Consider the following 57,671-nt stretch of genomic DNA (forward strand, 5'->3'; position numbering starts at 1 on the left):
GGCGCATCGAGGTGAGCAGCGCGCAGGGGTGGGGGAGCACCTTCCGCGTGGTGCTGCCCGCGCTCGCGGTGGGCACCGTCGCCGCGCCGGAGTCCCCGGTGCTGGGCAACGTGGTGCCGCTGGCCATGCGAAAGAGGCTCCTGCTCATCGACGACGAGCCCTCCGTGGGCAACTCGGTGAGCCGGTTGGTCCGGGACGTGTACGAGGTGCACGCGGTGCAGGACGCGCGCGAGGCGCTGAGACGGTTGTCCACCGGCGAGCGATTCGATGCCATCCTGTGTGACCTGATGATGCCGGGCATGAGCGGAATGGACTTCGTGGTGGAGCTGGAGCGACTGGCGCCGGAGCTGGTGCTGCGCACCGGGCTGATGACGGGTGGGGCCTTCACCGCGCAGGCGCGGGAGTTCGTGGGGCGCCACTCGCGAGGGCTCTTGGAGAAGCCCTTCGAGCGCGAGCGCCTGTGCACCTTCGTGGAGCACCTGTTCCCATGAAGCGCAAGACCTGGCGGTGGGTGGGCATCGGCCTGGTGGCGATGCTCGGGGCCCTGGTGTTCGTGGGCGCCGACTGGCTTCGTGGGTTGTCCTTCGTGGTGCGCGCCGCCGGGATGCAGGGCGCCGTGCCGGAGGCGGTGGCGGGGTTTCGCAACGCTCCGTTCGAGAAGAGCGAGCTGCGGGTCCCCACCCGGCATGGCGAGGTCCGCGCGCGGCTGTATCGACCGCGCGAGGTGCGAGGGCGCACGGTGGTGCTGACCTCGGGTGTGCATGCGGATGGCATCGACGAGCCGCGCCTGGTGAAGCTGGCGGAGGACCTGGCCCGGGGTGGGCAGATGGTGCTCTCGCCCGAGCCGCCGGACCTGCTGCGCTACGAAATCACTCCGCGCCTTCCGGACATCATCGAGGACGCGGCCCTGTGGGTGAGCGGCCGCGAGGACCTGGCGCCGGGCGGGAAGGTGGACCTGTTCGGCATCAGCTTCTCGGGCGGGCTCTCCGTGGTCGCAGCGGGACGGCCCGCGCTCCGGGACAAGGTGGCCTCCACGCTCTCGTTCGGAGGTCATGGTGACCTGCCCCGGGTGCTGACCTTCCTGTGCAGCGGTCAGCTCCCCGATGGCTCGCACCTGACGCCGCATGACTATGGCGTGGTCATCATCCTGCTCAACGTGGCGGACCGGCTGGTGCCTCCCGAGCAGGTGGAGCCGCTGCGCGAGGGCATCCGCACGTTCCTGCGGGCCTCGCACCAGACTCAGACGGACCGCAAGCTGGCGGAGGAGACGTTCGCGCACGCACGGGTGCTGGAGACACGGATGCCCGAGCCCGCGTCGAAGTTGATGGGCTATGTGAATCTTCGGAACGTGGCGGCGCTGGGGCCGTTGTTGTTGCCGCTGGTGCGCGAGTTCGCCGCGGACCCGTCGATGTCTCCGGCACGCTCACCCGCGCCGGCCTCGCCCGTCTATCTGCTGCATGGCGCGGGCGACACGGTGATTCCGTCCATGGAGTCGGTGCTGCTGGCCCAGGCGCTGCGGCCGTACACGGAGGTCCATCAGCTCTCCACGCCGCTCATCAGCCACGCGGAGGTGGACAAGAAGGCGGGCGCGGCGGACATGGTGCGGATGGTCGGCTTCTGGGCGAGCCTGCTGGACGAGTGAGAGGCCCGGCTCAGCTCTCGCGCGCGACGCTCGCCGCCGTGCGCACGCCGCCCACCGCCGTGGCCAGGGTGCTCTGTCCGGGGAACGCCGAGTCGCCCACCAGCCACAGGCCCTTCATGACGCGCAGCGGGCCCAGCTGTCGGTAGTGGCTCAGGCCCGCGCGACGGGGCACGCCGCCCACCGCGCCGGACTCCCGCTGGGTGAAGCGCTGGAAGGTGCGCGGGGAGGCCGGGAGGACCTGCGTGACGTGGGGCATCCACTCGGGCGCGAGCTGCTCCAGGGACTCGCGCATGCGTGTCTGGATGTCCGCGATGTAGCGCCCCTGCTCCTCGGTGGGCATCGCCCCCAGCTTGCGCAGGGGCACATGCGTGGACGTCGTCACCGTGCGATGTCCCTCGGGCGCGCGGCCCGTGTCTTCTTCACCACTGATGGACATGAAGACGTGGTTGCCCTCGATGAACGGAGCCTGCTCGTCACGCACGAGCTCCAGGTGGCTCGCCTCGCGTGACACCGCGTCGGGCGCCTTGATGACGAGATAGAGCATCGCCGCGCCCCAGCCCTCGGCGACGCGCTCCGACAACACACGCATCGAGCCGACACGCTCGGGTGACAGGCCCGCGAGGCGCATCAGTCCTCCTGGCAGCAGGTTGGCCACCACGTGTCGGGCTCGGAGCACCCCGCGACGGGTGTCCACCTGCCAGTGACCGTCCTGCCAGGACAGCCCCTTCACGCGGTTCGCCAGCATCAAGGTTCCACCGCGGGCCTCCATCGCTCGGGCCAGGGCCCACGCGAGCTGACCGATGCCGCCCCGGATGTGCCCCGTGCCGCGCCAGTAGTAGTCCATCGCCGCGAGCGCGAACGGCGTCTCCGCTTCCGCGGCCGAGCACTGCACGGTGATTTGACAGAGGGCATCCAGGTACGTGCGCAGCGGAGTGAAGCGCGAGAGACCCAGGTGCTCCAGCACCGCTCCGAGCGGACGCCCGAGCCACCGTGCCAGCGGGGCATAGCGATGCAGCCTCGCGGCGTGACGGAAGAGCGCGCGAAGGTCGAAGGGTGGCAGCAGGTCCGGGTCATCGAACATGGCCCAGAGCGCGCCGGCCACCTGGGACTGGAGCTCGAACAGGCGACGAATCGAGGGTGCTGGCGCTTCCGGCAGGGCGCACAGGGACTCGATGAAGCGGGCCCGGTCTCGTGTCACCGGCAACCGCAGCCCCGGTGTGCGCAGCTCCACCACGGGGTCCAGCCAGTCCACCGTCACGTCCAGCGCGTGCTCACGAATCCAGCGGCCGAAGAGCTGATGCGGCTCGAAGCCGGAGAACAACGTCGCGCCCGACTCGAACGCGAAGCCGCCGCGACGAAACGTGCTGGCGCAGCCCCCGGGATAGCTGAGCGACTCGCACAGCGCCACGCGCGCACCTCGCCGGCTCAGCTCCAGCGCCGTGGCGAGCCCTCCGAACCCCGCGCCCACCACCACCACGTCGTAATCCAAGTCCGACATCTCCAGGTCGAGTCCAGGGGCGGACCTCCTAACGGGGCCACGCCAATGGGGCGACTCTTTCGTCACAAGGGTGGGGCTCCCGACACGGGTGTGCGCCTCGACTCGCCCGGGCCGAGCCGTGGAATTCGTGCGGGGAAATCGTTTCGATTCGAGGCCGGAGCCAGGAGGCTGGAGCGGGGAGGGCGTAGACTGTTGTCGACTGCTCACTGAAAGGGCTCCCGTGCACCGCCTCCTCGCCGTCCTCTGCCTCGTGCTCGTGGCCGGTTGCGCCTCCGCCCCCAGGAGCAACCCGGAGCCCAAGGCCGCCGCTGCACCGGAGCCCTCGAAGCGGCCGCCGTTCCTCAATCCCGCCGAAATCATCAAGCGCCTCGAGGACTCGCCGGTGACGTATCGCATCGACGGGAAGGACTCGCCGCCGGGTGGCTGGGCGGACCAGCTGTGGCCGCAGCGCGTGCAGGTGCTCGAGGCGCCGCGCGTGGTGGAGCAGGGCGGCGAGCGCGTCATCGTCGAGTGGCCCGAGAGCCCCGAGGCGCGAGCGCTGCTCGACGAGGCGGAGCCGCACTTCCAGGCCAAGCGCTACGCGGAGGCGGGGAAGCTGTACGAGAAGGCCACGAGCGTGTGCCCGCAGTGCTATTTCGCGTGGAACTTCCGCGGTGACGCGGCGTACTTCGCGGGCGACTCGGCCACCGCGCTGGGGCACTACCAGCAGGCCACTCGCCTCAACCCGGATGACCACCGCTCGTGGTTCTTCCTGGGCAACGCGCTCGCGCGGCTCGGACGCTTCGAGGAGGCCCTGGAGTCGTGGGCGTGGTGCCTGGTGCTCAACCCTCGCTACCCCGTCATCCGCCAGTTCTTCCGCGCCAACGCGGGCCTGGGGCTGGTGGTGCGCGAGGACGTCATCGTCCCTCGTGGCTACGCGGAGCGGGACGGCGAGGAGATCTCCATCCAGTTCGACCCCGACCACGACCCGGCGTGGTTCGCCTTCGCCAACTGCAAGGCGCTGTGGCTGGGAGAGCCGTCACACCGCCAGGAGATGACAGGCACCACGAAGGAGCACTTCACGTCGCTGGAGGAGATGGAGTGCCTGGGCTCGGCGCTGCTCGTCCACGAGAACCAGAAGAAGAAGGGCGAGACGGAGCGCTCGGACCCCACGCTGGAGCGGCTCTCCCGCATCACCGAGGAGGGCCTGTTGATGCAGGCCGTGCTCTTCGAGGTGGGAGCCCGGGTGCACCCCCAGGTCGTGCTCACCCTCGATGACGACATGCGCCAGCGCCTCAAGACCTACGTGCTCAAGCACGTGCTGGTGCCGGCGTCATCGGTGGGCAAGTACGACCTGTGAGGCGAGGGCCGCGTGACTAGCGCGGCAGCTTGAAGCGGAGCGTGAACACGTAGGAGACGCTCACGGCCTTGCCCTGGAACTTCACCGGGCTGTAGCGCCGGGTGTGCAGTGCCTCCGTGACGTGCTCGTCCATGTGTGCCATGCCCTTGATGATGCGGCAGTCGCGCACGTCGCCCTCGCGGGTGATGACGCACTTGGCGATGACCGTGCCTTCCACGCGCGCCACGCGGGCCTGCTCCGTGTAGTCGAGCGGCTGGCCGCCCAGGAGCACCGGCGGCGTCATGCCTCCGCCGAACGGGATGACGTCCTCACCGGTGCCATCTCCGACTCCGCCCGGAGGCAACCCGGGGACGAAGGGCAACCCGATGACCGTGCTGTTCGGGTCTCCCTCCGGATGCCCGCCCGGGACGCCCGTGGGCTCGGTGTCCCCGGTGTCCGTGGTGTTCGCCACCGGCTCCGGATCCACGTCGACGGGCTTGGGATCTACCGGCATCGGGTTGATCTGCGTGGGGAAGGTGTCGCGCTTGGGCTTGCGCGTCTTGGGCGGCGGGGCCTGCGTCTTGGGCTGCGCCGGCGCTGCGTAGCCCTTGGCCACCTGCGGACGCGCCGCGAGCTTGATGACGATATCCGGCTCCGGCTCGGGTGGCACTTCGGCGGGCCGCGCGGAGATGACCAGGACCGCGCCGAAGAGCGCCGCGTGCACCGCGCCGGACCACCACATCCCAGCACCCAGACGCCCAGCTCTCTGCCGCTCGATGACAGACTTGAACATGGAAGGCCTCCTCCCCGATGGGCGCTCCCGGAGGTCCACCACGCCATGCGGCGTCTCTCCGGCGTGGGCGTCTTGGCTTCGGAGCGCCCCGTCCACGCAGGATTCAAACTACGGAGTCCCGGGGGCGCGATGGCGAAGGGCCGTCCATCTGTCGGTCATGGTTGCGTCATGGTGACGAGACCTCCATCCGGTACCCCACACCGCGCAGCGTGTGGATGCTGAAACCGGAGGCGCTCGTCCAACCGAGCTTCTTCTTCAGACTGGAGACGAAGTTGTCCACCGTGCGCGGGTCCACCACCACGTCGCGGCCCCACACCGCGTCCAGGATTTCGCCGCGGGGCAGCGCTCGCTCGCGGTGACGCAAGAGGTAGGCGAGCAGGTCGAACTCCGTGCGCGTCAGCTCCACGCCCACGCCATCCGGCTTCGTCACCGTGCGACGTCCCAAATCCAACGAGTACCCGCCGAACGTCGTCACCTGCGCCGGGGCCGTGCCCGCGCGGCGCACCAGCGCGCCCACCCGCGCGAGCAGCTCCCTCAGTCGGTAGGGCTTGGTGAGGTAGTCCTGCGCCCCCGCCTCGAACCCCCGGACGATGTCGTCCTCGAGCGAGCGCGCGGTGAGCATCATCACCAGGCTCTTCACCCCTTGCGCCCGCAGGCGACGGCAGAAGCTGTAGCCGTCCTCGCCCGGGAGCATGACGTCCAGGATGAGCAGGTCGAACTCGCGCTCGCGCAGGAGCGGCTCCGCGTCGCGCGCGCTCGGGGCCTCGGAGACGACATAGCCCTCGTCCAGCAGGTTGTCCCGCAGGCCCACGCGCAGGTGGGCGTCGTCCTCGACGATGAGGATGGTGGGACGGGTGGTGGAGGGTGTGGAGGTGGTGGTCATCGACGCGGCTCGTGAAAGGTCAGCGCGAATGTGGTGCCCTCGGGCGTGGACGAGGCCACCTGGATGTCGCCGTGGTGCAGCTTCATGATTTTGCGGCAGAGCGCCAGTCCCAGGCCGCTACCGTGGACATCCTGTCCGGGAGGCGTCAACCGATAGAAGTCCTGGAAGACGTTCTCCCATTCATAATCCGGGATGCCCACGCCGTTGTCGCGGAAGAGCACCGTGCAGCCGTGGCCTTCAATCACCCGGGCGCTCACCGACAGGCGCACCGGCGTGCGTTGGTTGTAGGCACACGCGTTGCGGCCCAGGTTGGAGAAGAGCAGTCGCAGGAGCGTGGGGTCCGCCTCCAGCTCCGCGTCGTTCAGGTCCGTGGTGAGCTCCACCGGCGTGGAGGTGGCCGCGGCCAGGTCATCGCGCAGCGGGTTGACCAGCTCCTCCAGCCGCACCCGAGAGGGCCGCAGCGTCCAGCGCCCCTTGTCGATGCGGTTGAACGACAGGATGTTCTCCACCAGGAAGTGCAACCCGTCCGCGGCCTGGACGATGCGCGTCGGGTAGTCGCGCACCTCGGGCGCGTGCGCCAGCCTCCGCTCCAGCGTCTCACCCATCAGCCGGATGGAGGCCAGGGGCGTGCGCAGCTCGTGCGACACGGTGGCGACGAAGTCGCTCTTGAGCTCGAGGAAGCGGTACTTGCGCTGCTGCGACACGACGGCGAGCGCGACGATGGCCGCGGCCAGCACGCCGCACACCGCCACCAGCAGCGTCTTCAGGCCGTAGCGCGCCTCGATGTCCACTTCGGCGCGGGACCACTCGGGCAGGTCCACGCGCACCGGCAGCTCGCGGACCGGAATCGCCGGGCGGTCGCCCACCAGCCGCACCTGACCGCCGTTGCCGAACAGGCCGCGGGCCCGCATGTCCTCGGCGATGGGGACCAGCTGCGCGGCGATGTCCACCGCGATGCCATAGACGACCTCGCCCCGGGGCTCCACGTACCACTGCTGGCCCAGCAGCGTGGGCTCCACCAACTGCTCGGGCATCACCAGCGCGCCCGCGCCCGTCTCCCGCGCGCGCTCCAGGAAGTCCCCCATGGGCTCGCCCAGGGCGCTGCTCAACAGCAGGATGCGCGCCTGCAGGAAGTCGAAGTCCGCCTGCGTGAAGCGCGAGCGCTCGCGCAGCAGGTCACGCTGAAGCCCCGCGCCGCGGCCGATGCCGCCGAACTCCTCCGGCAGCCCCTCGCGAAGCAGCGAGCGCACCAGTGGCATGGAGCGGGCCCCCTGCTGCAGGTGCTCCACCGCCAGCAGCAGGAAGGGCAGCTCCTGGTCCGCGGGCAGCGTGTGGGTGGCGTGGTAGCGCAAGAGCTCCTCCACCAGTGCCGTGGCGCGCGCGGGGCTGCCCTCCCGGAGCGCGGACTCGGCCGCGCGCAGCCGGGCCAGGCGCGCCTCCCACGGGCCGGGCGTGGCGCCGTCCCGGAGGTGGTCCGCGAGCGTCTCGTACAGCGCGCGCGCGGGCATGTCGTGGCCGGGCAGGGGACGGGTGAGGCGGGGGAGGAACTGGTGGCCGCGGAACTGGAGGTAGAAGCCCTCGCCCGGCGCGAGCGGGTTGTCCACGGCGGCGTGGATGGCGGAGACCTGCTCCTCCAACTGCCGCGCGAGCACCTGGCGCAGCGACTCCGTGGCGGCGTGCGCCAGCGCGTCCCGGCGCGAGCGCACCTGCGCGTGCGCGTCCTCACGCTCGCGCGTGAAGATGCGCTGGAGGCTCACCAGCCCCCAACCGAGGGCGAGGAGCCCACAGCCCAGGGCCACGAGGGTGGGGAGGAGCCGGCGCAGCATGTGTTTTCGCTGCGGGCCACTATCGCACAGCCCCTGGCTTCCGGAGCGCTTTCACATCACCCCCGGGGACAGGGCCAGTGTCCCTGGCGGGCGGACGGCCGGGCTCGCGGTCCACGGGATGACAGCCGCGAGGGGAGGGGACTGGCCGCCGATGCAAGAGGGTGCCGAGCTTGCGTCGTGGGCCCGAGGAGTCCACGCGGGGCCCTCACTCAATGGAGGGAGGTCCGCCCATGCACTTTCCCCTGTCACGGCTGTCCCCCGAAGGGCCGGTGGTGCTGTGGGGGGGAGAGCTTCCCTCCGGTGGTCTCAAATACCTCACCTTCTCCCGCTACCTGGAGACGGTGCCGGAGGGTGCGTGTGGACTCGTGGAGCTGTCCGGCTCCTCGTCCTCGCTCGCGCTCGACGCGCTGGGCCGCGAGCGGGGGCTGCCCGTGCTCGCGCTCACCGACACGGCCGGCGCCGCGTACCTGAGGGACCAGGGCTTCGGCGGCGAGGTGCGCACCGTGCGCCGGCTGTCCGAGGCCTGGGAGGTGGCCCTCGGCTACGAGCGTCAGGGGTGGTGCTGGCCCCGCCAGCTCTCCAATGGCGCCCTCGTGGGGTGCGTGGAGGGCTGGGCGGGCGAGCTGCGCGACTTCGTCCGGGACGCCTTCCCCTCCGTGCGGCGGGTGGTGTGCGGCTTCGGCACCGGCGCCACGCTGGTGGGCCTGCACCGCGCCTTCACACCCCAGGGCTATGAGGTGGTGGGCCTCCAGCCCGCGAAGGGCTCGTCGCTGCCGGGCTGGCGCCGGTGGCAGGAGCAGAACCTGGGCAAGGAGGACCTGTTCCATCCCCACCGCGAGGAGGTGGTGCTGGAGACGGCCGCCCCCAAGCACTCCGATAGCCTCGCCGCGCTTCTGACGTATGCTCGCGCGGAGACGCACCCGGAGGAGATGCTCGTCATCGGCCACAACGCCCGGCCCCCCTTCGGGTGACGCCGCGCGCCCGGATTCGCGTCTGGGAATAATCCTAGACGTGAATTCCTGGCATTGGCCGTCAGGCTTAGCGTCTATCCTGGGTTTGCTGGCACCCTGAGGGAGTGAGTTCAGGGGGGCCTATTGTGTTCATAACAAAATAGTAAATAACCTCTGGACGCCCCAGCCGAGCAGGCGTCCGACGGCGAGGGGCCCTCCTCCTCAAACCCCCGAAAGAGGTTGTCGTTCATGAAGCGTCTCTGGATGGGCACAGTGAGCGCCGTGCTCGCCGTGCTGATGTGGTCCCCGCCGGTCTCCGCGCGAGGGGCCTCGGTCGATGCCTTCCTCCGCTCCCCGGCGGATCGCTCCCTGCCTTCGTCCGCGGCGAACGCATCCCAGCGTGGGCTGCGCATCAACAGCGTGGAAGGTCGCCTGGGCGTCCCGACGTTCGTCTTCAGCGAGCGCGCCCTGAACGCGACGTCGGCCCCGAAGGCCGCGCGTCCCCTGACCAAGGCGAGCGTCAATGCCTCGGCGCGCGAGCACCTGCGTGGCGTGGCGGACCTGTACCGCCTGGGCTCCGCGGATGTGGATGGCGCGGAGCTGCGCCAGGTTCACCTGCCCAAGGACAACGACGGCGCGGTCATCGCGACCTACGGTCGTCGGGTCAACGGCATCGAGGTGTTCCGCAACGAGGTCAAGGTGGTGATGGACCCGAGCCAGCAGCTCGTGGCCATCTCCGGCTACCTCCAGCCGCGCAACAAGGATGACGAGAAGAACGCCCAGGCCTCGGCCTTCCGCGTCTCCGCGCCGCAGGCGATTGCGCGCGCGTTCCAGGACGTGACGGGGGCGTCGCTGGACGCCCGGGCGCTGGCGCCCGCGGGCTCGCAGGGCGACTACAGCCACTATTCGGTGGACCGCAACCTGCTCTCCACGCACGGCTTTGGCGATGCGCCGCGCGCGAAGAAGGTCCTCTTCCCGCTGCCGGACGGCCTGGTCCCCGCGTACTACGTGGAGATCAACGCGGGCCTGGCGAGCAACCCGGACGCGAACTACGTCGCCTTCGTGGTCAACGCGCAGGACGGCTCGGTCCTCTTCAAGCACGACCTGACGAAGTCGGAGGCCTTCACCTACCGCGTGTGGGCGGACCCGACGACCAAGCTGCCCTACGACGGTCCCCAGGGCAACGACGCCACGCCGCACCCCACGGGCACGCCCGACGGCCACCAGGAGCCCCTGGACAACCCGTCCAACCTGGTCACCCTGCAGAACTTCCCGTTCAGCAAGGACGACCCGTGGCTGCCGGCCAACGCGCAGGTGACGACGGGCAACAACGTCGACGCGTACGCGGACCTGGGCGGCACTGACGGCTACCAGGAGGGCATCGACCTGCGCGCGCCGCTGAGCAACGCGGGCTCGCGGACGTTCGACTACACGTTCGACGTGACGAAGTCCCCAGCGTCCAGCTCCGAGCAGCGACTGGCGGCGGTGGTGAACCTGTTCTACGTCACCAACTTCCTGCACGACTGGTTCTACGACGCGGGCTTCGACGAGGCCTCCGGCAACGCCCAGATGAGCAACTACGGGCGCGGCGGTCTGGAGGGCGACAGCCTCCGCGTCGAGGCGCAGGACTTCGGCGGTCGCAACAACGCCAACATGGCCACCCCGGCCGACGGCGCGCGTCCCCGCATGCAGCAGTACATCTTCGATGGCGTCGCCGAGCTCACCGTCTCCGAGCCGTCGCCCATCGCCCGGGGCTACGGGACGTACAACGCGTCGTTCGGCCGGACGGTCTACGACGTCAGCGCCGACTTCGTCGAGCCGCCCACGCACGCGGACCCGAAGACGGCCACGGCCTACCGGCTGGGCTGCTCGGATGAGAACGGCACGGACCCCTACGGCGGCCAGAAGCCCTTCGAGGGGAAGATCGCCCTCATCGAGCGCGGCAGCTGTGGCTTCGCGTACAAGACCCTGAACGCCCAGCGCGCGGGCGCGGTGGGTGTCATCATCACCAACAGCGCCACGGGCGTGATGACCACCATGGGCGCCAGCGGCGTCGCGGCGGTCGACAACGCCATCACCATTCCCGCGCTGCTCGTCACCAAGCCGGACGGCGACGGCTGGCGCGGGGCGCTGGCGACGGCGGCCGTCAAGGGCCGCATGCGCCGCAACGCGGACCTGGATCGCGACGGTACGCTCGACAACGAGATCATCGCGCACGAGTGGGGGCACTACATCTCCAACCGCCTCGTGGGTAACGGCTCTGGCTTGACGAACAACCAGGGCGGCTCCATGGGCGAGGGCTGGGGCGACTTCCACGCGATGCTGCTGTCCGTCCGCGAGGAGGACCGTAACCGCGCCGGCAACAACAACTGGCAGGGCACGTACGGCATGGCGGGCTACACCCAGGCCGGTGGCCGCAACAACGGCTACTACTGGGGCATCCGCCGCGTCCCGTTCAGCACGGACCTGACCAAGAACGGCCTGACGCTGCGCCACATGGCGGACGGCACGACGATTCCCGCCAACGTCCCGTCGAACCCCGACTACGCGGGCTCCAACAACGCCGAGGTGCACAACTCCGGCGAGGTCTGGGCCACGATGCTGTGGGAGTGCTACGCCAGCCTGCTCAACGCACACCCGTTCGGCGAGGCGCAGGACCGCATGAAGCGCTACTTGGTGGCGTCGTACAAGGCCACCCCGTCGTCGCCGACCTTCCTCGAGGGTCGTGACGCGCTGCTGTCCGTCGTCGCCGCGGCCGACCCCGCCGACTACCAGCGGTTCGTGGCCGCGTTCGCCAAGCGCGGCGCCGGCTTCGGCGCCCGAGTGGCGGACCGCGACAGCGCCGACCACATCGGCGTGGTGGAGAGCTACCACACCGGTAACGCGCTCGAGGTCGTGAGCGTCACGCTGGATGACTCCTCCGTGGGCTGTGACAAGGACGGCATCCTGGATGCCGGCGAGACGGGCCTCCTGCGCGTCACCCTGCGCAACGTGGGCGCCGACAACGTCGCGGGCGTGACGGCCACGGCGGCCTTCAACGAGTCGAGCGCGGGTGTCGAGGCGACCTTCGGTGGTGGCAACACGCTGACGTTCGGCAACATCGCGCGCGGTGGCACCGCGGTGGCGACCATCCCGGTCTCCCTGACGGCCGCGCCGGCGCAGTCCAATGGCGCGCTCGCCGTCGTGGGCGTGGACCTGACGTTCCCCGTCACCCTGCTGCCGGGGGGGACGGTCCACGAGTTCCGCACCAACGTGAACTACGACGAGGTCGCGAACTCGTCGGACACGGACTACGTCGAGACGCAGAACACGAGCTGGACGAACTCCACCTTCAACTACCGTCCGCTGTGGCAGAACGGCCACGCGACCACGGGCTACTGGCACGCGGCGAATGAGTCGGAGTCGCGTGACATCCGGCTGACGTCGCCGCTGTTCAATGTCGCCGAGGGTCAGGACTTCATCCTTTCCTTCTTCCACCGCCACTCGTTCGAATCGGCATATATCCAGGGGCGCTGGGTGCACTTCGACGCGGGCGTCATCGAGGTCTCCGTCGACGAGGGGCCGTGGGAGAACTGGTACCTCTACCTGACGGCGGCCGAGCGGTTGCTGCTCACCAACCAGGGCAACATCGACACGGGCAACCCGTACGTGGGCGGCTGGCCCGGTTACGTGCGCATGAGCACGAACTACCCCAGCTTCATCCCGGCGCAGACGAACTTCCGTCGCGTCTTCGGCGGTCACCAGGTGCGTCTGCGCTTCCGCCTGGGCACGGATGACTTCGTGGGCGCGTACGGCTGGGATGTGGCCAACATCCGCGTCCGCGGCATCACCAACTCGACGCCGTTCTACTCGCGCGTCGCCGAGGCGGGCTCCGGGACGTGCAACGTTGCGCCCATCGCCGAGCCGGGCATCTCCCAGACGGTGACGGAGTACATCGTCAACCCGGATGGGACGCGCACGCTGCGCGTCATCACGCTCAACGGCTCCGCGAGCTTCGACCCGGATGCCGTCGCCGGCGGCACGCTGACGTACGCGTGGACCCAGATTGGCGGCCCCGCGGTGACGCTCACGGGCGCCGACACGGCGACCCCGAGCTTCACGGCGGAGGTTCCGGCGGCCACCATCTTCACGTTCCAACTCGTGGTGGGCGATGGCACGGACTCCAGCCACCCGCGCGTGGTGCAGGTCCTGGTCAACAACGTGAACGCGGCGCCCATCGCGGTGGCCCGCGTGAAGGACAACGGCCCCACGACAGTGGACGAGCGCTCGGGCAGCGTCACGCTCGACGCGACGGGTTCCTCGGATGCGGACGGCGAGCCGCTCGACTTCGCCTGGACGCAGACGGCGGGCCCGGCGGTGGAGCTGGATGATGACACCAGCGCCACGCCGACCTTCACGCCTCCCGAGGTGACGGCGGACACGGCCTTCACCTTCACCCTGGTCGCCAGCGACGGCATCGCCGCGAGCGCTCCGGCGACCCTCACCATCACCGTGCGCAACGTGGACCGTGCTCCCGTGGCAAACGCGGGTGTGAACCAGACGGTCAACCAGGGCAGCCAGGTGACGCTGAACGGCAGCGCCACCGACGAGGATGGCGACACCATCACCTACGCGTGGACCCAGACGGCGGGTCCGTCCGTGACGCTCACGGGGGCCGACTCGGCCACCGCGACCTTCACGGCGCCGAGCGTGACGGGGAACTCCGTCGACCTGACGTTCAGCCTGGTGGCCACGGCCGCGGGCCAGGCCAGCGCGGCGCGCACGGTGACTGTCACCGTGACGCGCACCAACACCAAGCCGGTGGTGAGCGCGACGTCGAGCTACACGGTGCACGAGGGCTCGGGCGTGAAGCTCACGGCCACGGGCACGGACGCCGACGGCGACGAGCTGACGTACCGCTGGGTGCAGGTCGCGGGTCCCACGGTGAAGCTGGATGGCGCGGAGACGGCCCAGGCCTACTTCGTGGCGCCCGAGGTCTCCGAGACGACCATCTTCCTGTTCCGCGTCCGGGCGAACGACGGCGTGGCCAACAGCGATACGGTCGACGTGGCGGTGACGGTGCGCAACCTGACGGACAGCGGCGGCTGCACCGCGGCGGGTGGCAGCGCCACCAGCGCGCTGCTGCCGGCCCTGGCCATGTTGGGCCTCGCGCTGCGCCGTCGTCGCAAGTAAGGAAATGAGCCCGCCGGCCCGCGTGTGAGGTCGGCGAGCGAAGTGTGAGGGGCGGTCCCGGGAGGTCTTCCGGGGCCGCCCCTTGTTTTTCCACGGGCCCGTGCTGGAAGTGCTCGGGTAGGAAGCGAGGATGCGGATGACCAGGACGTGGAATCAGGCCCTGCGCTGGACGGGCTGTGTCGCGATGGTGTGGGCGCTCGGGTGCAAGGGGGGAGGGGAGGAGCAGCGTCGTGACGCCGCCTCGGCGCCCGAGGCGGTGACGGCGCCTGGCACGGAGGCCCCCGCGTCGGCGGACGCGCCGGAGCCGAAGGAGCGCCCCAGGGTGGTGGAGCCGGAAGTGGACGCGGGGCGCACGGTCTGCCCGGCAGGTCAGTACCCGTGCTGCGATGGGAGCTGCGGCGACAGCAAAGGGTGCCCGGGGATTGCTTGCGACCCGCGCCGGATGCCGCCTGAGCTAAAGCAGTAGACGTGGCCACCAGCAAGGATGGCATCGTTTCGCGAGCATGCTGTGTCCTGGCTCAAGCGCAGTTCGCTTCTGCGGGCTGTGAACCTGCCCCGATGTCGTGGACGCAGAGCTTGCGCGGGCGCGGGAGCGACTGCCAGCGGAACGCTGCCGCACCGTCACCTCAATAATATAGTTTTGTGCGCCTCATCCGCATCCGCAACGTGCTCGCCAAGGCCCCCTGGAGGCAGAGAGGACGGCTGGGCAAAGCATCTTCGAGGCTCCGGCCTGGAGCGACTTCACGGCGAGGTCAATCGCCGCATTGGCGGCGTCGGCGCCGTTCCGGACCTAGACAGCGCCCTGCGCCTCTCATCATCGCCGTCGCACTTGAAGTCTCCGACGTCTGGGATGACCGCCGCTACCTCGGCATGTCCCTGCTCTAATCAACCCCAGACACCGCGCCCCGTCCTCTCAGAGCTCCGTGGATGGCTTCACGCAGCGCGGCGCGCTAGAATCCGGCTCGCTGCTGGAGTCCGTGTGGACTGCAATATTCCTTTCCGGCAACCAACGCTCGTCGCGACCGCGCTCTCCATCAACCACTTCGCTCAACAACAAAAAGGGGACCTGCCCTCTAGAATTGAGCCGCTTGCATTGCGTGGGGCAACCGCTTCACAGAAAAACATTGACCCCTCGCCCCAGGTTTGAGTTTAGATGCTCGAAAATTGAGAGAGTGGACATGCAAGTGCGTGGCAGTGGTCATCGATTGTTTTTCTTTTGTTTGTTTTTCGCGCTTGCAGGTTGCGAAAAGACTGAGCATCCGGAACAGGACCGCGCCGACGAGGCGCCCCCCATCCTAACCGAGCACAGGGCAACGAAAGCTGGAACCGGACAGCTTCCGCTTGGTGGCGATTGCACTCAAGGTGAGCACTCAGACTGCGCCTCGGGTTTGTGCCTTCGTGTGGCGGCCCGTAGAGACTCCTCTCAAGCAGGCTACGCCTGTAGCCGCTCCTGCGAGAAACCACAGCACTGTCCTCCGAAATGGAACTGCAACCAGTTCCTCCCCTCCTCGGCGGAGCGATTCTGCGTGCCGCCGGCTGGTTGGAGTCCCCCCAGCGACGTTGCCTCGCCCCAGCCCTGAGTCCTCCGCTCCGGACTTACTCTTTCGCTTCCCCTTCCCATTCAACCTGTCACCGCTGTCGTGAGAGCCTACTCTCCGTCAGACGGATGGAGACCTTCCGTGCTTCCTCGAGGCTGCTTCCTCGCACTATTCCTATTCCTGGGGCTACTGCCCACCACCAGCCAGGCCCAGGGGGCCTGCAGCGGTTTCAGCTACTCATGCGGAACCGGGAACGTCGAAATCCGATGCGCATGCGGCGATGAGTACGCCTGTTCCGACGCAACCAGTTGCAGCGACAACCCCTATTGCAACTTCGCCAGCGAACCCGTCTATGTCTCCGGCCTCTGGCGTGCCAAGTGCTGCTCTCGCTCCCTCAAGGACTCCCAGGGCGCCCCCGTAGAGTGCACCAGTGCCGGCCTTCCAGAGACAACCTGCACAGATGGGTGCAACAAGCCGCCGCTTGACTGCGGTGATAGCGGTTGCCGGTGCGGCCCCAACGACGAACCGCTGCCTGCCACTGGCTCCCCCGGCAACGAGGGTTCCCCCGTCAACGCCGCTACCGGGGAGAGCCGCATCAATGAGACGGACCTCAGCCTCAACAACAGCGGCGACACGGTGAAGCTCACGCGCCACTACACCTCCTCCGACTCCGCATGGCTGCTTGAGAAGCTGGTGAAGTCCGTCCCCAAGCCCTTCGGCAGCAGCGCTGCCCAGGCCCAGTCCCTCAACTGGTGGCACAACCACTATAACTTCGTCTTCGTCGGGTCCTCCAAGTGGGTTGTCGTCAAGGGCACCGGCGCGGTCATCCGATTCATCCCCTGCGCCGGAGCGACTTGCACCGCCACCGCCCTCGGAGGTTCTCTCAACAAGCGTGAGCGCCTTCAGCGCACGACCCTCGGATTCAGCTTGTTGGACACCACCGGCCGCAAGTTCCACTTCGAGGCGAAGCACGTTGGCACCGACAGCCAGGAACGCTTCTTCTTGAGCCGGATTGTCTCGCCATCCGGAATCCTGCAGGCCTCTCACAGCTACTCGGCCCCTTCCGGTCTCACCTGTCCCTCCGGAGCCCCTGGCAGCGCGGCCGGCGTCCCCTACCTCTCATCCATCACCACTCCCTCGGGTGCTCTCGACTTCCAGTATGCGCAACTGACGTCCGTCCATGGTGCCTCGGAGTGCGTCGTGCGCAGCGTGACGCGCCGGGGTGAATCCAGTCCTTCTGTCATCTATTCCTATGCCCAAGACTCCGGCAGCGTGGAGCGACCAGGCCTTGTCGCCCAGGCCACCCTGGGCAGCAAGGTCTTCGGCTACACCTACTCCGGCGCCGCCCTGACGTCCTCTGTAGGCAACATGTTGGTGACTCGCCATGACTACGGTGCCAATGGCTCCGTGACCACCGCGAGTTCCCCTGGCGGGCAGTTGACGATTGGCGTTCCCTCGACTTCCTCCTGCGAGTCGGGCAGCGACTGCTGCGGGATTCAGCCCCAGGCGGTGACCACCACGGATACCACCGCCGGCCGCGGAGACGGTGTCGCGGGAGCCCCGGGCTTTCTTCGGACAATCAAGACCCTCGCCAACACCGACCAGACGAACTCGCCCCGTCTCTACCAGACGACGGATTCCTGCGGCACGTTGGGCGCGTGCAGCCCTGGCACCGAGCGCTACGAGTGGGAATGCGCCTCTGCTGGCGTTCCTGCCCACGAGCGGGCTCGCAAGAACAAGCGCGACTTCTGGGAGGTCTACACACACGCCTCGCCCGCCTCTGGCACCGGTATCCCTGCATCGATCCTCGAGATGACGAGCGTCAAGAAGGGCGCTACCGACATGACGGGCACCGGTGCCCTAGAGGAGGAGACCTTCTCCTATACCTACGGCCCCAACGGGGAGCAGCTCATCGCCACCGCCGAGAAGCCCAGCGTCATTGGGGCCTCGGGTCAGAAGGCCCGCACCTTCCACCGCTATGACTCCTCCGGGCGGAGGGCAGCCACCATCCAGTCCGGTTGGACTCGCGTCTTCAACGCCGCCGCTGGCACCTGGAGCAGCCAGCAGCGCTGGGTCGCCACCTTCTTCCTCACGACCCGCACCGGCGAGTCCACTCCAGACCCCCTCGGCCGCACTCTTGAGAAGCGCGGCCCCTGCATCGTCCCCAGCGAGGCTGCCACCGACTGCGTCTCTGGCACCACCTTCCCCGTCACGCGCAGCTACTACTGGGCCGACTCCGAGACGACGCCTCGCCGCAACCAACTCCAGAAGGTGGCCTCGTACCCCGCGGGCCTCTCAGGAGCTCCTCTTGAGACCTTCTACAACGCCTATGACGCCAGCGGTCACCCCACCGAGGTCGTGGACGCCAACGGCGTCACCACCCTGTTCTCCTACCAGGACGAGCAACTGATGACTCAGACGGTGCGCGTCTCGGGACAGCCCGACGTCGTCACCTTCTTCGGCTACGACAGCGCGGGGAACCAGACGTCCATCCTCCATCCTCAAGGCAACTACGAGGTCTTCTGCTTCCGCGAGGGTACGACCTCGGGATGCACTGGAGGTACCCTCACCAACAAGCTGCAGTGGAAGGCCAAGTCCTCCACCCCCACCGCCGCCTCTTGGGTTGAGAAGGTGGCGTACTCCTACTGGCCTGACGGCACCGTCAAGGAGGAGCGTTTCCTCGACGCCTCGGGCAACACACGCAAGCTCCTCTCCTTTGCCGCCGATGCACACCGCCGCCCCACCTGGGCGAAGACCGGCGCCGGGGCTGGAAGCTTCGTCTCAGCCAGGAGCTTTGACGCCGCAGACAATGAGACGGGTGTTGGCATCGCCTACAATTCGCCTCCGGCCTGGTGCGCTGCGGGCCTTGACGGTCAGCCGACTTCTCCTGCTTGTGTCGCGAATCAATTCGACGGCGCCAACCGCTTGGTGCGCGTGGATGAGCACCCCACTGGCTCCTCCACCACTCGCACGTGCATCAAGTATGACGCGCACGGCAACGCCATCAGCGTGGACATGGGTCTCACCAGCACCACGGACTGCGCCACTGCCACTGCGTCCACCAAAGCCTCGCGCTACCTCTACGATGACTTCGGATACGTCGTGGAAGTCACGCTGCCTGCCACTGGCACCAGCATCGCCTCGGGCACCACGCGATTCACCTACGATGCCCTGGGCAAGGTGCTCGTGAAGCAGACACCGGCCATGGCCGCTGCTTCCCCCAAGGACTACCTCGGCTACGCCTACGACACCTTGGGCCGCATGCTCTCCACGACCCACTTCTCCCCCTTGGTTTCTGGTGGCTCGGAGGGCCTCTTCGCCATGGGGTATGACGCCTCGGCCACTCTCCCTGCCTCGTGCGGTGCCCTCGCCAACACCCGTGGGCGGCTCCTTTTCCAGGATGACTCCTTCGGCCGCACCTGGTTCAGCTACGACGCATGGGGCCGCGTCGTGAAGGAAGTCCGTCTGCGCGTGGGGACTTCCACGTGTTCGCCCTCCACGCCCTACCAGAATCCCCACACGCTCTACGGCTACAGCCTCAACGGCAACCTCACCCAGGTGACGTACCCCTATGGCCGCACCGTCACCTATACCTACGGTGCTGGAGCGCTCGCCGACCGCGTCTCGGGTGTCGACGTCCTGACCTACTCTTCTGGTGGCGCGACCTCCCTCACGCCCCTCGTCTCCCAGGTGGCGTGGGAGCCCTATGGTGGACTGCGCGGCTACCGCACCCACTTCTCTTCTTCTCTCGGCAGCGTCGAGTACGCCCTCGGAGACAACTCCTCCAGCGCTCCCTCCTCCTGCCCGTCCGCTCTTCCAGTCATGCCTGGTGACTCCACGGGCCGCATCCGTGCTCTCTGGGTCTCCTCGCTCTCCTCCGGGGCCAACTTCACTCCCGGCAGCGGCAACGGTGCGCTCTTCAAGCAGATCTACACCTGGCAGGCCGACCAGCTCTCGCGCTCCGACTCCTGCCTCCTCGGCGCCTCGTCTCCTCGCACCGAGACGTATGCCTACGACGGCATGCTTCGTCTCACGGCCGCCACGGGTGCCCTTGCCACCGAGGGTGGCGCCTTCGCCGCTCGTGCCTTCGGCCATGACGGCCGAGGCAACCACGTCTCTGAGTCTGGTGACACCAACTCTTGGACCCTCTCCTATGGCAGTGGCGTCAAGGCCGACTTGCTCGCCTCGCGCATCTCCGCCCAGGCCAATGCTCAACTCGGCTACTCCTACACCTACGATGCCGATGGCCGCGTCTCTCGCAAGCAGTGGCTCGCTGGCCCCGCCTCCAGCGCATTCTTCCTCGAATTCTCGTCTGGACCCTCCGCCAGTGGAGCCACCGATTCCGTCTTCAAGGCCATCGACGTCAATGGCCTGACTTACAATTACTTCTACGACGCTCTCGGCAAGCGCCGGCTCAAGCACTATCCCACTGGCATCAAGGACGAGTTCTTCTACAACCTCAGCCGCAACCTCCTCGTCGACCAGGGCAACACCTCCTCTCTCTCCGCAGGCCTTCACCCCATCGACGAGTATGTCTGGCTTGATGGCCATCCCATCGCCGTCATTCGCGGCAAGCTGGACGCCTCCTGGGCCCATCTCTCCGACGCAACCTCTGACTGTGCACGCCTTGGTGAAGCCGCCTCCTGCGGCGTCTACCACCTCGTCACCGACTACATCGGAAAGCCTGTCCTCTCTCTCGACTCCCTCGGCCGCGTCACCGGCGTCGGCGAGTACGACGCCCTCGGCCACGTCAACCGCGTCAGCGTCGACAACGAAACTCCTCACCCCTACACCACCAGTACCTCCCATTTTGGCGTCGTCATGAAGCAACCCGTCGTCGCGGGTACAACCCTGCGCCAGCGCGTCCTCGTCGATGCCCTTGACCTCTGGCGCGATGCCTACGACTGCCCCAGCGGCCCTTTCGCCGACCTGATGGACGCGGTCAGCATCACCGACGCCACGACCGGCGTCGTCAAGACGATGCTCGACTCTTATCAGCAGGGCCGTAACTGGACGAGTTGGTTTTCACCCGGTGCCGCTGGCGTCCGCTCCACCCTTACGAATTCAGCCGCCATGTCCTGTATCGCAGGTTCCAACTGCAACGGCATCCGCTGCGAACCGACCTGCACCTGCACCCCACGAGCGCCGGACATCACCAAGCCCTACGAGGGTGCCGTCGTCTCCGCCTACGAGTACCGTCGCTTCCAGTCGGGTGCCGCCCACTTCTGGCCCCCGCTGCGTCTCCCCGGCCAGTACCACGACGTCGAAACCGACCTCTTCGAGAACTGGAACCGCTTCTACGACCCGAGCATTGGCAGGTACCTGCAACCGGAGCCGATTCTGCAGAACCCCATCTTCGTTCAGAAGCGAGCATTGGAGGGGATGTCCGTTCCGGCTTACGCGTACGCGAACAACAATGCGTTGTATTTCACGGACACGAACGGGCTCTACTCGAAGCATCCGAAGTGCGAGAACACCCCCAGTGAGGAGGCGGTCTATAGGATGATGGAACAGACCGTCAGTGTCGTTAAAGACAAGGAACTGTTCTGGTGCATCCTGAGGCAGATCGAGAATGCACACGTCACGTGCGACATCGCTACCCAGATCCGTTGTGGCAAACGAGCTGACTTGGGAGGGTACGCGAAGCTTGGAACCTGCGCTGAGCCAACGAAGGAAATCCATTGGTGCAGCCGAAAAATGAGCCCGGAATGCCAAGCCAAGGCGATGATTCATGAGATGGCTCACAGTTGTGGTTGGAATCACAATCTAGACCCCAACGATCCAGGCAAAGGCGTTCCTGGCGAGAATGGAGTGCTTGAGTGCGAACAACTACCCTGATCCTTCTCGCGTTGACGTGCGTTGCCGGCTTGATGACCGCCTGCGATGAGAAGTGTCCTCCCGTCTGCGATGAACTCTGCGCTGGCAGGCCTGAGCCAAAGAGTCCTGCGCACTGTCCTAAGCCCGTCTGTTTGTGCAAGCCTGATGCGGGTGGTCCCTTGGGTTGAAAGAACGACCGTGAGCGCCGCTCGGAATGAGAGCCAGCCCCCTCAAAACCGAGGTTCGTGATTCTCGGTCGGGTTGGCGGGCAAGCGGACGCGGAGCAGGCGGGAAGAGGGAGAAGGGGGCACCTCCCGTTCGGCTCTGTGTGCGCAGAAAACCTGCGAGCGAGAAGGCCTTGCCCGAGGGCAAAGGTAGGCGGTGGATGAAGAAGAAGCAGCGCCGAGCGCTGCTTCGGTGGGCAGCCATAAGCGGCCGCCTGCTGTTACGAGGCGGGCCGGTTGAAGGGCGAGCGATCCGCCTGGTTGATGGAGGCGGACTAAAGCCTCAGTGGTCACCCAAAACCGGCCAATGAATGTTCCCTAAGCGGCCAAAGGGGAGGGCCGAGGCATTGACGCCCGGGTAGGACGTGGAGTCCGCCTAGGGGGCAACGTCTTGAGCTACGAGAAGCAGCGGCAGGTCATTGCCCTGCGTCGGTTGGGCTGGAGTCTGAAACGAAACGAGGAGGCGACGGAGGTCTGGTCCCTGCCAGCGCAGACCTCCGTGTGAGTCATTGCGTCACTGGTCTCCGAAGCGCCCCTCGCGAGGTCCACGGGGGCGGGAGTTCATCTGCTCCTCGCGCCGCATGACCTGGTACTTGGCCAACTGCTCCGCGTCGAGCATTCCCTTCATGACCTGGTCCGTCTCCTCGCGCTGGGCTCGCAGTGCCTGGCGGATGTCACGCGCGGACTTCGTCCCGGCGCGAACCTCGTCGAACAGGGTGTTGCGGGAGGTCTCCTCCTGCTCCAGCCGGCGCGTCAGCTCCTGCTCCTGCGAGTAGTTCAGCTTCGCCTCGGACACGAGCCGCTTCACCCGCTCCTGGCGCTGCTCCTGCCCGCGCGCCTGCGCCTGCATCCACTCCTCCTGGCGCCGGTTGAGCTGCTCGGTTCGCATCTCCTGCTGCACCGAGCGCATCGCGTCCTTCAGCGCCTCACGCCCCCCCTCCGTCGTCAGCGTCTCGCCGGCCATCAGCCCGCGCACCTCGTTGCGCAGCTGCTCCAGCTCGCCCGCCGCCACCGCGGTGCCTCCGCCCGCTGGCGCCACACCCGTGCCGGGCTGCTTCTCCAGCTCCATCAGGCGCCGCGACAGGCTCAGCGTGGTGTCCTCGAGCGCCTGGATGCGCCGCTCCAGGGCCTCCTGGTTCGCGGGCCGCTCGGCGACGGGCTCGGGCGTCTGGGAGGGGGAGGGCGCCTCGACACGCCCGGGGGCCCAGAGGGCCACCGCGAGCGCGGCCGAGGCGAGGACGAAGGAGGCGGGACCCAGTAGCTTGTTCATGGCTTCTCCGACGGGGACGGCAGCGACGTATTCCATACCCCGTCGCGCCCACCTCGCTCCACCCCGTCGTGGCTCCCCGAGCGCCAGGCCCTCGCGCGGCTCCTCGCCCGAGGGCCCTCGGCTTCAGCTCCGGGGCTGCTCGGCCTTCGCCGGGTCGTCCATGTCGATGGGGCCCTGACCCGGACCCAGCGGCAGAGCGCACTCGTCGCACATCCAGAAGCGGACGATCATCCCGTTGTCACCCGTGGAGACATAGGTGGAGCCGACCACCTCGCCGCCCTCGGTCTTCTTGCAGGAAATGCAGGTCTGCGTCTGCTTGCTCTGCGTCATCTGGGAGTCCTCGGGGTGTGGAAACGCGGACGGACCGACACCCTCACCGGAGTGCCGGTCCGCTCGAAGCCTACTTCACTCCATCCAAAGTCGGGTCATCTCACCCGATGGACATCTGGTAGCCGCCGTTGGGGTTGGAGTTCAGGAAGTGCCGCATCTGCTCGGGCGTAATCGTCTTCACGTTCGCGTCCGCCGGGTCGCGCACGATGAAGTTGCCCTTGGCATCCATGCCCGCCACCGTGACGTAGTGGCCGGACGTGCGGCCCTCGTTCTGGTGCGGCGGCATCGCGTGGTAGTCGCCGTTGGCCACCACCAGCTTGCCCTGCTTGAGCTGGTCGGCGATCCACTCCACGTTGGCGCCTGGGCCCTTCGTCACGGCGTCCTTGCCCATCGCCTTGGCCATCTTCGCGATGCCGTTGACGTCCGTGCCGTTGCCCGACGTGCCGCCAATCCGGCCCAGGTGGTTGATGAGCTGGGCATCCGTCATGTCCTTGCCGTATCCAAAGGCACGCGCGATCTGCGCCATGGACGTGGGGCCGCAGTTGGCCGGGCCATTCGTATACGAGCCGTCCTTGCCCGCCGGGCTGTACTGGCTGATCTGCGGGACCTTGCTCGGGTCCACGCGGCCGTCACCCGTCACTGGCGCGGCGCCGTCCGTGGCCTGCGGGCCCGTGGGCTTGGGGTTCAGGTCCACCGGCCCCGGCTTGTTCGTGCCCGGCGTGAAGGTGCTCTGGTCCTTGCCCGCGATACCCGGCAGCTTCAGCGTGTCGCCCGCGAAGATGAGGTTGGGGTCGGTGATCTTCGGGTTGAGCTGGCGGATCTGGTTGATGACATCCCAGTGCGAGCCCTCCATGCCCTTGGCCTTGAGCTCGGAGGCGATGCCCCACAGCGTGTCGCCCTTCTTGATCTCCCGGTCCGACGCCGCCACGGGCGTGCGCGAGTCGTCCGTCTTGCCCGGCGAGAGCCCCGGCTTGTTGCCCGGCTTCGACGTGTCCGTGCCACCCACCGTGGTGTCGGGCACGTTGGCCGTCGTCCCGCTCGGCGTCTTGCCGCCCGGGAACAGCCGGCTCATGTGGTTCTGGATCTTGTTCTGGTAGTCGTAGCCCCGCGCGTCGTTCATGTTGCCCGCGCCCCGGTGCCACTCGCGCGCGGCCGCCATGCCGCTGCCGTGCTTCTTGGTGAGCTCACCAATCGTCTTCGCCAGGAACTCCATCTGCTTCTCGGGCGGAATCGTCTTGGCGTTCGCCCCCCGGCCCACCTGCATGCCGGACCACTTCTCGAACGAGGGCAGCAGGCCGTTGTCGTCCAGGCCGATGAGCCCGTGGCCCGTGCCGTCCGCGTGCACGCCGTGGTTCTTGAACGAGGACTCCTGCGCGACGATGCCCGCGAGCACCTTCGGGTCCGCGCCGTACTTCTGCGCGTACTTCTCGATGTAGGGCCAGAGCTGCTGGAGGTTGAGCTGCGCGTCGCGGCCCTGCGGCAGGCCCTCGGCCTGTGCGGAGGTGGGCGAGTACGTCTGCTGGCGACGCTCGATGCGAGGAGACATGGGGTCACTCCACGAGTGGAGAACAGGGGGGGGGGAACGACTGATGACCGATTGTCGGCGGCTGAGAAAAAGAGTTGCGGCGACCCAGGTCGGTTTGGCCTGACTTCCGGGTTCGGAGAGCGATAGGAGTCGCCCTGTCTGGGTGAATCCACACAAGGAGTCGCGAATGAATGCACTGCGTTACGGACTCGTGACTGGCGCGGCATTGTGTCTGTGGGCGGGCCTCGCGGCCGCGCAGCAACAGCCGCTCACGGGTGTCTATGCCAAGCAGGGCGGCACCCTCGTGGTGCTCGAGGGGGGCGATGGGCAGGCGCTCGTTCAATACGAGTCAACTTTTCCGCAGGGACAGAGCATGGGTGCCTGTGAATGCACCTTCGCTGTCCAGAAGAAGACCTCTCCGAAGTCGTGGGCCCTGACGACCTTCCAGTCGCAGGGGAAATGGACGCTGGATTTGGAGCCCAACAAGCTGGTGCTGAAGGGGCCTGGGACGGACTGCTGCGGGGCGGGGTGGTCCGGACAGGACAGCTTCTCGCGGCCATTCAGTCGAGCGCTGTCGACGTGCACGGTGAAGGCGAACGAGGCGCGCCTGCAGCCGCTGGATGGGAGTCGGCAGGGGCCCACGGTGGTGAGCGGGGACAAGGTGGAGGCGCACGCCGCGTCACCGTTGCCGGACGTGGTGCCCGTGCGCGTGGTGAAGGGGACACAGGTCGTCACGGGCCTGTTGCCGGGTGGTGAGCTGGACTGCGGGACGCAGGCGGCCGGCGTCGAGGCCGCGTCGTCCGGGGCGCTCAAGGCCCTGGCCGGCAAGTGGCTCCAGGTGCGCCGCAAGGGCAAGGGCTACCTCATCGAGGAGTGGTGCGGGGCGAACACGCCCTCGGTGACGGTGGACGCGGCCGGGTCCATCCTCATCGACTTCGGCCAGGATGACCTGAAGGGCCAGGTGAAGTCCGTGAAGTCCGAGGCCCGCGGCGGCTCGACGCTGCAGGTGGCCTATCCGAGCGGTTCCAGCGAGACGCTGAAGTGGACCGTCACCGACGCGAAGCGCAACGTGATGCGTGTGCAGGGCGGGAAGGACTATTTCCGCGAGGGGTATCTCTACGTGCGTGACGACGCGCGCAAGGACATCCCGGTGAAGGCTGAGGTCTGCGAAGAGGAGGAGTAGTCGCCCTGTTCGCGAGGGACGGGAGGCGAGGGCGCCTCCCGTCTCTTTGGCACGGCGTCGTGCTTCAGCCGAGCTTGAACGGCTCCAGCTCCGACACCTTCTCCAGCAAGAGCGGCGGCGAGTGCAGGTAGGCCGTGCTGCGGCGCTTCTGGTCGATGTCGTCGTAGACGCGCTGCACCTGGGTGGGCGTCAGGCCCATCACCTGCGCGGCCTCGTCCGTGGGCACGTCGTGGTTCTTGGCCCACATGAGCAGGTCCAGCTGCGAGTAGTGCACGGAGAAATAGAAGTCCTCCTGCGACTGGGGGAGGCTGAACGTGTCCGTGGTCGGCTCGCCGCTGGTGATTTCGTCGATGACGCCCAGGTGCCTGGCCAATTGATATGTCTGGGTTTTGTAGAGGCCGGCGATGGGCTTCACGTCCGCAGCGCCGTCGCCCAGCTTCACGAAGAAGCCCTGGTCATACTCCAGACGGTTGGGCGTTCCCGCCACCGCGAAGTTCAGCCGGTCCGCGTGGAAGTAATCCATCATCTTCCGCGTGCGCTGCTTGAAGTTCGTCGCGGCGACAATCTGGGTATAGGCCTGGGGCGGCAGCCGGAAGCGGCGCTCCTCGCCATTCACTTGCACCACGACGTAGAAGAAGTTCACCGCGTCCGTGTTGAGCCGGTCGCCGTGCATGACGATCTTCCACTTCATGTCCGGGGTGAACTCCGGGAAGACGGAGCGCACGGCCTCGTCGCGCTGGCGATAGCAGCCGGCGGCCTCGAGGATGGGGGCGATGTCGTGGAGCTGGTATTTGATTCCCAGCTTCTCGCAGAGCTTGCGGCCCAGCTGCGAGCTCCAGCCGCTGGAGTCGCGCTCGGGCAGGAGGATGCCGAAGACGCGCTCGGGGCCCAGGGCCCGCACGGCCAGCGCCGCGACACACGCGGAGTCGATGCCGCCGGAGATGGCCACGACGAGGCCGCGCTTGCGCAGCTTCTTGAGCACCGTCTCGCGCAGCCCCTCGGACAGCTCGGCCGCCTTCGCCTCCCAGTCCAGCTCCAGCACCTGCTTGGAAAACTTCATTGTGTGACCCCTCTCGAACCCTTCACGACGAACCGATGGATGAATATTGGGTGCGCAGCTCCGCCTTGAGCACCTTCCCACTGGGCCCTCGCGGCAGCGCGTCCGTGAACACCACGTGCCGGGGCACCTTGTGCGCCGGCAGCGATTCCCTGCAGAAGCGCCGCAGCGTGTCCTCCTCGACTGCGGCTCCTTCCTGGAGCACGACCACGGCGCAGGCCGCCTCGCCGCCCAGCGCGTCCGGGACTCCCACGACGGCCACCTCGCGCACCGAGGGGTGCCTCGCGAGCTGATGCTCCAGCTCCGCCGGGCTCACCCGGTGGCCGCCGACCTTGAGGATCTCCTTCGCGCGTCCCACCAGGAAGATGAAGCCCTCCGCGTCGCGCCAGGCCAGGTCTCCGGTCCACAGCCAGCCGTCGCGCAGGATGGCCGCGGTCTCCTCGGGGGCGCCCAGGTAGCCCGGCGTCACGTTGGCGCCGCGCGCGACCAGGTGGCCTGTCTCGCCCGTGGGGAGCGCCTTGCCGTCCTCGCCGACCACGCGCAGCTCGACACCGGGAATCGCCACGCCGATGGAGCCCGCCTTCTCCGCGGCCCGCGTCGGGGGCAGGTAGCTCAGTCGCGCCGTGGCCTCGGTCTGGCCGTACATGATGTACAGCTCGGCGGGGTAGAGGGCTTCGCGCGTCCACTGGATGGTGTCAGGAGACATGCCGCCGCCGGCCTGGGTGGCGTAGCGCAGACGGAGCTTCGAGAGGGCTTCCGCGCCGGCTTGCCGCTTGAGCAGCTCGAAGGTGAGCGGCACGCCCGCGAAGCCGGTGCTGCGCTCCTGGGCCATCGCCTCCAGCACGACCTGTGGGTACATGAAGCGTGGATCCAGGAAGACGGAGCCGCCCACGAGCAGGTGGGTCTGGAGGACGCTCTTGCCGTAGCAGTAATGCAGCGGGAGGACCAGGTGCGCCCTGTCCCGTGAGGACAGCCCCAGGTACTCGACGATGGAGCGCGTGTTGGCGGCGATGTTGCCGAACGTCTGGATGACGCCTCGGGGCGTGCCGGTGCTGCCGGACGTGTAGACGATGGACGCGTGGGCGTCTGAGGGCGTGGAGGGCAGGGTGTCCAGCGGTGGAGCCTTGGCCTCGGGGTCCACCGCGCCGTCCTCTTGCACCCACGTGCAGGTCGCGGGCGCGAGCGCCTGGAGCATCCGCTCCGGTGGGCGCGTGGCGTGAATCACATACACGTGTGTCAGGCCGGGCTTCCCGGTCCACTTGCGCGCGTCCTGTCCGAAGACGAAGGCCTGTCGCGCGCCCGTCTGCGCGAGGATGGCGTCCACGGACGTCGCGCCTGTCTCACGATCGAGCTCGACCGCGCACGCGCCCAGCGCCTGCACCGCGAGCCCGGCCACCGCGCCCGCCGAGCCGAGGGGCAGGGCGATGAGAACCTTGTCTCCGGCGGAGACGCCCGAGGAGCGCAGGTGTCCCGCGAGCGCGGTCATCCGCTCCGCGAGCTGCGAGTACGTGAGCCGGGTCCACGGAGAGTCCACCGCCGAGGCCGTGGGGGTGCGCTGCGCGTGGGCCATGACCCACACCGGTGCGGAGTCCGTCGCACTCACGCGACCTCCTGAAGCACGGCAGGTTTAAACGCGGCGAAGATGTGCGCGGGGAGGGCGCGAGTGTCCACGCATCCTCCTGATGCGGGACATCTGCGGTTGCGGCGAGGCGCGAGACTGTCGCGAGTGTTCACGCGACCTCCCGACGCAGGGCCGCTTCGGACGCGCAGGCTGTTCGCGTGTGAAGAGCGCTGGCGCGCATGCGGCGTTCTTCATGCAGGGCGGTTTCGGACGCGCAGGCTGTTCGCGTGTGAAGATCGCTCGCGCGCATGCGGCGTTCTTCATGCAGGGCGGTTTCGGACGCGCAGGCTGTTCGCGTGTGAAGATCGCTCGCGCGCATGCGGTGTTCCTGATGCGGGGCGGTCTCGGACGCGCAGGCTGTTCGCGTGTGAAAACCGCTGGCGCGCATGCGCCGTTGCTGGCGCATGACTGTTTCGGACGTTCTGGCGGCCCGCGCGCGAGAATCACGAACGCGCAGGGGGTGTGCCCGGCTCGGGAAGGCCGCGGCCAGCGCGTGAGCTTTCCTATCGTTCATGCCGCCTCCAGCACCACGGCGTCGAGGTCCGCCCGCGGCGGCGCGCGCGGCGTGAGGAAGTGGTGCGCGAGCAACTGCGTGGACGCGATGGCGAACAGCGCCATGGTGTCCGCCTCGCTCTCCGCCGCGTTGGGCGCGCGCAGCTTCGCCACGAGCCGCTCCGCCTTGCGCGCATCGAACACACCCACCTTCGCCACGGCCTCGGGCGCGAGCAGCTCCCTCGCCCACGCGGGCGCCTCCGGCCCCACCAGCGCTCCGGCGATGGGCGCGCGGTACGGGAACTTGCTGCGCTCCAGGATGGACGCCGGAACACGGCCCTTCGCATAGCGCTTGAGCACGTGCTTCTCGTCCAGCCCCTTGAGCCGCATGCGCTCGGGGATGCGCGCCGCCAGCTCCATCACCGACGTGTCCAGGAACGGGAAGCGTCCCTCCACCGCGTTGCCCAGCAACATCCGGTCTCCCTGCGCCGACAGCAGGTATCCCGACAGCAGCGTCTTCGCCTCCAGGTACTGCGCGCGCGCCAGCGGTCGCCAGCGGGCCACGTGTGCGGGCACCGTCGAGAGCACCGACGCCGTCGGCTCCTCGTCCGCCACGCTCGCCGCGAAGTCCGGCGCCAGGAAGCGCGAGATCCGCCCGCTGTTCGCCCACCGCACCAGGTGCGAGAAGCCCAGGCTGCCCGGGTCCTCCAACCCCATGCCGAAGAACTCGCGCAGCAGCTCCACGTTCTGCTGGCTCACCGACAGGGTGGGGTAGAGCCGACGAAGCAGCAGCGGCCGCCACTTCGACGCCGGCTGCCGTGCCCAGAACTGCCGGACCTTCGTCTCCTTGAACAGGTCGTAGCCCAGGAACATCTCGTCCGAGCCCTCCCCCGTGAGCACCACCCGGATGCCGTTCTGCCGCACCCACTCGCTCAGCCGCAGGAACGGCGCGGGCGCCGAGCGCATCATCGCCTGCTCCGCGTGGAAGATGACGCCGGGCACCAGCGTGCCGATGTCCCCGTCGCGCATCTCCACCACGCGGTGCTCCGTGCGAAGCTCCCCGGCCACCGCGGCCTGGTGCTCGCGCTCGTCGAACCGCGCGTGCGCGAAGCCCACCGAGAACGTCCGCAGCGTCCCGCCCAGCTGCCCCTGCGCCAGCGCGCACAACAGGCTCGAGTCCAACCCGCCCGACAGGTACGCCGCCACCGGCACATCCGCGCGCAGCCGCAGCCGCACCGCGCGCTCCAACGCCTCGCCCAGCTCCTCCTGGATGCGCGCGTCGCTGGCCGTGCTCGGCTCCACGCCGAAATCCAGGTCCCAATACCTGAACGTCTCCAGCACCCCCGCGCGGAACCGGGCCGAGTGGGCGGGCGGCAGCAGCCGCACCCCCTCGAACGACGTGCGCGGCGCCACCGGCGACCAGAGCTGGAACGTCTGCTTCAGCCCCCGCGCGTCCAGCGCCGGCGTCACCAGCCCGCTGGCGAACAGCGCCTTGGCCTCCGAGCCGAACGCGAGCTGCCCACCCGGCAGCTCCGCGTAATACAGCGGGCAGATGCCCACCCTGTCGCGCGACATCCACAGCGTGGAATCCCGCGGGTCCCACAGCGCGAAGGCCCACTGCCCCTCGAACCGGCGCACACAGTCGATGCCCCACGTGAGGAACGCCGCGAGGATGACCTCCGTGTCCGAGCGCGTGCGGAACGCATACCGCCCGGCGAGCTGCTCGCGCAGCTCCACGTGGTTGAAGATCTCCCCGTTGAAGACGACGGTGAGCCCCGTCGCCGCGTCACGCATCGGCTGGTGGCCCCCCTCCAGGTCCACGATGGACAGCCGCGTGTGGCCCAGGGCCACCCCGTTCAACACCAACGCCCGCTGCGCGTCCGGGCCCCGGTGACGGATGCTCGCCGTCATCCGGACCAGCCGCTCGCCCGCCTCGGCCCCGGCGCCCCCTCCCGCCGGGTAGGTGAATCCCGCGATGCCACACATGGCGCGCTCTTTTCAGCCCGCTTGCGGCAGGCGCTGGTTCTGCTTGCGCTCGACGAACGCCACCACCCGCGTCAGCGAGTCCAGGTTCTCCGGAACCAGCTCCTTGTCCTCCAGCTTGATGCCGAAGTCCGACTCCAGGAACGCCACCAGCTCCATCATCCCCGTGGAGTCGATGAGCCCCTTGCGCAGGAAGGAGTCGTCATCGCCGAAGTCGTCCACGAAGAACGTGTCGACGATGAAGGTACGGATGCGTTCACGAATGCTCACGGTAGGACGTCCTGTCTGGAAGTGCGGTGGTGAAGTGATGGAACAAGCCGGGCGGGAAGCAAGACGCGCCCGGGACGAAGACTTGAGGTGCTCAGCTGCCCGTGTCGCGGGAAACCAGCTCCAGGCTCATGTTGCGCGCGGGGTTGCCCATGGCCAGCGTGTCGGGCGGCACGTCCTGGGTGACGATGCTCCCGGCGGCGACCACCGAGCGCGCTCCCACGCGCACGCCGGGCATGATGATGGCGCCGTGCGCCACCCAGACATCGTCCTCGATGATGATGGGCGCGGTGTGGAGCCCATCCCGGTCTCCCACGCGCACGAACGATGCGAACATGCACCGGGCCCCCACGCTCACCGAGCGCCAGGCCTCCAGGCACACCCCGTAGTTGAACTGCGTCTCGTTCCCGATGGTGAGCTGGCCACCCGGGTGGCACACGAGCGAGCTGGGCAGCATCCCCCCGGAGAACGTCAGCCGATCCCCGAGGACCATCTCCCCCTCGTTGTGCACGCTCACCGGCCCATAGGCCGCCACGTTGCGCCCCAGCGACTGGACGGCGCGGAACTGCCAGCGCGCGCGCACCATCGCCACCGCGCGCTCGGCGCGAGGCCGGGCCGCCCGGCCCATCTCCTCGAGCTGGGCGACCACTTCGGGAATCCGGACGAATGGGCTACGCGACGTCATCCCATCACCTCCCTGCGCAGCACCCTCGCGGGCGCTCCCCCCACCGTCACCCCCGCCGGAATCCGACGCGAGATGACGGTGCCGGGCGCCACGGTGCAGCCCTTCTGCAGCTGCGCGCCCGGCAACAGGATGGCACGACTGCCCACCGTCACGCCCTCTTCGATGACCAGGGGCACCGACGGAGGCCGCTCATGCCGGTTTCCCCGCAGCGGGTGGTGTTGGTTGTCCATGACCTTGCTGAATGGCCCCAACCTGGCGCCCCGGCCCACCGAAATCGAGCTGAGCGCCTCCAGCGACGTGCCGCCCTCGATGTGGGTCTCGTCCCCCAGGATGATGACGCTCTGGGGCGACATGGCATGCAGCTCGATGGGCGCCAGCCGGCCATCCAGCACCACGCGGTGTCCCACGAGCACCCGGCCCGCGCCGTGGATCCACACGCGGCCCAGCACCGTGGGCGAGTCCCCTATCTCCTGGCAGCGCCTCAACTTCAGGCGGGCCACGAGCTTCCCCCACTCGCGCGACAGTGATTGATGTAACGGCCTCATGTCACGGCGTGGCCTGGACCGCGGGGATGGGAGGCTGCACCACGGGCGCGGGCAGGCCGGCCAGGAAGTTGAGCAGCTCGGTGGCCAGGCGCTTCTGGGCCGCCGCGTTCAGGTGGCCGCCGTCATCCGAGTAGCCCGGCACCATGGCCGGCCACGTCTGGCCATTGAGCTCGTACGTCTCCCGCGAGCCGTCGGGCGCGGTGGACTCCAGGCGCGCCAGGTCGAACAGGGGCTCCTTGTCCGCGTACGTCTTGCGCATCAGCTCGTTGAACGTCTCGCGCTGCACGTTCTCCGCCACGCCCCAGACGGGCCGGCCGAGCAGCTCCTTCAGCCACGCCTTCGCGCCGCGCTGCACCGTGGTGAGCGGCGCCGTCACGTGCACGAAGGTGGTGCCGGGGTGGCGCGCCTTCAGGCCCTCCATGGCCACGCGGTACTTCTCGAACAGCGCGCGCGTGTCCGTGGCCCCGTTGATGTCGATGTAGCAGAACTTGAAGAAGGCCACGTCCGTCGACTTCGCGAGCCCCGCGTCCATCAGCCGCTCGAAGTCGGCGATCTTCGACTCGGGCTTCTCGTTCTGTCCCACCATGGCGTGCGCCAGGGTACCGGGGGCCAGCGACTCCGTGGGGCTCTGCACCTCCACCACGCGCGGCACCACGCCCTGGGCCGAGTTGGGCAGCGCCTTGACGCCGTCCAGGATGTTGCCGCCCACCGACTGGTGGCCGAAGAAGATGCGACGACTCGACAGCTTCTCCAGCGGAGCGCTCGGCGCGGAGGCCTGCGCCACCGTGCCGTGCAACGCCATCAGCAGCATGGCGGGCAAAGCCAGCACGCTCACGCGAACCAGAAACGTCCAGTCGAAGTGCATGCGGACTCTTAAACCCTTCCGTCGGCAAGCGTCAAAGGGCAGCCGAGCAGGACGTCCGCTGGTGCCCGTAAACGTGTGGAACGCAGGGGCTGGGGCGAAGTCACCCCATGTCTGCCGGCCGAGCTGGCGCGGGCCCGTGGCGGGGCCTTGACGCTGCCTGGGAGCGGCGTTCCGCCAGCGGCGGACGCTACTCCGCGCGCAGTGACACGGACGGTGACACCCGACTGGCGCGCAGCGCGGGAATCCACGTGGCCAGGAGCGACACCCACGCCAGCGCCGCCGCGACTCCCAGGAACACGCCCGGCTCGTGGGCCTTCACACCATAGAGGAGCGCCGAGAGCAGTCGCATGCAGCCGAAGGCGGCCAGCAGGCCCGTCCCCACGCCCAGCAGCGTGAGCATGAGGCCCTGACGCATCACCAGCCCGAGCACCTGTCGGGGGTGGGCGCCCAATGCCAGGCGGATTCCCAGCTCCCGGGTGCGCTGGCCCACCGCGTAGGCCATGACGCCATAGACGCCCACGCCCGCGAGCACCACGGCGAGCGCCGCGAAGGCCGCGAGCAGCCGCGCCGTCGCCAGGGGTCGGGACACCTGCCGGTCCATCCGGTCGAGGAAGGGGGCCACGTCGTACGCGGGCTGCTCCGCGTCCACGGCCTTGAGCTCCTGACGCACGGCGGCCACCAGGGTGGAGGGCTCGCGCGAGGTGCGCAGCAGGATGGACATGGTGCGCACCGGGTACTGCTCGTACGGCAGGTAGGTCTCCGGCTGGGCGGGCTCCGTCAGGCGGTTGTGACGCACGTCCGCCACCACGCCGACGATGTCGCGGAAGGGCTCGCTGTCGCTCCAGCCCAGGCGGACCCTGCGGCCCAGCGCCTCGCCGCCACCGAGGAACTTGCGCACGAAGGCCTCGTTGACGATGACGCTGGGGGCGCCCTTCTGCGAGTCGCGGCCGTCGAAGTCGCGTCCCTCGCGCAGCGCGACGCGCAGGGCCCGGAAGTAGCCCGGCGAGGCCACCCGGTACTCTGTCACGTAGCGCAGCCCCGAGTCCCGCGGCGCCCCCTCCAGCGTGAAGTCACCGTTGGAGTTGGTGCCCCCCAGCGGCGCGTCGTTGACCATGCCCACGCTCTCCACGTCCGGCAGCGCGCGCAGGCGCTCGAGGTAGTCGGCGAAGAAGCCGCGCTGCTGGTCGGGGCCGCCGTACTTGAGGTCCGGCAGCGCCAGCCGCGCATGCAGCACCCGCTCCGCGTCGAAGCCGGGGTCCACCGCCTGCAGGTTGCGCAGCGTCTGCACCATCAGCACCGTGCCCACCAGCAGCACCAGCGCCAGGGCCAGCTGCACGGCCACCAGCCCGTTGCGCAGCGGGTGGTTGGCGCGCGCGCCCGCCGCGCTCCCGGACTGCTTGAGCAGCGGCAGGACGTCCGAACCGGAGGTGTGCAGCGCGGGCGCCAGGCCGAAGAGCAACCCGGCGCCGAGCGACAGCGCCACGCTGAACAGCAGCGCGGGCACGCTCAGCTCCACCGGCGTCATGCGCAGCATCGAGGGCGGCAGCAGCGCGCGCACCAGCTCCATGCCCCACATGACGAGCAGGAGGCCCACCAGCCCGCCGACGAGGCCCAGGAGCACGCTCTCCGCCAGCGCCTGCTGGATGCGCCGTCCCCGGCTGGCCCCGAGCGCCGCGCGGATGGCGCCGTCGCGCTGCCGCGCCAGCGCCCGCACCAGCAGGAGGTTGGCCACGTTGGCGCAGGCGATGAGCAGCACGAAGCCCACCGCGGCCCAGAGCGCCCACAGCACCGGCCGCGAGGTGGACGTGAGGTAGCGCTGCCACAGGTCCGTCGTCACGCCGTGGGCCTTCTCGCCCGGCGCGCCCGGCCGGGCGATGAGCTGGGCCACCCGCGCCAGGTCCGCCGTCGCCGCCTCCAGCGTGACGCCCGGGGCCATCCGCCCGATGACGCTCATGTAGTGGTTGCCGTGCGACTCCGGGTCCAGCCAGTTGGGCAGCCACACGTCGACGTCCTCGGAGAACTCCGGGAAGGTGAAGCCCTCCGGCAGCACGCCCGCGACGGTGTACGTGCGCCCGTCCAACCGCACCGTCCCGCCCACCGCGTCCGAGGCTCCGCCCAGCGCCTTCTTCCAGAAGGCATGGCTCACCACCACGCTGCCCGGGGGATTGCCCGGCTGCGCGTCCTCGTCCCGGAGGTCGCGCCCCTGCGTGGGTGTCACGCCGAGCGTCTGGAAGAAGTTGGGGGTGACGCGGGCCGCGCGGACGCGCTCGGCGGAGTCCGCGCCCGTGCGGCTCATGTCCCGACGAGCGAAGCCGGCCAGCTGCGCGAAGGACTTGCCATGCTCCCGCCAGCCGAGCAGCTCCGGCGGGGACACGGACGCCTGCGGGAAGTCCAGCTGCTGGCACCACAGCCGCACGAGCGCCTCCGGCGCCTGGAAGGGCAGGGGCCTGAGCAGCATCGGGTGGATGGCGCTGAAGAGGACGGTGTTCGCGCCGATGGCCAGCGCGAGCGTCACCACGGCGGCCAGGGTGAAGCCCGGCGTGTGCCTCAACGTGCGCAGCGCGTAGCGGAAGTCCTGACGAAGCGAGTCCATGGCGGGCCCCCGAAGCGAAGGCCATGCCAGCCCGCCTGGAGTGAAGCAACCCCCCAGCTTCCCTGGAGGGAGGCCCGCCCCGGGCCCCGCGCCGTTCGCGGATGCGGGAAGCCCGTGTCCCGGAAGCGGACACGGGCCCCTCGGGCCGTCAGTGGAAGTTCCAGCGGCCGGCGATCTCCTCGCAGGCGAGCACGACGTCCTGGAGCCGGCGCTGGCGGGCCTTCGGCGCGACGAACAGGCGGCCGGCGAACACGTCGAAGACGCCCACCAGGCGCGGGTCCACGGGCCCCTGCTGCTCCAGCCGCTCCTCGGCGAAGAGCTGGAGCACGGTGGCGATGTACTGGCCGGCGCGCTCGTCGAGCGGCGTGTGCTTGGAGAAGTAGAGCTTCAGCACGCCCGAGCGCATCTGCCCGCGTGCGTCCACGCCCCGGAGGAGGACCTCGGGGCGCACCTTCACGGCGACGCCGGCGAGCTCCAGGGGCGCGAGCTCCGGGTCCGCGGGGCTGGCCACGGCGCGGGTGGCCAGGTCCTCCGTGGCGACGAGGCAGCGCTGGAGCGCCTCCGCGCACAGGGCGAGCCGGTGCGCGTCGAAGTCGGAGTCCGCCTGGGCGTTGAGCAGCCGCCGCTGGTGGTAGCGCAGGATGACCTCGTCCCGGCCTTCGCAGAGGAACTCGGTGATGGCCTGGGCCGCCGCGGGGTAGCGCAGGTACTGGGGGTCCACCGGGTTCTTCTGCCCCTGGATGATGCGCTTTCGCAGCGACGGCGTTCCGGTGAGGTACTGGCCGAGCTGGTTGACCGAGACACACGGGTTCTCACGAGGGGTGGTCATGTCGACGACTTCCTTTCCGGTAGCGGGAATGAAGAGAGACTACCGGAAGGGTCTGACATTCCCTCGGGGGCGGGGCGGCCCGGAGGCCCCTGGAAATGCACCCCCTGACAGGTAGGGCGGGCGGGCACGACCGGGGTGGAAAGGCAGCCTTTCCGGGCCCGGTGCGGGCTACTCGTGGTGGGAGCCGTGCAGGCCGAAGATCTGGCGCAGGCGGCCGAGGATACGGCCCACCTCGGCGGGGATGGGGTCCCCGGTGGCGCCGCTGGCCTGGGCCACGGCGCGCAGCTGGGTGCGCCGCTGCGCGAGGATGGAGGACAGCTGCCGGGCCAGGTTGGGGTGCTCGCCGAACAGCCGCGCGAAGGTGGGCCGGTCCACCTCGAGCAGCAGCGAGTCCTCCAGGGCCACCACGGTGGCGGCGCGCTTCTCGCCGGTGAGCAGCGACATCTCGCCGAAGTAGCCGCCCTGGCCCAGCCGCGTCACCTCGGACTGGGACTTGCCGGCGCGCACGCTGACCTCGCCGGAGGCGAGCACGTAGAACGTCCGGCCGTCATCGCCCTCCTGGATGATGTGTTCGTCGCGGCCGAAGCGGCGCACGTGGACCTCCTGGCCCAGCCGCTCCAGGTCCGCGTCCTTCAGGGGTTCGAACAGGTCCACCGCGCGCAACAGGCGCAGCACGGTGTGCGCGGGCAGCTCCGGCCGGGCCGCGTCCTCGCGCATGCGCACCACGCGCTGGGGCACGGGCGGCTCGATTCCGTCGCGCCGCATCCGGTACCACAGGCGCGTGTGCACCTCCGCGATGGTCGCGTCCGCGAGCGAGAAGTCGTTCACGAAGAAGCGCAGCATGTAGCGCACCGACTGCTCGTCGAACGCGAGCGTGCGGGCGATGGGCGGCGGGTCCACCAGCACCTGCGGAATCTCCCGCGCCACGTCCAGCAGGGCCGCCTTCATCACGTTGGGCGGCGTTTCGTACGTGGCGCGCACCTGCATGTCCACGCCCACCGGCTCGCGGTCCTGGTTGAACGTCTTGAGCTGCTCCTTGGCCACCATGGAGTTGGGCAGCGTCACCAGCTCACGGCGGAACGTCATGATGCGGATGGAGCGCCAGTTGACCTGCGCCACGCGCCCCACGTGCTCGCCGATGCGCACGAAGTCGCCGACCTCGAAGGGCTTGTCCAACTGCAGGGACAGGCCCGCGAAGAGGTTGCCCAGCGTCTCCTGGAGCGCCAGACCGATGACCACCGACAGCACCGCGGACGTGGCGACGAGGCCCGTCAGGTCCAGGTCCAGCTGCGTCTGGACGATGGGCACCGCGGCGAGTGTGTAGAGCAGGAAGTCGATGACGTTGCGGAGGATCTTCGGCGTCCCCACCGACGTCGAGCGCAGCCGGGCCAGCTTCAGGCCGAAGCCCACGCCCGCGCGGATGACACCGAAGGCGAACGTCAGCATCCAGGCGACCTGCAGCGCCTTCATCGGCCCGGGCGGCGTGGTGGCGGGCAGCGCCCAGGCGCCCACGCGCAGGATGAGGAACATCACCATCAGCCGCAGGGCCCCGGTGATGTCCCGCTTCAGGTCCGCGTCCTGGCTGGCGGCCCGGGTTCCCAGCAGCACCAGCACCAATATCGCGCCGACGGCCAGGGACAGATTGCTCTGGAGGAAAGGCAGCAAGGCCCCCTGACTCTCTCCCGCGCGTACATGGGGGTCAAGGCAGCGGTTGACGCGTGGCGCGCAAGCGGGGATACACGCGCCATGACCCTCGCATCGGTGCTGGGACAGCCCCGCGCGATTGATTCACTTCAGGCGGCACTTCGCTCCGGCGCGGTGCACCACGCGTATCTCTTCGCGGGGCCGGAGGGCGTGGGCAAGGAGCGAGCGGCCGTGGGCCTGGCCCAGGCGCTCACCTGCCCCGAGCAGCCGGACGTGGGCTGCGGCACCTGCGCCAGCTGCACGCGCGTCTCGCGCGGCCTCCACCCGGACGTCACCTGGGTGATGCCGGACGACGAGCGCGTGTCGCGGGGCCTCGCGGGGCGCTCGGACTTCACGGGCACGCCGAGCCGGGACTTGCGCGTGGAGCAGATCCGCCAGCTGCAGGAGCGGCTGGCCCTGCGCGGCCTGGAGTCGCGCCGCAAGGTGGCCATCCTCGTCTCCGCGCAGGCGATGAACGTGCAGGCGCAGAACGCGTTCCTCAAGACGCTGGAGGAGCCGCCCGCGGACACCACGCTGGTGCTGGTGGCCAGCGCCATGGACAAGCTCTTGCCCACCATCCGCAGCCGGTGCAGCAAGGTGCACTTCGGCCCGCTGCCGGTGGAGCTGGTCGCCGAGCGCGTGCGCACCGAGCGCAAGCTGGACGCGGACACCGCGCAGCTGGCGGCCATCATGGCCGGAGGCAGCCTGGGCCGCGCGCTGTCGCTGGACGTGGAGGCGCTCGCCCGGCGCAAGGACGTGGTGACGGCCTTCGAGAACCTGCGCGGCGACAACGCGGTGGGGCTCCTGCGCTTCGCGGACGAGCACGGCGGCTCGCGCGAGGACGCGGAGGCGACGCTGGAGCTGTTGACGCTCTGGACGCGCGACGTGGCCCTGGCGAAGGTGGGACGCGAGGACGCGCTGGCGAACCGCGACCTGCGCCAGCTGGCGGTGGACGTGGGCGCGCGCCTGTCCGATGCGTGGCTGCACCGTCGCCACGCGCTGCTCGACGGCGCGCGCGCGGCGGTGGCCCGCAACGGCGCGCCCCGGCTGCAACTGGAGCGGATGCTCATCGACCTGTTCACGGAGACGTCCCGATGAGCTCGGAGCTGGATGACGTGCTGGCGGGCGTGAAGGCCGGGAAGCTTTCGCCCCTGTACCTGCTGTGGGGCGAGGAGTTCCTGGTCCGCAAGGGCGCCGACGAGCTGGTCAAGGTGCTGGTGCCCGACGCGGCGGTGGGCCTCAACCTGGTCACGTTGGACGCGGGCAGCCCGCGCGAGGTGGCGCAGGAGCTGGCCACGATGCCGCTGTTCCCCGGCCGCAAGGTCGTGGTGGTGAGGGACCCGGAGTTCCTCGCGCCGAAGAAGGGGCGGGGAGACCCGCTGGCCAAGGCGCGCGAGGCGTGGAAGGCGGGCAAGCGCAAGGAGGGCGCGCGGCGGCTGCTGGCGCTGGCGGCGCGCGCGGGCTGGGGCGTGGACCAGCTGGACCCATCCGCGTCCAGGGCGCCGTCGGTGGAGCAGTGGAAGGAGGAGCTGAACGTCGACCTCGCCGAGGCGGACGTGGCGTTCCTGAAGGAGGCCGCGGCCTTCTGCAAGGAGGAGCGCATCAGCGCCCCGGAGGGTGACGCCACCGCGCTCATCGAGCTCATCCAGAAGGGCGCGCCGGCGGGACACGCGCTGGTGATGGCGGCCACGGAGGTGGACGCGAAGAACCCGCTGGTGAAGCTGGCGCAGGACAAGGGCCACGTCGTCGAGCGCAAGGTGGCCGCGCGCCACAAGGACCTGGACCTCTCCGACATCGCCAAGGAGTTCCTGGCGCCCTTCAAGAAGAAGCTGGGGCCCGGCGCGCTGGAGGAGCTCAAGGAGCGCGTGGGCGGCAACATCCGCCTGTTGCAGTCGGAGCTGGAGAAGCTCGCCACGTACTCGGAGGGCCCCGCCATCGAGCGCTCCGACGTGGTGATGCTGGTGCACCACGCGCGAGAGGAGGAGTTCTTCGAGCTGTCGGAGGCGCTCCAGAAGCGCGACTTCCGCGGCGCGCTGTCCTACGCGGAGGACGCGATGGGGCAGGGCACGCACGCGCTGCAGCTGCTGGGCGCGGTGGCCTCCATCGTCCGCACGCTGCTGGAGAGCCACGAGTGGCTGACGCGCTACGCGGGAGGCACGCCGCCGCGCACCGCGAAGGACGTGGAGGCCCGGGTGTTCCCCAAGCTGGAGGCGGAGCTGAAGGGCACCCGGCGCAAGATGCCCAACGCGTGGGCGCTCACCTTCAGCATGAAGGCGGCCGCGGGCTACGAGCGCAAGGAGCTGCTGGGCGCGCTGGTGGCGTGCGCGGAGGCGGACCTGTCCTTGAAGTCCTCGGGCAATGGGCGGCTGGTCATCGAGCGGCTCCTGGCCACGGTGTGCCTTGGCGCCTGAGGGAGCGGGCGGGCACACTGGGACGTGCACTCGGAGTCCGGCTCGGGTAGAGGAGGCCGCGTATGGCGGACAAGCGTCGCTTCGACCTCTTCGCGGACTTCATCGTGTCGCGCTTCATGGCCCCTCGCGTCTTCGACGTGGCGGGAGGGCAGGGGCGCCTCAACGAGGCCCTGACGCGGCGGGGCCGCGCCGTCACCACCTTCGACTTGCGGCACAAGCACCTGCCGGTGACGTATGCCCAGCGCATCTTCACGCTGGACGAGCCCTGCGAGGCGGAGCTGGTGGTGGGCATGCACCCGGACGGCGCCACGCGCGTCATCATCGAGTACGCGGCGAGACACCGGCTGCCGTTCGCCGTGGTGCCGTGCTGCTCGGACAACGGGATGCCCTACAACCCGTGGATGCGTCACCTGGCGGAGCTGGCGCGTGAGTCCGGCTTCGGCACTGTCGAGGAGGTGAAGCTCTCCATGGACGGCCGGGCACGCGTCCTCGTGGGCGAGCCCGCGCCCGCCGGTCCGGCCTGAGGCGAGTGCCGGCCCGACGACACGGCCCGTGTCCCAGGGGCTGGATGCCCCGAACCCACATCGGCGTCTAGCTTCCCGGACATCGACGCGGGGAGCGGGAGATGGTGACGGAGTGGGACGGGCATGCGACGGCGCAGGTCTGGCGACCCGGCACATACCCGGGACTGGTGCTGTATCGGGTGAGTGGCCGCGCCACCACGCAGGCCCTGCATGTCCATGACGAGCTCCAGCTCACGCTGGACGCGGGGCATGTCCAGCAGGTGTGCTGCGGAGGTGTCCGGCTGATGGCGCCGCCCGGAAGCCTCGTCGTGATTCCCCCGGGCGAGGTCCATGCGCTGCACGCCGAGAGCGGTCGCCCCGGGGTGCTGTGCGGGATGCTCGTGCCGGTGGCCCTGCTCAGGCCGCCGTCGCGCCGTGGTTGGGAAGACGAGGACGTGGCGCTCGTCGACGACCTCTTTCCCGGAGGGGGCGCCGTGCTCGACGACCCGGACGTGGCGCGGGACTTCGTGGCGCTGCATCGCGCGCTGCGAGGGCTCGGCGCCGAGCCGGGAGCGCACCTGTCGCCCCTGCTCTCACGGTTGCTGGCGCGCCTGCGCGAGGGGCGCGGCGGGCTCAGCGCGTCGTGGGAGGGGGAACATCGAGCATCCCCGTGATGTCCTCCCAGGAGCCCTCGCACGGCGCGGACTGCGACACCAGGTAATGCCCCACGCGTCCCGGAGCCAGGGCAACGATGGAGGACCAGCGCGTGCCGTAGGCGGGCGTGTGGATGCAGAGCGCCTGCAGGCGCCGCAGGAGGTCGGGGGGCAGCGACTCACCGGGAACCGGGGACGGGGTCCCGCTCTCGGGGGGCAGCAGGTCGTCCCCGAGCAGGGCCTTGAGCCCGGATTCGAACCGGGGCCAGGGCTCGTGCGGCAGCGCCTGGGCGAGCACCCGGGCGCGCGCCACCTTGGGCAGCTCCGGACTGTCGAGCACGTCATTGGGGAGCACGTGGATGCCTGGGGGGACGTCCTCGCGCCGCAGCTCGGCCTGGCCCGTCCTGGCGTAGGCGACCCGCAGCGTCCGGGCATCGCCGTAGAGGAGGTTGAAGGGGAGGAAGTCCTCGCCGGACAGCGTGTCCAGGTAGCGCTCGATGCCCTCCACGCTGGCGGCCCGCAGGGCCTGGAGGACCACCTCTCCCCTCGAGCGGGGGGCCGGGCCCTTCCCCTGTCCTCCGCGCTGGTTGGTCAGGCCCACGAAGAGGCCCTCGTTAGTCACTCCCATCCACGTCCCGCCGCGCTCCACGTCCCGTCCGCCGACGGCGCGAGGGGACTCGAGCAGGACCTGGGGGCCCGTCGTGGGACGTGCGTAGAACTCGTCCCGGTTGGCCGCGAGCACCAGCGGCCATTCGGGGTGGACCTGACGAAGGATGACGATGGTGCACATTCGTATCCGGTCGATAACATCCCCGGCTCCGTCGTGCATTCGTGCGCGCGGCCCCACGCCGTCGATGACCTCGGCCCCCCGAGCGGCTAATGTCCGCCGCCCCCAGGAGAGTCCATGGCGGAGAGAATCCTCGTCACCAGTGCGCTTCCGTACGCGAACGGCCCCATCCATCTCGGGCACGCCGTCGAGTACATCCAGACCGATATCTACGTGCGCTTCCTCCGCTCATGCGGCAAGGACGTCGTCTACTTCTGCGCGGACGACACGCACGGCACGCCCATCGAGCTCAACGCGGCGAAGCACGGGCTCAAGCCCGAGGAGTTCATCGCCCGCTTCCAGGACGAGCACCAGAAGGACTTCCACGACCTGGACGTGCGCTTCGACTCCTTCCACTCCACCAACTCGCCGGAGAACCGCCACTACGCGGAGCTCATCTACGGGCGGCTGAAGGAGAAGGGCGACATCGAGCGCAAGGACGTCGAACAGGCGTACTGCGAGAAGGACCGCCGGTTCCTGCCGGACCGCTTCATCAAGGGCACCTGTCCCAACTGCAAGTCGCCCGACCAGTACGGTGACGTCTGTGAGAAGTGTGGCAAGGCGTACAGCCCCACGGACCTCATCGAGCCGCGCTGTGCGCTCTGTGGGACGCCTCCGGTGCGCAAGTCTTCGGCGCACCTGTTCTTCAAGCTCTCGAAGCACGCGGACTTCCTCCAGGCGCTGCTGCGCAAGCCGGGCTTCCTCCACCCGGGGCTCGCGACGCAGCTGCAGGGCTTCTTCGAGAAGGGGCTCGCGGACTGGGACATCAGCCGCGACGGGCCCTACTTCGGGTTCGCCATTCCCGGTGAGACGGACAAGTACTTCTACGTCTGGCTGGACGCGCCCATCGGCTACATCGCCACGACGGAGAAGTGGGCGAAGCAGACGGGCAAGGCGAAGAGCGCGCTGGACTACTGGGAGAAGGACAGCGGCGCGCGCATCGTCCACTTCATCGGCAAGGACATCGTCTACTTCCATGCGCTGTTCTGGCCGGCGGTGCTGGATGTGGCGGGCCTGCATGTGCCGAGCGAGATCAAGGTCCACGGCCACCTCACGGTGAACGGGGAGAAGATGTCGAAGAGCCGCGGCACCATGATTCCGGTGCGCGACTACCTGAACCAGCTGGACCCCAGCTACCTGCGCTACTTCTACGCGGCCAACCTGGGCGCGGGCGTGGAGGACCTGGACCTCAACCTCAAGGACTTCCGTCTGCGGGTGAACGGGGAGTTGGTCAACAACGTGGGCAACCTGGCCAACCGCGCGCTGTCGCTCCTGGCGGGGCCGCTGGGCGGGAAGCTCGCGCCGGGCCGGGCCGAGGGTCCTGGCCGCGCGCTGGTGGAGTCGGTGCTGGCCCGGGTCGGCGAGGTGCGTGAGGCGTTCGAGAAGCTCGAGTACCGCAACGCCATCCGCGTCATCACGGACATCGCGTCGGCGGCGAATGCCTTCGTCCAGGCGCAGGCGCCGTGGGCGCTGGTGAAGAAGGACGCGGAGGCGGCGCGCGCGGACCTCTCCGACGCGGCGGATGTCGTGTACCTGCTGGGCGCGTTGCTCGCCCCGGTGACGCCGAGGTTGTCCGAGAAGCTGTTCGCGCAGCTGGGCGCGCCGCCGCTCACGTTCCAGGCGCTGGAGGGCGCGAAGTATCCGCTGCTGGACCGCAGCCGGCCCATCGGTACCCCGGAGCCGCTGTTGCCCCGGCTGGAGGAGGAGCGCGTCAACGCCATCCTCTCGCTGCCCGCGGGCGGCGCGCCCGCTCCGGCGGCGGAGGCGAAGAAGACCGAAGGTGGCAAGGAGAAGAAGGTGGAGAAGAAGCCGGCCGAGGCCGCGCCCGTCACGCAGGCGACGGAGGGCGCGGGAGCAGGGGAGGCGTCCGCTGAGATCGAATACGCGGACTTCGCCAAGGTGGTGCTCAAGTCGGGCAAGGTGCTCGCGGCGGAGAAGGTCCCCAAGGCGGACAAGCTGCTGAAGCTCACGGTGGACGTGGGCGAGGCGACGGGGCCGCGCACCATCGTCTCGGGCATCGCCGAGGCGTTCGCGCCGGAGTCGCTGGTGGGGCGCAACGTCGTGGTGGTGGCGAACCTGAAGCCCCGCAGCCTCAAGGGCATCTCGTCGCGCGGCATGCTCCTGACGGCGGGCCCGGGCGGCAAGGACCTGTCCTTGTTGGATCCGGGCAACGTCCCGCCCGGCAGCGACGTGAAGTAGTCGGCGCGGACGGGGCAGGGTGGCAACTCCCTGCCCCTGTTCGCTCGAGGTGCTCGAAGCGGACGCTGTCGGGCAAGCGAGGTGATGGGACGTGACGGATTGGCGTGCGGAGCGGGATCGGGCCTTGCTGGCGCTGGAGAACGAGAAGCGCCCCGCGTTTCGCGCGGAGGCGGCCGAGCAGCTCCATCACCTCGCGGCGGAGGTGCCCTCGCGCGCACCCGAGTTCACGGAGGTGGTGCCGAGGATGCTGTCGGACGCGCAGCCCGAGGTGAAGCGCTCGGGCATCGCGCTGGCCACCGTGGTGCTGCCTCAAGAAGAAGCCATTGCGCTGCTCATCTCGCGGCTTCGCGACGAGGAGTCGCTGGTGCGCCTGGAGGCCACGGGTCGACTGGCGGACATGGCCCGGCCCGAGCTGCGCGGCGCGCTCGCGGGCATGTTGGAGGACTCCGTCCCCGAGGTGCGCTTCGAGGCGGCGCGAGGCATCGCCGCCCTCAAGCACCCCGCGGGGCTCGAGGTGCTCATCGACGCGCTGGACGCGGACCTGCTCCGCTTCCGCGCCCTGGGCGCGCTGGCGGAGCTCGAGGACGCTCGCGCGCTGCCCGCGGTGAAGAAGCTGTTCGGCCGCTGGCTGCTCCCCGCCTTCGACAAGACGCAGGCCGCGGGAGTCCTCGCCCGGCTGGGTGACGCCGACGGCGCGGCACACCTGCTCCAGCGCACGCGCAAGAAGTGGAGTCAGGACCGCGCGCTCGCGGTGGAGCTGCTCGGCGAGGTGAAGGCCGCTGGCGCGCTGGAGCGACTGAAGGCCATCCTCGATGACCCGAAGGACTCCTGCCGGGGCGCCGCCGCGCGCGGCCTGGGACGCCTGGGCGACGAGCGGGCCCTGCCCTGGCTGCTCGCGCTGCTGCGGGACGTGAGCGCCCAGGAGGAGGACCGGCTGGACGCGGCGGATGGGCTCTGGAGATTGGGCCTCCCCGAGGGCCGCGAGCACGTGCGCGCGGCGGTGAGCACCTTCACCTCACCCGAGGCACGGCAGGAACTGGACGACTTGTTTCAGGAGGGGACATGAGACTGGTGGATGCGCACTGCCACCTGGAAGTGAAGGACTTCGCGGACGCGGCCCCGGTGCTGGAGCGCGCGCGCGCCGCGGGCCTCATCCACGCCATCGTCGTGGGCCAGTTCCATGGTCCCGGCGAGTGGGGCAACGCGCTGGAGCTGGCCGCCGCGCATCCCGAGTTCCTCTCGCCCACGCTCGGCATCCATCCGCACGAGGCCGCGCGCGCCACGGAGGACGACCTGGCCACGCTGGAGCGCACCTGCGCCCGGCCCGAGGTCCGCGCCGTGGGCGAGGCCGGCCTGGACTACTACTACGACCACTCACCCCGGGAGGCGCAGGCGCGCATCTTCCGACACCAGTGCGAGCTGGCCGTGAAGCTGGGCAAGCCGCTGGTGGTGCACGTGCGTGACGCGCACGAGGACTGCGACGCGATTCTCGGCGAGGTCGGCGTGCCCAAGGGCGTCATCCACTGCTTCACCGGAGACACCGACGCCGCGCGGCGCTACCTGGACCGGGGCTTCTACCTCTCGCTCTCCGGCGTCATCACCTACAAGAAGACGGAGGCGCTGCAGGACGCGGTGCGCTTCGCGCCGCTCGACAGGCTGATGGTGGAGACCGACAGCCCGTACCTGGCGCCCGTGCCGCACCGGGGGCGCAAGAACGAGCCCTCGCACGTGGTGGAGACCGCGCGGAAGCTGGCGGAGCTCAAGGGCGTGACGCTGGAGACGGTGACCGAGGTCACCACCGCCAACGCCGCCGCCCTCTTCAACCTCAACCTGCGCTGACGCCGCCGGCCAGGGTCTGGAGGTCCTGGTCCATCTGCGGCACGTCCAGCAGCAGCGCGTCCGGGTCGTACTGGAAGTCGGCCTGCTTGAGCTTCAAGAGCGCCTGGAGCGCGGGCTCTCCCGTGTGTCCGCCGAACGAGGCGAACACGACGCGGCCGCTCTCCAGGTGCATCGAGCCCTCCAGCGTGTGCTGACGCAGGTTGAGCTTGCCGCTCTTCCTCGCGCTGCCCAGCGTGCGCAGCAATTCCCTCGGAGGCAGCTCGTCGAAGCTGCCACGCACCACGCGCCCCGGGCCGTTGTGCAGCACCCGGTCCTCGAGCAGCGCGCGCACCGCCTTGGCGACGAGGGACTTGTCCCCGGGCGGCAGCAGCTCCGTCGCGCCGCCCATCATCAGTCGCTCGCGCGTGGGCGCATCCGGCTCGCCCACCACGGCGATGGGCAGCCCCGCCGTCTCCGGCGCGGAGCGGGCCTGCTGGAGCAAGTCCAACACCTCCTGCTGACCCAGGCGCAGGCTCACCACCAGGACATCGCAGTCCTGCCGGGCGAGGCCGTCCTGCGCGCCCTCCTGCGTGGACAGCGCGTGCGCCACCAGCCCCTGCTTGAGCACGGCCTCCAGCAGCTCGCCGCGAGCCGTCTCGTCCGGCTCCACCACGAGCACCTGCCGGCCCTCGCTCTCCAGCCTGTGGCGGAGCAGCTCGCCGCTCTGCAGCTGGATGACAATGTCCGCCACCACCGGGTCGTAGAGCACGCCCGCGTTCGTGCGCAGGTGCTCCAGGGCCTGCTCCTTGGGCAGCGCCTTGCCCAGCGCGTTGCCGGGGTTCTTGGTCAGCTCCAGGAAGCTGTCCACCGCCGCGAGGATGCGCGCGCCCAGGGTGATCTCCTCTCCCTTGGCGCCCTGCGGAGTTCCCGAGCCATCCCAGGCTTCATAGAGCTGCGCGAGGATGGTGTTGACCTGCGCGGGCAGGTGCACCGTCTCGAACAGCTTCGTGGGCGCGCGGCACGCGGCGCGGGCCTGCGCCTTCCACTCCGAGTTGACGGCGTTGCTCGCCAGCGAGAAGTGCCGCTCGGACGGCTTGCCCAAATCGTGCAGGTAGGCGGCGATGGACAGCGCGGCCAGCTCCTTGTGGGGCATGCCCATGCGCTGACCGACGATGCCCGCCTGCCGCGCGAGCTGCGCGGAGTGTCCCCGGTGCCGCTGGCGGTCCTGCTCCAAGAGCCCCACGAGGATGCCCAGCGTCTCCACGTAGTCGATGTCGCTGACCAGCCCGCGCGGGCCACCCGGCTCGCGCCGCTGCGTGGACGACGGACGACCGGCCACCTGCGTGCCGCCGCTGGGGCGCTGCACCCGCATGCGCGGGTCCGTCTCCATGCGGAAGGACAGGCTGCTGCGGTTGCTGGTGGACGTGCGGTTGTGCTCCGGCGCGCCGGCGCGCGACGTGGACTCGGCGGGGCCGGACTGCGCGCTCGCGGCCTCCAGCAGCGCGGCGAACGCGGTGGGGTCGCCGTAGTAGTGCTTGCGGATGGCCGCGGCGATGGCGCCGCGCAGGCCCACGTACGCGTAGACCTCCGACATGCCCGTGACGAGGGCAATCTCGTCCATCAGCGCCTTGTTCTGCGGCTCGGCGGCGACCACGGACAACAGCTTCCGGTCCGGGTCCACCGCCAGGGGCAGCACGTTCTGCGCCTCGGCGAGTCGCACCGGGAGCCTGTCGAGCACCTCGGTGGCGATCTTCGCCTTGGCCAGCTTGTCCGCGCTCACGAAGCGCGTCTGGAACTCCGCGGCCAGGAAGCGCAAGAGCGCCGCTTCCTGGAGGAGCCCCAGCTCCACCAGACAGTCCCCAAGCTTGTGGCCGGTGATCTTCTGGTGCTCCAGGGCCTGCTCCACGGCCCCGGCGTTGACGAGCCCCGCCTCGATGAGGCGCTCACCCAGCTTCTTCGCCATGACGACTCAGCTTTCCGACGAACCCTCGCCACTCTTGTCGCCCGAGAGCGTCGTCAGCGCGCTGAAGGGCTTGAAGGTCAGCTCCTTCGGCAGGCTGTTCGGATCCCTCGGCGGACGCGGCGGGCGCTCCTCGCGGGGCGCGCGCTGCTCGTCCCGGGCGCGCTCCTCGCGCGGCGGACGGTCCTCGCGGGGAGGCCGGTCCTCGCGAGGCGGCCGCTCGCGGCGGGGAGGACGCTGCTGCGGCTGCTCCTCACGCGCCACCACCGGCGCGCCGCCCTCCTGCGAAGGGGCCTGCTGCTGCGGAGCCTTGTCGCCCCGGTTCTTGCGCTTCTCCTCGCGCGACTTGCGCCGGCCACCACCACCGCCACCCTCGACGGGCCCGCGGCCGCGCACGGTGGGCAGGGGGCCCTTCCAGAGCTGCCGGTCGTAGTGGCGCAGCACGTCCGTCCACTTCTCGTTCGAGTCGCGCTGCATGGCCTCCAGCCACGAGGCGATGCGCGAGTCGAGCGAGTCGAGCGCGTGGACGATGTGCGCCTCGATGGTCATCGGCACCTTGGGGCTGCCGTACTCCAGCTGCCCGTGGTGCGAGATGGCCAGGTGCGTGAGGTGGTTCTCGAGCAGCGGCGGGAAGCCCGGGATGGACAGCGTCTTCTCGCGGATCTTCTGGGCCGTCATCACCAGGTGGCCCACGAGCTTGCCCTCGTCGGTGTAGTCGAAGCCCTTGTCCGGGGAGATCTCCGCCACCTTCATCACGTCGTGCAGGAACGCGCCCGCCAGCAGCAGGTCCCGGTCCGCCATGGGGTAGTGGTCCGCCACCCGCAGGGTCAGCCGCATCACCGACAGCAGGTGCTCGGCCAGGCCCCCTCGCCACGCGTGGTGCATGCCCTTGGCGGCCGGCGCCACCGGCAGCCCCGCGGACACCTGCGGGTCGTCCAGGAACGCAATCAGGAGCTGCTTCACGAACGGGTCGTTGATGCGCTCGTTGATGAGCTCGCGGATGAGGCCCGCGGCCCGGGCGCCACCGCCGCCGTCGTGACGGGGCTCGCTCTTCTCACCCTTGTCGGCCTTCTCGGCGCGGGGCTCGGCGGCGGGCTTCGCCTCCGGGGCGGCCTTGGGCTCGGCGGGAGGCGCCGGGGGCGGCTCGAACTCCTTGGGGTCCAGGGGCTCGGGGTCCAGGCGCTCCAGGCCCTCCACCACCACCTGCGTGCGGCCGTGGAACTGGATGACGTTGCCCTGGACGAGCACGAAGTCGCCGGACTGGAAGGACGGCTCGAGCGCGTCGACCTTGTCGAACACGCGCGCGTCCACCTCGCCGCTCTTGTCGACGAGCGTCAGGGCCAGGAACACCTTGCCGCTGCGGGCCGTCACCTTCTCCTTCTTGGTGACGCGGAAGACGGTGTGGACGCGGTCCTTCTCACGCAGGTCGGCCGCGTACACCTTGCGGACGGTCTCGACGGAATCCGCCGGGGTGGAGGTCGCGGTCTGGGGGGCGTTTTCGTTGGTCATCGCGGGCGCGGACACTAGCACTCCCCACGGCGGAGCGGTGCTTTCCCTCGTCAGCTCACCTCCAGCGCCACCGTGTCCAGGTACTCCGCGCCCGGGGAGCCCACCAGCGTCGGGTGGTCCGGAGGCAGCCCGGGCCGGGCCAGCCGCGTGGCCATGCGCGCCTCCGCCTCGCACGCGGTGGCCACCAGCTCGTCGAAGCCGCCGAACGCCAGGGGTGGGTGATAGCCGACCACCATCAGCCGGCCCCCATGCCGGGTGCGTCGCAGCGCGTACCGCAGGTGCTCCACGAACTCCTCCTCGGTCGCCACCCGGAGTGTGTCCAGCAGCACCAAATCAAAGGTCTCCCGCACCGCGCGCAGGGCCTGCAGCGCGGTGCCCTTCTCGACGAGCACGCGCCCCAACAGTCCGTTGGCCTCGGCGTTCTCCCGCGCCAGGTCCGCCGCATCCGCGTCCGCGTCGAAGGCGAGGATGTGCCGCGCGCCATGCAGGCCCGCGTGCACGAAGAGCCCGCCCACGTTGCAGGCGGCGTCCAGCACCCGGCCGTCCCAGGCCATGCGGCCCACCACGCGGCGCAGCTCCCGCTGGTCATACGCGTAGCCCGTGCCCTGGCCGTACGTGAGGTCCACGGTGAACCGGGCGCCCAGCTCCAGCAGTCGGCACCAGCGGGGTGGGGTGCCATAGAGGACATGGGGCCGCTGGGTGGACAGTCCCAGGGCCTTCCTGCGCGGGGAGTCGTTGCGCAGCAGCACCGAGCTGGCGCCCGTCACCTCCACCAGCGCGCGGGTGATGTCCTGATGCCGGGCGTCCATGGAGCGCGTCAGCGTCTGCACCACGAAGTGGGTGTCGTACCGGTCCACGACGAGGCCGGGCAGCCCGTCCCCGTCATCGTTCACCACCCGGCAGAAGCGCGGGTCGTCCACCATGCGGCCCCGGCGCTCGAAGGCGCGGCGCAGGTGGCGCGGAATCAGCCCCTCCACGGCCTCGTCCGGCATGCCCAGCCGCCGCACCGCGAGCGAGGCCTCCAGGTCCACGTCCCCCAGCCCGAGCACCGCGCCGTCCTCGTCCCGCAGCTGCACGGGCTCGCCGGGTTGGGGCGTTCCCTCCATGGAGACGATGTCCTCCCGGCGCAACCAGGGGGCTCCATGGCGCAGACGGCGGGCGGCATCTTTGGACAGATAGGTGCTGAGCAAGTGCGTCCTCCCCTCTCGCGTGGCTGACTTCCAGCGGACAAGATGGGCCGTGCGCTTGCCGATGTCGGCGGGCGTCGGGCCCTCCGGCTGGAGAGCAGGGGAGGAGGCGGGCCTCAGGCCTGGGGCGGAGGCCGCTTGAAGGCCTTGAACGTCACCCGCGTGAGCAGCGAGCTGACCACCAGGGCCAGGACGATTCCCAGGATGCGCAGGTGCCAGGAGTCGCGCAGCACCAGCGACAGGGCCAGCGCGCCCACCAGCACCGCGCCCGCCACCGTGAGCCACTGGCCCCGCGCCGCCAGCCCCGAGGACGGGGATTTCGCGCGCGCGAGCACCGGCAGGCTGCCCGCCTTGCGCCACGTCTGGGAGGTCTCCTCCCGCACCTCGTCGTCGGCGTCCACCAGGCCCTGGACGTAGGCGCGCTCCACGTCCAGGAGGCTGGGGTAGGTCAGCTCACCATCCGGAGTGCGCACGACATAACGCATGGCAGGGCTCCCTCTGTTGGGGCGCGGGCGTGGCTCACGCCAGCTCGGTGGCAATCTGCTCCGCGACGCGCAATCCATCAATGGCCGACGAGACGATGCCGCCCGCATAGCCGCAGCCCTCGCCCGCGGGGTACAGGCCCTTGCAGGACACCGACTGCAGGTCCTCGCCCCGGGTGATTCGCACGGGGGACGACGTGCGGCTCTCGATGCCGATGAGCTTGCCCTCGTCGCTGATGAAGCCGCGCATCTTCCGGTCGAAGGTCTTCAGCGCCTGCTTGAGGGACGTGGTGAGCCGCTCCGGGAACAGCCGGTTCAGGTCCACATGCGCAAGGCCCGGACGGTAGCTGGTGCCGCCCGGATCCTTCTTCACGCGCCCGGCCAGGTAGTCCGGAATGGTCTGCGCCGGGGCGAAGAACTTCCCGCCGCCCAGCTCGTACGCCTTCTGCTCCCAGTGCCGCTGGAACTGCAAGCCCGCCAACGGTCCGCGGAAGCCCTCGCGCTCGAAGTCCGCCACGGAGACGGAGACGACGATGCCCGCGTTGGCGTAGCGCGCGTTGCGGCGCGAGTTGCTCATGCCATTGGTGCACTGCAGCCCGTCCTCGGTGGGCGTGGGCACCACGATTCCACCCGGGCACATGCAGAACGAGTAGACGCCGCGCACCTCACCGTCCACGTCCAGGTTCTCGGCGAGCTTGTAGTCGGCGGGGGGCAGCTTCGGGTTCTTCGCGGCGCTGCCGTACTGGATGCCGTTGATGAGCGTCTGCGGGTGCTCGGCGCGGAAGCCCAGCGCGAAGGGCTTGGCCTCCACGCTGACGCGGCCGTCGGCGGCGAAGCGCTCGTACAGCTCGCGCGCGGAGTTGCCGGGGGCCAGGATGACGCGGTCGCTCTCCAGCGTGCGCCCGTCCGCGAGCTTCACGCCCGCGACGCGGCCGTCCTTGTAGACGAGGTCGTCCACGCGCTGGCCGAAGTGCACCTCGCAGCCGCCGGCGATGAGCTCCTCGCGCAGCTTCGCCACCGCGCCCGGCAGCAGGTCCGAGCCGATGTGCGGCTTGCCCTCGACCAGGATGGCGTCCGGCGCGCCGTAGCGGGCGAAGGCCTCGATGACCTTGCGCACCATGGGGTGGTTGATGCGCGTGGACAGCTTGCCGTCCGTGTACGCGCCGGCGCCGCCCTCCCCGAAGTTCATGTTGCTCTCCGGGTCCAGCGTGCCGTCGCGCATCAGCTTCGCCACGTCCTTGCGCCGCGCCACCACCTCGCGTCCCCGCTCGATGAGGATGCTCTTCACGCCGCGCTCGAGCAGCCCCAGCGCGGCGAACAGCCCCGCGGGGCCCGTGCCGATGATGATGGGCCACTGCTCGGGTGGCTTCACCGACGTCAGCGGCTCGGGCGGCGGCGGAGCCTCGCCCACGTCCGGAGGCAGCTGCTTGGGCTTGCGCCCCGGCGCCATCTCCACCTCCAGCGTGTAGATGTAGCGCGGGCTGCCCTTCTTGCGCGCATCCAGCACGGAGCGCACCACCCGCACGGAGGCCAGGTCGGAGCGGGTGACGCCCAGCTTCTCCGCGGCCCGCTGACCGAGCAGCTCCTCCGGCTCGTCCAGCCACAGCCCGATGTTGTTCACCCGATACGCCATTGCCGTTCGCTCCTGGTGGGGGGCGCGTTCTGCTCCACCCCGCTGAAAGATTGCAAGCACTTGAAACCACGAGGGGCTCGCCGCCGCGGAACGGGTGCGTACCTCGTGATGCACCCGGCCATCCAGTTCCCTCGGGGGTTCCCCTGGGTGCGTAGGCCCCTTCGCACCCCGAATCCCCCCATGCCGACCCACGCGGCTCTTCAACCCCTGGGAACTGCTGGTGAATCCGTTTGGAAGAGAACGACTGGCACGGGGGTTGAAGAACAAGGCTCAAGTGATTAGCCGGCGGCCCTCGTTGTTCGCGCCGCCCCCAAATTTGGAGGCATTGACTGTGAGCACCGATCAAAAGGGCACCCGGATCCTGGCGCGCACCTTCTTCAACCAGCTTCGCGCCAGCGGCTACACGCCGCACCAGGTCATCGGTATCGCCACGGAGCTGCTCGATCTGGTGACCTCGGACCTGAAGGAAGGCGACAAGGCCGTCGCCGTGCCTGCGTCCCCGGAGCAGGGCTCCGAGTGGCGTCAGCGCGCCTGAGCGTGCGAGACTCACCCCAAGCGACCCTCGGCGGGTGAGCGAGCTCCGGACGGGTTCCGGGGCTCCCGCCCCCTGAGGTGGTGGTGGACCGGCGTCAGCCGGTTTTTTTATGTCCGGTTGACCGCCGAATCGCCCGCTGGCGCCCCTGGAGAGCCCGCTTCGCGTCGGCGGGTGTAGGCCGCCGAGCCCGCGACGAAGAGCAGCCCGGCCGTCATCGCGGTGAACACGGTGCTGGCCGTGTACTGCGCCAGGAACGCGAGCAGCACGCCGCCCGCCACGAAGGCGCCCACGTCCACGCCGACAGGCCTTCGCTGGGGCAGCACCAGCACCACCACGCACGCCGTCAAGGGCAGGCCGAGCGCCACCTGGCGGACGATGGCGTCGGTGCTCGTGCGCACCGTCTCCCAGTTGTGCACGAGGATGGCGGCGAAGATGACCACCGTGCCCAGCGCGAGCACCAGCACGCCCGCGGCGGCCGCGTCCTTGGTGAGGCGGGCCTTCTCGTCGAACTGCTGGACGGCCAGGTCCACCAGGTGCTCCAGCGCGCTGTTCAGGATTTCCGCGAAGAAGATGAGCAGGACGCAGAAGATGAGGGTGACCTTCTCGGCGAGCCCCAGGGGGATGCCGCTGCCCACCAGCCCCACCAGCACGGCGGAGATGAGGTGCAGGCGCATGTTGCGCTGGTACACGACCGTGTGGATGAGGCCCGCCCAGGCATGGCCGAACGAGGCGAGGAACCCCGAGCCGCGACGGGGAGGGAAGGTGGGAGGTGGCCGGGCAGGTACGGTCATCGGAACCTGAAGGGACGGGCAGGCTAGCACTCACGGGTTCGATTGCCGTGGAGATGTGAATGGGTAAGGTCGGCGGCCATGAGCACCGACTTCTTCCGGGCGCGTCCAGGCGGCGTGCTGCTGGCCCTCCTGTTGACCTCCACCCTCGCCTCCGCCCGGGCCCCCGTGCACACCCACGAGGGCGAAGTGGGCGCCTGTGGCCTGGAGCCCCCGGACGCGGTGTACCTGCCAGCGCCGTCCCGCCGCGCGCACGAGGCGAGGAAGCTGAGCGCCTCCGACGCGCCCGTGGTTCGGCGCGAGCAGCGGGAGGGCACGACGAAGGCCACGCTCGCGGGGGTGCCCCAGACGCGGACGCGGGCGGGCGCGCTGTCCGGGAAGGTCATCTACCTGAGCCCCGGCCACGGCTTCTACCGGGCGCCCACGCTGTCGCGCTGGGCCACGCAGCGGCCCAACACGTGGGCGGTGGTGGAGGACCTCATCTCCGCCGAGGTGGTGAACCAGTACCTGTTGCCCATGTTGATGGGCGCGGGCGCCACGGTGGTGCCGGTGCGCGAGGCGGACCTGAACTCGCGCATGGTCATCGTGGACGACGGTGGCGCGGGCTACTCGGAGGAGGGTGACACGGGGCTGTTCCGCGCGACGGAGCAGAAGGGCTGGGCGACGCCTGGCTTCCCCATGGGCAACGGTGTCGAGCCGTTCACACAAGGCACCACGCGGGAGCTGCTCACCACGCAGGCGCCCACGGCGACGGCGACCTGGGCGCCGGTGGTGCCCGCGGACGGCAACTACCATGTGTACGTCTCGTATGGCGCGGCGCCCACGCGCACCGAGAACGCGCACTACGTCGTGCGCCACGCGGGCGGCGAGAGCCACTTCCGCGTCAACCAGCGCCGCCACGGCGGGACGTGGGTGCTGCTGGGCCGCTTCTTCTTCAAGGCGAACGCGGGGCCGGAGCGCGCGGCGGTGGTGCTGATGAACGACGCGGAGGAGGGCGCCACGGTGTCGGTGGACGCGGTGCGCTTCGGCGGAGGCTCGGGCGTCATCGGCGACGCGCAGATGGCCGCGCTGCCGCGTCCCCGCTACGAGGAGGCCGCGCGCTACCACGTGCAGTTCAGCGGCGCGCCCCTGACGGTGTACGCGCCCACCGGGGCCAACGCCATCGCCAACGAGCGCAACGCGGACGTGACGGCCCGCGCGCGCTTCGCCGCTTGGCTGCACGAGGAGGGGGAGGACGCGGTGTATGTGGCCTGGCACACCAACGCCTCCACCACCGGCAACGTGGTGGGCACCGAAGCCTATGTCTATGGACGCAACCCGGTGGACGGCACGCTCCAGTTCGAGGGCGTGCCCGGCAGCGACGTGCTGGGGCGGGCGCTGTTGGACGAACTGGGCACGGACCTCAAGCGCGAGGTCGACCCGACGTGGCGCGTGCGCAGCCTGCGCTCGGCGAACCTGGGCGAGGTCAACCCCACGCACAACCCGGAGATGCCGTCGGTGCTGCTGGAGGTCGCCTACCACGACGCGGTGGCGGACTCGAACCGGCTGAAGGAGCCGGCGTTCCGCCGCGTCGCCGCGCGCGCCATCCTCCAGGGCCTCATCAAGTACTACGCCGCGCGGGACGGCGTGGCGGTGTCGCTGCCGCCCGAGGCCCCCGACGCGGTGGTGGCGCGCAACGTCTCGGCCGGCACGGTGGAGGTGCGCTGGGCCGCGCCCCAGGCCAACCCGGACGAGGAGGGGCGCGATGCGCCCACCGCGTACCGCGTCTACCAGAGCGAGGATGGCCAGGCCTGGGACGACGGCACCGAGGTGTCCGGGACGAGCCTGAGCGTGCCGCTGGCGGCGGGCGTCTCGCGCTACTTCCGCGTCGCGGCGGTGAGCGCGGGCGGCGAGGGCTTCCCGTCCGCCATCGTCGGCGTGCGCTCGGGGGACGCGCCCCCGGCGCTGGTGGTCAATGCCTTCGAGCGGCTGGACTCCGCGCTGGCGTGTGGCGAGGCGCTGGACGCGTATGACCTGGAGGCCCCGCTGCGGGTGCTCCTGGAGACGATGAACGACGGCACCTACGTGCGCCGCCACGGGGACGCGATGAGCCAGTCGGGCGTGGCCTTCGACAGCGCGACGAGCGGGGCGGTGGCGGCGGGGCTGGTGTCCGTCGGAGCGGGCTACCGGGTGGTGGACTGGTTCACCGGGCGGGGTGGCGCTGCCGGCGCCGGACTGACGCGCGCCGAACAGGACACGCTGCGCGCGTATGTGATGGGCGGTGGACATCTGCTGCTGTCGGGCAGCCAGGTGGCGTCCGCGCTGTCGGTGGGGGACGCGGACGACAAGGCCTTCCTCACGGACATCCTCCGGGCCTCGGTGGGGACCGGCGCGCCGGCTCGGAGCGTGGAGGGGGTGCCGGGAGACTTCCTGGCGGATTGGACGGGCGTGGCCCTGGACGACGGCACCCGGGGCGCCTATCCGGTGGGGTCCACCGATTTGCTCATCCCGGCCTCGGGCGGCTCGGCGGTGGTGCGGTACGCGGGGACGGAGCTGGGGGCGGGGGTGTTCTCCATGCCCGCGGGGCAGGTGCTGCTGT

At 69.6% G+C, this 57,671-nt stretch carries 42 protein-coding genes and 1 pseudogene (1 of these 43 running past the window's edge); 18 read left to right on the forward strand and 25 right to left on the reverse strand.

Annotated features, from left to right (window positions below):
• Together FL311_RS02205 and FL311_RS02210 are read left to right on the forward strand one after the other, a co-directional pair.
• On the forward strand, positions 1–491 hold a 491-nt coding region (locus tag FL311_RS02205), incomplete at its 5' end, for a response regulator (protein ID WP_141323133.1).
• Positions 488–1,642 carry a hypothetical protein gene (locus tag FL311_RS02210; protein WP_141323134.1) on the forward strand — a complete coding sequence of 385 codons (1,155 nt, stop codon included), beginning with the start codon at positions 488–490 and terminating at the stop codon, positions 1,640–1,642. The genes FL311_RS02205 and FL311_RS02210, both read left to right, overlap by 4 nt.
• Before the next feature lie 10 nt (positions 1,643–1,652).
• Here FL311_RS02210 and FL311_RS02215 read toward each other — a convergent pair whose 3' ends face one another.
• Complete coding sequence (locus tag FL311_RS02215; RefSeq protein WP_141323135.1) at positions 1,653–3,140, reverse strand: NAD(P)/FAD-dependent oxidoreductase; 1,488 nt, start codon at positions 3,138–3,140, stop codon at positions 1,653–1,655.
• Positions 3,141–3,360: 220 nt separating this feature from the next.
• On the opposite strand from FL311_RS02215, the gene FL311_RS02220 reads away from it, so the two are divergent.
• Positions 3,361–4,479 carry a tetratricopeptide repeat protein gene (locus tag FL311_RS02220; protein WP_141323136.1) on the forward strand — a complete coding sequence of 373 codons (1,119 nt, stop codon included), beginning with the start codon at positions 3,361–3,363 and terminating at the stop codon, positions 4,477–4,479.
• Positions 4,480–4,495: 16 nt separating this feature from the next.
• On the opposite strand, the gene FL311_RS02225 is transcribed toward FL311_RS02220, so the two are convergent.
• From FL311_RS02225 to FL311_RS02235, 3 genes are all read right to left on the reverse strand, one after another.
• The gene (locus tag FL311_RS02225) at positions 4,496–5,251 is read right to left on the reverse strand and encodes an energy transducer TonB (RefSeq protein ID WP_141323137.1); all 756 of its coding nucleotides are present in this window, start codon (positions 5,249–5,251) and stop codon (positions 4,496–4,498) included.
• 166 nt (positions 5,252–5,417) lie between these two features.
• On the reverse strand, positions 5,418–6,134 hold the full coding sequence (locus FL311_RS02230) for a response regulator transcription factor (protein ID WP_141323138.1): 717 nt from the start codon (positions 6,132–6,134) through the stop codon (positions 5,418–5,420).
• The gene (locus tag FL311_RS02235) at positions 6,131–7,960 is read right to left on the reverse strand and encodes a HAMP domain-containing sensor histidine kinase (RefSeq protein WP_141323139.1); all 1,830 of its coding nucleotides are present in this window, start codon (positions 7,958–7,960) and stop codon (positions 6,131–6,133) included. The genes FL311_RS02230 and FL311_RS02235 overlap by 4 nt, the downstream gene beginning before the upstream one ends.
• Before the next feature lie 230 nt (positions 7,961–8,190).
• Between FL311_RS02235 and FL311_RS02240 the strand changes: the two genes are divergently transcribed.
• From FL311_RS02240 to FL311_RS02255, 5 genes and pseudogenes are all read left to right on the forward strand, one after another.
• A complete protein-coding gene (locus FL311_RS02240; protein WP_194869010.1) occupies positions 8,191–8,931 on the forward strand; it encodes a pyridoxal-phosphate dependent enzyme in 741 nt (246 codons plus the stop codon).
• A gap of 228 nt (positions 8,932–9,159) precedes the next feature.
• Entirely contained in the window at positions 9,160–14,082 is a 4,923-nt protein-coding gene (locus tag FL311_RS02245) for a myxosortase-dependent M36 family metallopeptidase (protein ID WP_141323140.1), read from the forward strand.
• 130 nt (positions 14,083–14,212) lie between these two features.
• Positions 14,213–14,548, forward strand: coding sequence for a hypothetical protein (locus tag FL311_RS02250; protein ID WP_194869011.1), 336 nt, complete (start codon positions 14,213–14,215; stop codon positions 14,546–14,548).
• 258 nt (positions 14,549–14,806) lie between these two features.
• Positions 14,807–14,967: pseudogene (locus FL311_RS44890) on the forward strand (IS256 family transposase); the annotation flags it as partial.
• 1,289 nt (positions 14,968–16,256) lie between these two features.
• The gene (locus FL311_RS02255) at positions 16,257–21,458 is read left to right on the forward strand and encodes an RHS repeat-associated core domain-containing protein (protein WP_141323142.1); all 5,202 of its coding nucleotides are present in this window, start codon (positions 16,257–16,259) and stop codon (positions 21,456–21,458) included.
• Positions 21,459–22,175: 717 nt separating this feature from the next.
• Here the strand turns inward: FL311_RS02255 and FL311_RS02260 are convergent.
• The 3 genes from FL311_RS02260 to FL311_RS02270 form a co-directional block, all read right to left on the reverse strand.
• Positions 22,176–22,931, reverse strand: coding sequence for a hypothetical protein (locus tag FL311_RS02260; protein ID WP_141323143.1), 756 nt, complete (start codon positions 22,929–22,931; stop codon positions 22,176–22,178).
• Between the two features lie 123 nt (positions 22,932–23,054).
• Positions 23,055–23,261: a hypothetical protein gene (locus FL311_RS02265; protein WP_046713034.1), complete on the reverse strand. Its 207-nt coding sequence runs from the start codon at positions 23,259–23,261 to the stop codon at positions 23,055–23,057.
• A gap of 100 nt (positions 23,262–23,361) precedes the next feature.
• Positions 23,362–24,807, reverse strand: coding sequence for a C39 family peptidase (locus tag FL311_RS02270; RefSeq protein ID WP_141323144.1), 1,446 nt, complete (start codon positions 24,805–24,807; stop codon positions 23,362–23,364).
• Between the two features lie 166 nt (positions 24,808–24,973).
• Between FL311_RS02270 and FL311_RS02275 the strand changes: the two genes are divergently transcribed.
• Positions 24,974–25,969, forward strand: coding sequence for a hypothetical protein (locus FL311_RS02275; protein ID WP_141323145.1), 996 nt, complete (start codon positions 24,974–24,976; stop codon positions 25,967–25,969).
• Positions 25,970–26,033: 64 nt separating this feature from the next.
• Here the strand turns inward: FL311_RS02275 and nadE are convergent, their stop codons facing one another.
• The 11 genes from nadE to FL311_RS02330 form a co-directional block, all read right to left on the reverse strand.
• Positions 26,034–27,029, reverse strand: coding sequence for an NAD(+) synthase (nadE, locus tag FL311_RS02280; protein ID WP_141323146.1), 996 nt, complete (start codon positions 27,027–27,029; stop codon positions 26,034–26,036).
• 22 nt (positions 27,030–27,051) lie between these two features.
• Positions 27,052–28,629 carry a class I adenylate-forming enzyme family protein gene (locus FL311_RS02285; RefSeq protein ID WP_228556628.1) on the reverse strand — a complete coding sequence of 526 codons (1,578 nt, stop codon included), beginning with the start codon at positions 28,627–28,629 and terminating at the stop codon, positions 27,052–27,054.
• 127 nt (positions 28,630–28,756) lie between these two features.
• Positions 28,757–29,161 carry a hypothetical protein gene (locus FL311_RS02290; protein WP_141323147.1) on the reverse strand — a complete coding sequence of 135 codons (405 nt, stop codon included), beginning with the start codon at positions 29,159–29,161 and terminating at the stop codon, positions 28,757–28,759.
• Positions 29,158–31,125, reverse strand: a complete 1,968-nt coding sequence (gene asnB, locus FL311_RS02295) for an asparagine synthase (glutamine-hydrolyzing) (protein ID WP_141323148.1) — start codon at positions 31,123–31,125, stop codon at positions 29,158–29,160. The genes FL311_RS02290 and asnB overlap by 4 nt, the downstream gene beginning before the upstream one ends.
• A 12-nt stretch (positions 31,126–31,137) precedes the next feature.
• Positions 31,138–31,392, reverse strand: coding sequence for an acyl carrier protein (locus FL311_RS02300; protein WP_141323149.1), 255 nt, complete (start codon positions 31,390–31,392; stop codon positions 31,138–31,140).
• A 91-nt stretch (positions 31,393–31,483) separates the two neighbouring features.
• On the reverse strand, positions 31,484–32,074 hold the full coding sequence (locus tag FL311_RS02305; RefSeq protein WP_141323150.1) for a DapH/DapD/GlmU-related protein: 591 nt from the start codon (positions 32,072–32,074) through the stop codon (positions 31,484–31,486).
• The gene (locus FL311_RS02310) at positions 32,071–32,574 is read right to left on the reverse strand and encodes a DapH/DapD/GlmU-related protein (RefSeq protein ID WP_228556629.1); all 504 of its coding nucleotides are present in this window, start codon (positions 32,572–32,574) and stop codon (positions 32,071–32,073) included. Before FL311_RS02310 ends, FL311_RS02305 begins: the two co-directional genes overlap by 4 nt.
• Before the next feature lie 46 nt (positions 32,575–32,620).
• Complete coding sequence (locus tag FL311_RS02315) at positions 32,621–33,484, reverse strand: hypothetical protein (protein ID WP_141323152.1); 864 nt, start codon at positions 33,482–33,484, stop codon at positions 32,621–32,623.
• A 187-nt stretch (positions 33,485–33,671) separates the two neighbouring features.
• Positions 33,672–36,077, reverse strand: coding sequence for an ABC transporter permease (locus tag FL311_RS02320; RefSeq protein ID WP_141323153.1), 2,406 nt, complete (start codon positions 36,075–36,077; stop codon positions 33,672–33,674).
• Positions 36,078–36,225: 148 nt separating this feature from the next.
• On the reverse strand, positions 36,226–36,906 hold the full coding sequence (locus FL311_RS02325) for a hypothetical protein (protein WP_141323154.1): 681 nt from the start codon (positions 36,904–36,906) through the stop codon (positions 36,226–36,228).
• A gap of 168 nt (positions 36,907–37,074) precedes the next feature.
• Complete coding sequence (locus FL311_RS02330; protein WP_141323155.1) at positions 37,075–38,571, reverse strand: mechanosensitive ion channel family protein; 1,497 nt, start codon at positions 38,569–38,571, stop codon at positions 37,075–37,077.
• An 81-nt stretch (positions 38,572–38,652) separates the two neighbouring features.
• On the opposite strand from FL311_RS02330, the gene holB reads away from it, so the two are divergent.
• The 4 genes from holB (at position 38,653) to FL311_RS02350 (ending at position 42,177) form a co-directional block, all read left to right on the forward strand.
• The gene (holB, locus tag FL311_RS02335; protein ID WP_141323156.1) at positions 38,653–39,687 is read left to right on the forward strand and encodes a DNA polymerase III subunit delta'; all 1,035 of its coding nucleotides are present in this window, start codon (positions 38,653–38,655) and stop codon (positions 39,685–39,687) included.
• Positions 39,684–41,000 (forward strand): DNA polymerase III subunit delta, encoded by a 1,317-nt coding sequence (holA, locus tag FL311_RS02340; protein WP_141323157.1) that lies wholly within the window; start codon positions 39,684–39,686, stop codon positions 40,998–41,000. Before holB ends, holA begins: the two co-directional genes overlap by 4 nt.
• A 62-nt stretch (positions 41,001–41,062) precedes the next feature.
• Positions 41,063–41,524 carry a hypothetical protein gene (locus FL311_RS02345; RefSeq protein ID WP_141323158.1) on the forward strand — a complete coding sequence of 154 codons (462 nt, stop codon included), beginning with the start codon at positions 41,063–41,065 and terminating at the stop codon, positions 41,522–41,524.
• A 101-nt stretch (positions 41,525–41,625) separates the two neighbouring features.
• On the forward strand, positions 41,626–42,177 hold the full coding sequence (locus FL311_RS02350) for an AraC family ligand binding domain-containing protein (protein ID WP_141323159.1): 552 nt from the start codon (positions 41,626–41,628) through the stop codon (positions 42,175–42,177).
• On the opposite strand, the gene FL311_RS02355 is transcribed toward FL311_RS02350, so the two are convergent.
• Positions 42,137–42,946, reverse strand: a complete 810-nt coding sequence (locus tag FL311_RS02355; RefSeq protein ID WP_141323160.1) for an NRDE family protein — start codon at positions 42,944–42,946, stop codon at positions 42,137–42,139. The two genes, FL311_RS02350 and FL311_RS02355, sit on opposite strands and share 41 nt — an antisense overlap.
• A 114-nt stretch (positions 42,947–43,060) precedes the next feature.
• On the opposite strand from FL311_RS02355, the gene metG reads away from it, so the two are divergent.
• The 3 genes from metG to FL311_RS02370 all read left to right on the forward strand — a co-directional run bounded on the left by metG (position 43,061) and on the right by FL311_RS02370 (position 47,020).
• Positions 43,061–45,181, forward strand: a complete 2,121-nt coding sequence (gene metG, locus FL311_RS02360; RefSeq protein WP_141323161.1) for a methionine--tRNA ligase — start codon at positions 43,061–43,063, stop codon at positions 45,179–45,181.
• A 91-nt stretch (positions 45,182–45,272) separates the two neighbouring features.
• Positions 45,273–46,247, forward strand: a complete 975-nt coding sequence (locus FL311_RS02365) for a HEAT repeat domain-containing protein (RefSeq protein ID WP_141323162.1) — start codon at positions 45,273–45,275, stop codon at positions 46,245–46,247.
• Positions 46,244–47,020: a TatD family hydrolase gene (locus FL311_RS02370; protein ID WP_046713053.1), complete on the forward strand. Its 777-nt coding sequence runs from the start codon at positions 46,244–46,246 to the stop codon at positions 47,018–47,020. Before FL311_RS02365 ends, FL311_RS02370 begins: the two co-directional genes overlap by 4 nt.
• Here FL311_RS02370 and FL311_RS02375 read toward each other — a convergent pair.
• From FL311_RS02375 to FL311_RS02395, 5 genes are all read right to left on the reverse strand, one after another.
• Positions 47,007–48,962 (reverse strand): HD domain-containing phosphohydrolase, encoded by a 1,956-nt coding sequence (locus FL311_RS02375; RefSeq protein ID WP_141323163.1) that lies wholly within the window; start codon positions 48,960–48,962, stop codon positions 47,007–47,009. The genes FL311_RS02370 and FL311_RS02375 overlap by 14 nt on opposite strands.
• A gap of 6 nt (positions 48,963–48,968) precedes the next feature.
• Positions 48,969–50,468, reverse strand: a complete 1,500-nt coding sequence (locus FL311_RS02380) for a 3'-5' exoribonuclease YhaM family protein (RefSeq protein WP_194869012.1) — start codon at positions 50,466–50,468, stop codon at positions 48,969–48,971.
• A gap of 50 nt (positions 50,469–50,518) precedes the next feature.
• Positions 50,519–51,658 carry a class I SAM-dependent rRNA methyltransferase gene (locus FL311_RS02385; protein WP_141323165.1) on the reverse strand — a complete coding sequence of 380 codons (1,140 nt, stop codon included), beginning with the start codon at positions 51,656–51,658 and terminating at the stop codon, positions 50,519–50,521.
• Positions 51,659–51,771: 113 nt separating this feature from the next.
• Positions 51,772–52,140: a hypothetical protein gene (locus FL311_RS02390; protein ID WP_141323166.1), complete on the reverse strand. Its 369-nt coding sequence runs from the start codon at positions 52,138–52,140 to the stop codon at positions 51,772–51,774.
• Between the two features lie 34 nt (positions 52,141–52,174).
• Entirely contained in the window at positions 52,175–53,770 is a 1,596-nt protein-coding gene (locus FL311_RS02395) for an NAD(P)/FAD-dependent oxidoreductase (RefSeq protein ID WP_141323167.1), read from the reverse strand.
• 331 nt (positions 53,771–54,101) lie between these two features.
• Here FL311_RS02395 and FL311_RS02400 point away from each other — a divergent pair, with 331 nt between their 5' ends.
• Positions 54,102–54,305, forward strand: a complete 204-nt coding sequence (locus FL311_RS02400) for a hypothetical protein (RefSeq protein ID WP_174816750.1) — start codon at positions 54,102–54,104, stop codon at positions 54,303–54,305.
• A gap of 107 nt (positions 54,306–54,412) precedes the next feature.
• Here FL311_RS02400 and FL311_RS02405 read toward each other — a convergent pair whose 3' ends face one another.
• Positions 54,413–55,096, reverse strand: a complete 684-nt coding sequence (locus FL311_RS02405; protein WP_141323168.1) for a diacylglycerol kinase family protein — start codon at positions 55,094–55,096, stop codon at positions 54,413–54,415.
• 78 nt (positions 55,097–55,174) lie between these two features.
• Here FL311_RS02405 and FL311_RS02410 point away from each other — a divergent pair, with 78 nt between their 5' ends.
• Positions 55,175–57,671, forward strand: partial view of an N-acetylmuramoyl-L-alanine amidase gene (locus FL311_RS02410; protein ID WP_141323169.1) — the 5' portion only. 371 nt of this gene lie beyond the right edge of the window; only the first 2,497 of its 2,868 coding nucleotides appear in the window; it begins with the start codon at positions 55,175–55,177; its stop codon lies off the right edge, out of view.

The sequence above is a fragment of the Myxococcus sp. AB025B genome (genome assembly GCF_006518215.1).
GTDB lineage: Bacteria > Myxococcota > Myxococcia > Myxococcales > Myxococcaceae > Myxococcus > Myxococcus fulvus.

What these genes read in the sequence shown, in the direction of transcription:
- holA (WP_141323157.1), top strand. Translation starts at nt 39,684, where the DNA reads ATGAGCTCGGAGCTGGATGACGTGCTGGCGGGCGTGAAGGCCGGGAAG.
- FL311_RS02250 (WP_194869011.1), top strand. Translation starts at nt 14,213, where the DNA reads ATGCGGATGACCAGGACGTGGAATCAGGCCCTGCGCTGGACGGGCTGT.
- FL311_RS02405 (WP_141323168.1), bottom strand. Translation starts at nt 55,096, where the DNA reads ATGACCGTACCTGCCCGGCCACCTCCCACCTTCCCTCCCCGTCGCGGC.
- FL311_RS02350 (WP_141323159.1), top strand. Translation starts at nt 41,626, where the DNA reads ATGGTGACGGAGTGGGACGGGCATGCGACGGCGCAGGTCTGGCGACCC.
- FL311_RS02370 (WP_046713053.1), top strand. Translation starts at nt 46,244, where the DNA reads ATGAGACTGGTGGATGCGCACTGCCACCTGGAAGTGAAGGACTTCGCG.
- holB (WP_141323156.1), top strand. Translation starts at nt 38,653, where the DNA reads ATGACCCTCGCATCGGTGCTGGGACAGCCCCGCGCGATTGATTCACTT.
- FL311_RS02245 (WP_141323140.1), top strand. Translation starts at nt 9,160, where the DNA reads ATGAAGCGTCTCTGGATGGGCACAGTGAGCGCCGTGCTCGCCGTGCTG.
- FL311_RS02235 (WP_141323139.1), bottom strand. Translation starts at nt 7,960, where the DNA reads ATGCTGCGCCGGCTCCTCCCCACCCTCGTGGCCCTGGGCTGTGGGCTC.
- FL311_RS02395 (WP_141323167.1), bottom strand. Translation starts at nt 53,770, where the DNA reads ATGGCGTATCGGGTGAACAACATCGGGCTGTGGCTGGACGAGCCGGAG.
- FL311_RS02325 (WP_141323154.1), bottom strand. Translation starts at nt 36,906, where the DNA reads ATGACCACCCCTCGTGAGAACCCGTGTGTCTCGGTCAACCAGCTCGGC.
- FL311_RS02210 (WP_141323134.1), top strand. Translation starts at nt 488, where the DNA reads ATGAAGCGCAAGACCTGGCGGTGGGTGGGCATCGGCCTGGTGGCGATG.
- FL311_RS02225 (WP_141323137.1), bottom strand. Translation starts at nt 5,251, where the DNA reads ATGTTCAAGTCTGTCATCGAGCGGCAGAGAGCTGGGCGTCTGGGTGCT.
- FL311_RS02215 (WP_141323135.1), bottom strand. Translation starts at nt 3,140, where the DNA reads ATGTCGGACTTGGATTACGACGTGGTGGTGGTGGGCGCGGGGTTCGGA.
- FL311_RS02315 (WP_141323152.1), bottom strand. Translation starts at nt 33,484, where the DNA reads ATGCACTTCGACTGGACGTTTCTGGTTCGCGTGAGCGTGCTGGCTTTG.
- FL311_RS02260 (WP_141323143.1), bottom strand. Translation starts at nt 22,931, where the DNA reads ATGAACAAGCTACTGGGTCCCGCCTCCTTCGTCCTCGCCTCGGCCGCG.
- FL311_RS02290 (WP_141323147.1), bottom strand. Translation starts at nt 29,161, where the DNA reads ATGAACGATAGGAAAGCTCACGCGCTGGCCGCGGCCTTCCCGAGCCGG.
- FL311_RS02265 (WP_046713034.1), bottom strand. Translation starts at nt 23,261, where the DNA reads ATGACGCAGAGCAAGCAGACGCAGACCTGCATTTCCTGCAAGAAGACC.
- FL311_RS02270 (WP_141323144.1), bottom strand. Translation starts at nt 24,807, where the DNA reads ATGTCTCCTCGCATCGAGCGTCGCCAGCAGACGTACTCGCCCACCTCC.
- FL311_RS02375 (WP_141323163.1), bottom strand. Translation starts at nt 48,962, where the DNA reads ATGGCGAAGAAGCTGGGTGAGCGCCTCATCGAGGCGGGGCTCGTCAAC.
- FL311_RS02230 (WP_141323138.1), bottom strand. Translation starts at nt 6,134, where the DNA reads ATGACCACCACCTCCACACCCTCCACCACCCGTCCCACCATCCTCATC.
- FL311_RS02275 (WP_141323145.1), top strand. Translation starts at nt 24,974, where the DNA reads ATGAATGCACTGCGTTACGGACTCGTGACTGGCGCGGCATTGTGTCTG.
- FL311_RS02345 (WP_141323158.1), top strand. Translation starts at nt 41,063, where the DNA reads ATGGCGGACAAGCGTCGCTTCGACCTCTTCGCGGACTTCATCGTGTCG.
- FL311_RS02390 (WP_141323166.1), bottom strand. Translation starts at nt 52,140, where the DNA reads ATGCGTTATGTCGTGCGCACTCCGGATGGTGAGCTGACCTACCCCAGC.
- FL311_RS02320 (WP_141323153.1), bottom strand. Translation starts at nt 36,077, where the DNA reads ATGGACTCGCTTCGTCAGGACTTCCGCTACGCGCTGCGCACGTTGAGG.
- FL311_RS02355 (WP_141323160.1), bottom strand. Translation starts at nt 42,946, where the DNA reads ATGTGCACCATCGTCATCCTTCGTCAGGTCCACCCCGAATGGCCGCTG.
- FL311_RS02240 (WP_194869010.1), top strand. Translation starts at nt 8,191, where the DNA reads ATGCACTTTCCCCTGTCACGGCTGTCCCCCGAAGGGCCGGTGGTGCTG.
- metG (WP_141323161.1), top strand. Translation starts at nt 43,061, where the DNA reads ATGGCGGAGAGAATCCTCGTCACCAGTGCGCTTCCGTACGCGAACGGC.
- nadE (WP_141323146.1), bottom strand. Translation starts at nt 27,029, where the DNA reads ATGAAGTTTTCCAAGCAGGTGCTGGAGCTGGACTGGGAGGCGAAGGCG.
- FL311_RS02305 (WP_141323150.1), bottom strand. Translation starts at nt 32,074, where the DNA reads ATGACGTCGCGTAGCCCATTCGTCCGGATTCCCGAAGTGGTCGCCCAG.
- asnB (WP_141323148.1), bottom strand. Translation starts at nt 31,125, where the DNA reads ATGTGTGGCATCGCGGGATTCACCTACCCGGCGGGAGGGGGCGCCGGG.
- FL311_RS02380 (WP_194869012.1), bottom strand. Translation starts at nt 50,468, where the DNA reads ATGACCAACGAAAACGCCCCCCAGACCGCGACCTCCACCCCGGCGGAT.